The organism is Pseudomonas sp. 2995-1, assembly GCF_002742505.1.
Classification (GTDB): domain Bacteria; phylum Pseudomonadota; class Gammaproteobacteria; order Pseudomonadales; family Pseudomonadaceae; genus Aquipseudomonas; species Aquipseudomonas sivasensis.
Genome location: NZ_LJSA01000379.1, coordinates 57,672 through 106,417 on the forward strand (window position 1 = coordinate 57,672; position 48,746 = coordinate 106,417).

At 62.8% G+C, this 48,746-nt stretch carries 22 protein-coding genes (1 of these 22 only partly in view); 7 read left to right on the forward strand and 15 right to left on the reverse strand.

Annotation, left to right across the window (positions count from 1 at the left end):
- From AOA61_RS21100 to iolC, 7 genes are all read right to left on the reverse strand, one after another.
- On the reverse strand, nucleotides 1–752 hold the 5' portion of the coding sequence (locus AOA61_RS21100) for a Gfo/Idh/MocA family oxidoreductase (protein ID WP_099602657.1). The gene continues 277 nt to the left of window position 1, outside the view; 752 of the gene's 1,029 nt are visible here — the first part of the coding sequence; its start codon is at nucleotides 750–752; its stop codon lies beyond the left edge, outside the window.
- Nucleotides 753–887: 135 nt separating this feature from the next.
- Nucleotides 888–1,898, reverse strand: coding sequence for a Gfo/Idh/MocA family protein (locus tag AOA61_RS21105; RefSeq protein ID WP_099602658.1), 1,011 nt, complete (start codon nucleotides 1,896–1,898; stop codon nucleotides 888–890).
- A 19-nt stretch (nucleotides 1,899–1,917) separates the two neighbouring features.
- Nucleotides 1,918–3,849 (reverse strand): 3D-(3,5/4)-trihydroxycyclohexane-1,2-dione acylhydrolase (decyclizing), encoded by a 1,932-nt coding sequence (gene iolD, locus AOA61_RS21110; RefSeq protein ID WP_099602659.1) that lies wholly within the window; start codon nucleotides 3,847–3,849, stop codon nucleotides 1,918–1,920.
- A 10-nt stretch (nucleotides 3,850–3,859) separates the two neighbouring features.
- Nucleotides 3,860–4,675 carry a TIM barrel protein gene (locus AOA61_RS21115; RefSeq protein ID WP_099602660.1) on the reverse strand — a complete coding sequence of 272 codons (816 nt, stop codon included), beginning with the start codon at nucleotides 4,673–4,675 and terminating at the stop codon, nucleotides 3,860–3,862.
- 24 nt (nucleotides 4,676–4,699) lie between these two features.
- A complete protein-coding gene (gene iolB / locus AOA61_RS21120) occupies nucleotides 4,700–5,488 on the reverse strand; it encodes a 5-deoxy-glucuronate isomerase (RefSeq protein WP_099602661.1) in 789 nt (262 codons plus the stop codon).
- Complete coding sequence (gene iolE, locus AOA61_RS21125) at nucleotides 5,485–6,378, reverse strand: myo-inosose-2 dehydratase (protein ID WP_032885779.1); 894 nt, start codon at nucleotides 6,376–6,378, stop codon at nucleotides 5,485–5,487. The genes iolB and iolE overlap by 4 nt, the downstream gene beginning before the upstream one ends.
- A 184-nt stretch (nucleotides 6,379–6,562) precedes the next feature.
- Nucleotides 6,563–8,500: a 5-dehydro-2-deoxygluconokinase gene (gene iolC / locus AOA61_RS21130; protein WP_032885777.1), complete on the reverse strand. Its 1,938-nt coding sequence runs from the start codon at nucleotides 8,498–8,500 to the stop codon at nucleotides 6,563–6,565.
- Here iolC and AOA61_RS30910 point away from each other — a divergent pair.
- Complete coding sequence (locus AOA61_RS30910) at nucleotides 8,499–8,702, forward strand: hypothetical protein (RefSeq protein WP_143499427.1); 204 nt, start codon at nucleotides 8,499–8,501, stop codon at nucleotides 8,700–8,702. The two genes, iolC and AOA61_RS30910, sit on opposite strands and share 2 nt — an antisense overlap.
- 82 nt (nucleotides 8,703–8,784) lie before the next feature.
- The gene (locus AOA61_RS21135) at nucleotides 8,785–9,693 is read left to right on the forward strand and encodes a MurR/RpiR family transcriptional regulator (protein ID WP_032885775.1); all 909 of its coding nucleotides are present in this window, start codon (nucleotides 8,785–8,787) and stop codon (nucleotides 9,691–9,693) included.
- Nucleotides 9,694–9,916: 223 nt separating this feature from the next.
- On the opposite strand, the gene AOA61_RS21140 is transcribed toward AOA61_RS21135, so the two are convergent.
- Nucleotides 9,917–10,822: a hypothetical protein gene (locus tag AOA61_RS21140; protein ID WP_032885773.1), complete on the reverse strand. Its 906-nt coding sequence runs from the start codon at nucleotides 10,820–10,822 to the stop codon at nucleotides 9,917–9,919.
- 313 nt (nucleotides 10,823–11,135) lie between these two features.
- Between AOA61_RS21140 and AOA61_RS21145 the strand changes: the two genes are divergently transcribed.
- Nucleotides 11,136–11,819: a response regulator transcription factor gene (locus AOA61_RS21145; protein WP_010564812.1), complete on the forward strand. Its 684-nt coding sequence runs from the start codon at nucleotides 11,136–11,138 to the stop codon at nucleotides 11,817–11,819.
- A complete protein-coding gene (locus AOA61_RS21150) occupies nucleotides 11,797–13,188 on the forward strand; it encodes a HAMP domain-containing sensor histidine kinase (protein ID WP_032885772.1) in 1,392 nt (463 codons plus the stop codon). Before AOA61_RS21145 ends, AOA61_RS21150 begins: the two co-directional genes overlap by 23 nt.
- 1,464 nt (nucleotides 13,189–14,652) lie before the next feature.
- Here the strand turns inward: AOA61_RS21150 and AOA61_RS21155 are convergent.
- Nucleotides 14,653–15,063, reverse strand: a complete 411-nt coding sequence (locus AOA61_RS21155) for an SRPBCC family protein (protein WP_032885770.1) — start codon at nucleotides 15,061–15,063, stop codon at nucleotides 14,653–14,655.
- A gap of 240 nt (nucleotides 15,064–15,303) precedes the next feature.
- Here AOA61_RS21155 and AOA61_RS21160 point away from each other — a divergent pair, with 240 nt between their 5' ends.
- Nucleotides 15,304–17,451 (forward strand): TonB-dependent siderophore receptor, encoded by a 2,148-nt coding sequence (locus tag AOA61_RS21160; RefSeq protein WP_099602662.1) that lies wholly within the window; start codon nucleotides 15,304–15,306, stop codon nucleotides 17,449–17,451.
- 3 nt (nucleotides 17,452–17,454) lie between these two features.
- Here the strand turns inward: AOA61_RS21160 and AOA61_RS21165 are convergent, their stop codons facing one another.
- Together AOA61_RS21165 and AOA61_RS21170 are read right to left on the reverse strand one after the other, a co-directional pair.
- Entirely contained in the window at nucleotides 17,455–17,892 is a 438-nt protein-coding gene (locus tag AOA61_RS21165) for a carboxymuconolactone decarboxylase family protein (protein WP_095185955.1), read from the reverse strand.
- 96 nt (nucleotides 17,893–17,988) lie between these two features.
- Nucleotides 17,989–18,459, reverse strand: coding sequence for an Lrp/AsnC family transcriptional regulator (locus AOA61_RS21170; RefSeq protein ID WP_032885766.1), 471 nt, complete (start codon nucleotides 18,457–18,459; stop codon nucleotides 17,989–17,991).
- Between the two features lie 123 nt (nucleotides 18,460–18,582).
- Here AOA61_RS21170 and AOA61_RS21175 point away from each other — a divergent pair, with 123 nt between their 5' ends.
- Together AOA61_RS21175 and AOA61_RS21180 are read left to right on the forward strand one after the other, a co-directional pair.
- Nucleotides 18,583–19,827: a methionine gamma-lyase gene (locus AOA61_RS21175; protein ID WP_099602663.1), complete on the forward strand. Its 1,245-nt coding sequence runs from the start codon at nucleotides 18,583–18,585 to the stop codon at nucleotides 19,825–19,827.
- Between the two features lie 142 nt (nucleotides 19,828–19,969).
- Nucleotides 19,970–20,638, forward strand: coding sequence for a helix-turn-helix transcriptional regulator (locus AOA61_RS21180; RefSeq protein WP_178075202.1), 669 nt, complete (start codon nucleotides 19,970–19,972; stop codon nucleotides 20,636–20,638).
- A gap of 117 nt (nucleotides 20,639–20,755) precedes the next feature.
- On the opposite strand, the gene AOA61_RS21185 is transcribed toward AOA61_RS21180, so the two are convergent.
- From AOA61_RS21185 to AOA61_RS21200, 4 genes are all read right to left on the reverse strand, one after another.
- Entirely contained in the window at nucleotides 20,756–22,714 is a 1,959-nt protein-coding gene (locus AOA61_RS21185) for a MacB family efflux pump subunit (protein ID WP_032885760.1), read from the reverse strand.
- Nucleotides 22,715–22,717: 3 nt separating this feature from the next.
- The gene (gene macA / locus AOA61_RS21190; RefSeq protein WP_099602665.1) at nucleotides 22,718–23,869 is read right to left on the reverse strand and encodes a macrolide transporter subunit MacA; all 1,152 of its coding nucleotides are present in this window, start codon (nucleotides 23,867–23,869) and stop codon (nucleotides 22,718–22,720) included.
- Between the two features lie 474 nt (nucleotides 23,870–24,343).
- A complete protein-coding gene (locus tag AOA61_RS21195; protein WP_099602666.1) occupies nucleotides 24,344–35,671 on the reverse strand; it encodes a non-ribosomal peptide synthetase in 11,328 nt (3,775 codons plus the stop codon).
- Entirely contained in the window at nucleotides 35,668–48,573 is a 12,906-nt protein-coding gene (locus tag AOA61_RS21200; protein ID WP_099602667.1) for a non-ribosomal peptide synthetase, read from the reverse strand. The genes AOA61_RS21195 and AOA61_RS21200 overlap by 4 nt, the downstream gene beginning before the upstream one ends.
- Nucleotides 48,574–48,746: the final 173 nt, after the last annotated feature.

Sequence of the window (48,746 nt, forward strand, 5' to 3'; positions counted from 1 at the left end):
TCTTCCTGGCCATCCAGCCCGTCCACCGTGTAACAACCCAAGGTGCCACTCACCCGAAAGCGCGGGGCCTGGCTGTTTTGCAGGGCGTTGCCCCACAGATGGGAAATAACTCCGTTGGCATGGGTCAGGGAGATGAAGAAACCGTGGTCGACGCTGGGGTGTTCGGCGGTGTAGTGCAATTGTGCGAACACCCGGTCCACCGGGCCAAACAGTTGCAGCGCCTGGTCCACCAGATGACTGCCCAGATCACGCAGCCACCCCCCGCCACTGGCATTGCCCACCGCTTGAGGGCTGTAGCGTTCCACGCGGGATTCGAAACGAGTGATGGTGCCCAGTGCACCGGCGTCGATGAGCTTGCGAAGGGTCAGGTAATCCGAGTCCCAGCGCCGGTTCTGGTAGACGCTGAGCAACACTTCATGGCGTTCGGCAGCGGTGATCAACGCCTGGGCCTGTTCAGCGTTGGCAGCAAATGGTTTGTCGCTGACCACCGCCACACCGTGTTCGATGGCTTCCAGCACCAGCGCCGGGCGGCCCTTGAGGGTGGTGGAAATGACCAGCGCATCGACACCGGCTTCGACGATCTGGCCAATGCTGTCAAAGGCCTTCACACCTGGAAGATCAGTACTTAATTGCTGGCGCCGCTCTGGTGAGCGCGTCACCACGCCGACAAACGTCGCACCCGGCAAAGTCGCAATCAGCGGCGCATGAAAAAAGCGCCCTCCGTGGCCGTAGCCGACTAGTCCGATTCGCATGATCAACTCCTGAGTTGAATTGGAAACCCAATCAACTGTGGGAGGGGGCTTGCCCCCGATAGCGGTGGATCAGAAACAAATTTATTGCTGACCCACTGCTATCGGGGGCAAGCCCCCTCCCACATTGACCGAGTGTTAGCCGTAGAAGTGCGGACGATCCGGCAAGCTCACCTTCACAATCTGCTCACTGCCCTGCGCCTCAATACACGCATCCGCTGCCACCGCCGCCGCAAACCCATCCCACGCCGACGGCCCACCTACCTGCCCGGCGCGCACGCTATCAATGAAGGCCTGCAACTCCACGTCATAGGCACCGATAAAACGGTCCTTCCAGTCCATCAAAATTGCGTTCGACAGTTTGGCACCGCTGCGCAATTGCACTTGTGAAGGCTCCGGCAATTTGGCGATGCCGGTCTCCCCTACCACTTCGCACTGGATGTCGTAGCCGTACTGGCAGTTCACAAACACTTCCACATCGATACGGGTGCCCTTGGCGGTTTCCAGCAGCACGATCTGCGGGTCACGCAGGTGGGCCAAGGCCTTGCTGGTCTTGCGCGGGAACACCACTTGCACTGATACGTAGTCGTCGTTGAGCAACCAGCGCAGCACGTCCAACTCGTGGATCAGGGTGTCGGTGATCGCCATATCGGTCTTGTAGTTCTCGCCCACCGTCGGGTTGCGGTGCGCGCAATGCAGCATCAACGGCTCGCCGATCTGGCCGCTGTCGATCACGGCCTTGAGGGCGCGATAGCCTTCGTCATACGGGCGCATGAAGCCCACCTGCACCAGGCGCTTGCCGTAGGCCACTTCGGCCTCGACGATCTTGCGGCAGCCTTCGGCAGTCACCGCCAGGGGCTTTTCACAGAACACCGGCTTGCCGGCGGCGATGGCCGCGAGCACGAATTCTTCATGGCTCGGGCCCCACGAGGTCACCAGCACCGCTTCCACCTGCGGCGAGTTGATCAGCGCGTGGCCGTCCGGATACACCTCGGCGTCCAGCTTCAACTCCGCAACCACCTTGGCGGCCTGCTCAAGGTTGATATCGGTCACCGCCACCACCTGGCTGTTGAGCAAGGTCTGGCTGCAACGACGAATATGGTCGCGGCCAATGGCGCCGGTACCGATCACTCCAAGCTTCAAAGACATACAAACACTCCTCTTGTTATTAGTACTGCCGGGCCTTCGCCAGGTGTTCATTGAGTTTTTTCGCCGCTGCGTTGGTGCGCTCACTGGTGGAAACCTGCGCCACGCCTACCCGCCACCACGACAGGTAGCCGTGGATCATGGTCTTGGGCAGCACTTTGATGTCGATCAGGGTCGAGACGGTTTGCGTGCGCGCATCGGCCAGGGCCGCTTCAAGCTGCTCCACGGTGCTGACCTTGTAGGTCTTGCAGCCGTAGGCCGCCGCACTCATGGCGAAATCCACCGGCACCAGGCCACCGTCGAGCTTGCCGCTCTCGGGGTCGCGGTAGCGGAATTCGGTACCGAAGCTGTCCATGCCATTGCCGATCTGCAGGTTGTTGATGCAGCCGAAGGCCATGTTGTCCAGCAGCACTACGTTGATCTTGCGTCGCTCCTGGATGGAGGTGGCCAGCTCCGAGTGCAGCATCATGTAGGAGCCATCGCCGACCAGCGCGTAGACCTCTTTGGTCGGCTCGGCCAGCTTCACGCCCAGGGCAGCATTGATCTCGTAGCCCATGCACGAGTAGCCGTATTCGACGTGGTAGGTGTTGACGCCCTTGCTGCGCCAGGCGCGCTGCAAGTCGCCAGGCAAGCTGCCGGCGGCGGCCACGATGATCGCGTCATCGGCCAGGGTTTGATTGAGCACGCCGAGTACGCGACTTTGGGTCAGGCACGAGCCGGTCAGCTCGATAAATTCGCGCAGTACAGCGCGGTCCAGGTGGTCGTCGACCTCAGGCACAAAGTCATCACCCTGGTATTCCACCTGGTGCACACGGTCCACTTCGGCGTCCAACTGCGCCTTGGCCTCACTGATCTGCGAGCCCCATCCGGAGCGATAATCGCCGAGGGCATCGGCCAGCGCTTGCAGGGCCAATTTGGCATCGGCCAACACCTGCACGCCGTCCAGCTTCAAGGCGTCGGCGGGGCTGATATTCAAGTTGAGAAACGTCACCTCGCCATGTTTGAACAGTGACTTGGATGAGGTGGTGAAGTCGGTATAGCGGGTACCGATACCGATGATCAAGTCGGCCTCTGGCGCCAGCAGGTTGGCGGCCAGGCAGCCGGTTTCACCGATACCGCCCACGTTCAGCGGATGGCTTGAGACCACCGCACTTTTGCCCGCCTGGGTTTCAGCGAACGGAATATCAAAACGCTCGGCAAACGCCTGCAACGCAGCATTCGCGCCGGAGTACTTCACGCCGCCGCCGCAGATAATCAGCGGCTTGCGCTTGCCTCGGAAAGCCGCCAACGCATCGCCAATCATCGCGGCGGTGGCCGGACGGCGGTCGATACGGTGCACGCGTTTTTGCAAGAAATAATCAGGGTAGTCCCAGGCTTCGGCCTGCACATCCTGGGGCAGCGCCAGGGTTACCGCGCCGGTTTCAGCAGGGTCAGTGAGCACGCGCATGGCGTGAATTGCGGCGGTCATCAGTTGCTCAGGACGGTTGATACGGTCCCAGTATTTGCTCACCGAGCGGAACGCGTCGTTGGTACTGATGCTCAGGTCGTGGAACTGCTCGATCTGTTGCAACACCGGGTCGGGCTGGCGGCTGGCGTAGACATCACCGGGCAACAGCAGCAACGGGATACGGTTGGCGGTGGCGGTCGCCGCAGCGGTCAGCATATTCGCCGCGCCAGGGCCGACAGAGGCGGTGCACGCGTAGATCTTGCGGCGCAGGTGCTGCTTGGCAAAACCGATGGCGGCGTGGGCCATGCCCTGCTCGTTGCGGCCCTGGTGCACCACCAGATCGCCGCTGTCCTGCTCCAGCGCCTGGCCCAGGCCCAACACATTGCCGTGGCCGAAAATGGTAAACACGCCGGCGACAAACTTGCTCTGCACGCCATCGACTTCGATGTATTGGTTATCCAGGAACTTCACCAGGGCCTGGGCCATGGTCAGTCGTGTTGTGGTCATGTCGCGCCCCTTAACGATTTTGCAGGTGGGCGATGCTTGCCCCCAACGCCTGCTGTATATCCGCCAACTCATGCACGCTTGTGGCAAATGGCTCGAACGACAGGTAGCCGCTGTAACCGGTGCTGAGCAACGTGTCGATCTGTGCGGCATTGCCGAGGATGTCGCCCTCGCCCACCAGCACGCGGTGGCCGTCGCGGATCGAGTTGAGCGGCGCCGTGGCATCTTCCACGCCGGAGATATGCACCAGGCCGGTCAACTCCGGGAAGAACTCATGTTCATTGGCCAAGTGGTGGTGGAAGGTGTCGTGCACCACGCGGAACACATCCAGGCCGCCAATGGACTTGATTGCGTCCACCGCCACACGCTTGCGGCGCAGGGCAGACTCTTCGAAGCCCAGGGGTTCGACGAAACCGAGAATCCCGTACTCGCGCAGGATCGGCGCCAGCTCACTCAATGCAGTGCGCAAACCGGCGGCGCGCTGGGCATCGTTGCGCGTGTCGCCCGGTTCATTGAGCGGGCACATCACCAGGCCTTGGGCGCCACATTCACGGGCGTAGGTAGCGAGTTTGATCGCCTGGGCGCGGCGCTCGTCGTTCCACACATCAAAGGGGTACAGCGCGTTGATCGACAGCACCGTAATGCCCTGCACCGCGCATAACTCACGCACGCGACTGGCCGGGGTGCCGTATTCGATTTCACGGTTTTTGAGGTCATTGCGAATTTCGATGGCATCGCACTGGAGCGCGGCCGCCAATTGGATGAAATCCGGCAGGGACAGGTTGGGCGCGACCATGCGGTTCAGGGCAAAGCGTAGAGGCGACTTCATTGTTGTTCTCCGTCTAGAACCGTTTTAAAGGTCAAGCAGCCAACTGTGCTGCGGGTCGTTGTGGAAATGCCAGGCGCGCTTGGGGCCGGCCATGACGTTCAGGTAATAAGACTCGTAGCCGTACGGCACACTGACCGGGTGATAGCCCTTGGGCACCACCACCAAGTCACTGTTTTCCACGGCCATGGCTTGGTCGATGCTGCGGTCGTCGGTGTAGACCCGCTGGAACACAAAACCCTGGGGCGGGTTGATCTGGTGGTAGTAGGTCTCTTCAAGAAAGCTTTGGTGCGGCAGATCGTCGGTGTCGTGCTTGTGCGGCGGGTAGCTCGACGAATGACCCGACGGCGTGCGTACTTCCACCACCAGCAGCGAATGGGCCGGTGAGGTGTCGGGCAGGATGTCGCACACGTAACGGGTGTTGGCGCCTTTGCCACGTACGCTGCGCTTGCAGTCTTGCGGGCGGATCAGGCGCGGTTCGTAACCGCCGGCACCGGGAGCAGCGCAGACGGCAATTTGTACGTCGCTCAAGGCGGTGACCTGGGCATCGGTGCCCGGCGGCAGGTAGGCGGCGAACGGGGACTTTTCTTCGAACACTGACTGGCGATCACCAAGGTTCTGCCAGTTGAAGCCCTCGCCTTCGATGTTCACCCGGCCGCTGAGCAGCACCAGGCACAGTTCTTTATCGCCAGCGCTGATCGGCAGGGTTTCGCCGAGGCTCAGGCGGTAGGCTTTGAACCCTACGTATTCCAGACGGCCCTCTTCCAGGGCAACCATGGTTTGCCCGCGTTTGTTGCTTTTAACCAACAGACTCATTGTCCAACCCTCTCAGTGAGAAGAGCACGCAAGGTGTCATAGCCCTTTTTCGCATAGATATAACTGGGCGCCACTGCCGGATCCTGCTCGGCCTCCACCACCAGCCAACCTTCATATTTGGCGGCCAGCAGCACATCGAGCAACTCGGCAAAATCGATATCGCCATCGCCGGGCACGGTGAAAGTGCCGTTGACGATGCAGTCGGGGAAGCTCCACATCTGGTTGCGCGCCAGTTGCACCACCGGTTTGCGCACGTCCTTGAAATGCACGTGGCACACGCGGTCAATGTGTTTGCGCAGCACGTCGAGGGGTTCGCCGCCGCCCATGTAGCAGTGGCCCGAATCGAACAGCAGGCCGACCTCCGGCCCGGTGCGGCGCATCAACTCGTCGATGTCTTGCGGGGATTCGACGTACGCGCCCATGTGGTGGTGGTACGCCAGTCGCACGCCTTGGGACAAAGTAAAACGCGCTAACTCAGTGAGCTTGTCGGCGTATTCCTGCCAGGCCTGCTCGCTATGAAAGCGCGGGCGTTCGATCAGGCGAATGCGCGAGCCCTGGATCGAATCGGCCACCTCGCCGTACACCAGCACCTTGGCGCCGTTTTGTTTCAGCAGTTCGACGTGGCCGGCAATGGCTTCGATTTCTTCAGCCACCGAGCGGCGCGCCAGACGGCTGGAATACCAGCCGGAGACCAGCGCCAAGTCATAGGGGCGCAATACGTCGCCGACGCCCTTGGCATCCTTGGGGAATTTGCCGTTAAGTTCGAAACCTTCGTAGCCGATTTCCTTACCTTCGCTCAGGGCAGTGCTCAGCGGAGTTTCACCGCCGAGGGCCGGAAGGTCGTCGTTGCTCCAAGAGATCGGGTTGATGCCAATTCGGATTGCGGGCATGGCTGCACCTTTATTATTTTCAGGTATCACTGAGATCTGCTTTCTGCTTTATGTGGGAGGGGCTTGCCCCCGATAGCGGTAGTTCAGTTACAGAAGTGTTGTCTGACACTCAGCCATCGGGGGCAAGTCGAATCGTCGCACCGCCCCTCCCACATTGGATTGCATTTCAAATTAGGAACTGGGTTTAGCCTCGGGCACTGCGCCAGGCGTTGATCAATTGCTCAAAGGTCGCCTGTACCTGCTGAATCAACGTCTCATCATCAATCTCCCCCGCCATCCACAAACGGCTCGGTTCCTGGAAGATCGTGCGGCCCACGGCAAACCCACGGCAGGTGGTGCTTTGGCTGGCTTGCTGGAAGCCGTCAGCGAGAAACTCAGCCGAGGCATTCAAGCCCAGCAACACCACGCCACGGCAGTACGGGTCACGTTCCTGGATCAGCTCGTCGAGCTTTTTCCAGTCCTCGGCCGACTGCGCCTCTATTTTCCACCACGCCGGGTAGATGCCCAGGTTGTACAGGCGCTTGAGGCTGCGGTAGAGCGCGTCCGGGTAGGTGGACGGGTGATCCTTGGGCGGGATGACTTCCAGCAGCAATTCATGGCCGCTGACCAGGGACGCCTCGTACACCGCCTTGAGCTGGGCTTCCTGTTCCAGGCGCAGCAAGGGTTCGTCATCCGGGTGGAATTGCACCAGGCACTTGATGATCTGTTCCTGAGGCCAGGCAATCAGGTTGCTGCCAATCGAACGGCCATGCTCGAAGGCCAAGGGCCGCGAGTTCTGCACTTCCACCGGGCGGGCGATCCACCAGCCACGACCGCTGGCGGCGTTGAGCGCGTCCTGACCAAAACGCTGGTCGGCCAACAACCCCACATCGGCGGCAACGCCCTGCTCGGCGAGCTTTTTTTCCACGCGTTCGATGGCCTGGATAAACAGCTGCTTGATATCGCTGATACGTGCCGGATCCTGGCCGCCTCTTTGCGCCAGGTCGACCAATTGCCAGCGGTGGTCAAAGGCGAAAATAAACAGTTGCTTCCATTGCTTGCGCGGCACGCTGACACGGTGCAGACGTTGCAGGGTCACGTCCTGGTCCGGCCGGGTGATCGGCACCGGGCTGTTGAACAGGTAATCAAGCTCGGCTGGCGTCGGCATGGCCGGAGCGCAAGCGTGGCGCGAGACCACCAGGCCGCCACAGGCATTGGCCAGTTGGCTGCAACGTTCGTCGCTGGCGTCATTGATCCAGCCGCTGAGAAAGCCCGACATAAATGCATCGCCGGCGCCCAGCACATTGAGCACTTCCACACGCACGCCAGGGTAGATCGCGCCGTCTTCCAAGCGCGCAGGAATCGCACCGTGGATGACCGTGCACCCCTGCGGCCCAAGCTTGACCACCAGCGTGGCGGGCGTAAGTTCGCGCACGGTGCGCAGCGCGGTGAGCAGGTCTTCGCTGCCGCCAGCGATCAGGAATTCTTCTTCGGTGCCGACGATCAGGTCGAAACGCGGCAGGATTTTCTGCACATGCTGGCTGACATTCTGGTCCGCGACAAAACGCGTCTCGCCATCTGCCTTGCCTGCCAGGCCCCACAGCACAGGGCGGTAGTCGATATCCAACACGCGCTTGACGTTGTGCTTGGCCGCATAGTCCAGCGCTTGGATGCTGGCCTTGTACACACCGTCGGTGGAGAAATGCGTGCCGGTAATCAGCAGCGCTTTGCTGGAGGCAATAAAGGCTTCGCTGATGTCTTCGGCGCGCAGGGCCATGTCGGCGCAGTTTTCGCGGTAGAACACCAACGGGAAGGTTTCGCGGTCCTTGAGGCCCAGCAGCACCAGGGCAGTGAGCCGTTCCGGGTCGACCTTGATGCCGCTGACATCACAGCCTTCGCGGGCCAGGGATTCCACCAGGAAGCGACCCATATGATCGTCACCCACGCGGCTCAGCATCGCCGACTTAAGGCCTAACCGCGCAGTGCCGAAGGCGATGTTGGCGGAGGAACCGCCGAGGTATTTGGCGAAGCTGGACACGTCCTCAAGCCGCGCACCTACTTGCTGTGCGTAGAGGTCGACGCCCAGGCGCCCGAGGCAAATCAGATCCAATTGACGCCCACTGGCAAAACGAGTCTGGCCCATGCTGGCTCCTGTTATTTTTATCAGCCTGCGTGGTGCCGCCGTGGTGACGGCTCACGCTCTTGGTGAGAGCAGACTAGAACGTTCAGCGGGCTCAATCAATATTTATTCCAGAATTATTTTTAGTGGAATATTTTTTCCAATAAGCCAGCATAATGGCACCCTAGCCCGCGTGCATCGTTTCAGCAGCCCACCGGGGCCGTGATGCCGGGGTATTTTTTTGCGCCTACCCTGTAGACTTGCGCCACCCATCAGCGCATCAGACGAACACGCCAGAAGGATTGCCCATGTCCCGCACCGATCCCGAGACCACCCTGGAAGCCCCTCTCGCCAGCCCTCCGGTCAATGCCGAACGCCTGTTGCAGCTGATCACCGACGAATATGAAAGCCTGCCTCGGCAACTCAAGCGCATTGCCAGCTACATGAGCCAACAGAGCGACCGCATCATGGTTGACCGCATCAGCGACATCGCCCGCGAATGCGAAGTGCATCCCTCGGCGATCGTGCGGTTTTCCCAGCGTTTCGGCTTCAGTGGGTTCAGCGAAATGCAGGCACTGTTTCGCGAGGCCTACACCCACAAGACCACGCCGGTACAGAACTACCAGCAGCGCATTCGCAGCATGATTGCCAACAAATCCCAGAAGGCCAGCGGCGGCGACCTGGCGCGCGAATGCGTCAACGCCACGCTGTCGGGTATTGAGCGTCTGGGGCTGGAGTTGGATGACGTCGCGTTCGACAAGGCCGTGGACCTGGTGGTCAATGCCGACAATATCTACGTGGTGGGTGTTCGCCGTTCGTTCGCGGTGGCCGATTACTTGGTCTACAACCTGCAGCACACCAACAAGCGCATCCATCTGATCTCGGGTCTGGGCGGCAGCTACCGCGAGCAGATGCGCAGCGTGCGCGCCAATGATCTGGTGATCGCCATCAGCTTCACGCCCTACGGCAAAGAGACCCAGCACTGCCTGCGCATTGCGCAACACCACCAGGCAAAGACCCTGATCATCACCGACAGCAACCTGTCGCCCCTGGCCAAGCGGGCCAACGCAGTGTTGTTGGTGAATGAAGGTTCGTCGTTTGCCTTCCGCTCATTGAGCGCGACCCTCTGCCTGTGCCAGGCGCTGTTTATTGCGGTGGCGTATCGGTTGGAGTTGAAGGTGGACGAAATTCACGAGCAAGTCGGGTTCGACGACTGACTATCAAACACCGCAAAGCAAATGTGGGAGGGGGCTTGCCCCCGATGGCGTTGGAACAGTCGATGTTGCTGTCGACTGACACTTCGCTATCGGGAGCAAGCCCCCTCCCACAATGGACCGAGCTGGGTCCGGATCAGTGCATGAAAATCGCGATCAGAATGATCACAGGGATCGGCACGCCGAGGAACCAAAGCAGTAATGAGCGCATGTTGTTCTCCTTGAATTAACGAACGTAGTTTTCGGTTTCGACGTACACCACGGCATCGCGACGACGACCACCAAAGGTCGCAGCGAAGCTGGCAAAGAACGCACCGATCAACAGGGCAACAAAGGTCCAAAGCGAGGTGTAAGCGGCGACCTTGGCGGCGGTATCAGCAGCCTGTTTGGCTTTGAGCTTGGCGTCTTCGACGGCTTTACGGGCATCGCCGTAAACTTTGTCGATACGCGCTTCGGCGTCTGCCTGGCTGAGGTTGGTGCGCTGGCTGATCAACTGGGCCAGGTAGGCGCGGTCTTCAGCGGCCAGTTGGCCGTCGTTGCTCAGGGTGCGGGTGAAGATGCGGGCGACTACGCCGTGGGCCGCGTCATCGCTGACGGCAACTGGGCGGTCATCGCGAAATAGGCTGTCGACGTAATAGTCGAAGTCGCCGCCGTTCACGCCTTTAGCCGCACTGCCGGCCGCTTGAGTGATTCCGCTGGCAGCACCCGCCGCCACGCTGGCACCGGCTTTGACGCCACCGCTGACAACACTGCTGACCGAACCGACCACCAGCACTGCGGTAACCAACGTGGCTACCGCCCAGGCCAGGAAGCCATGGGCTGTGTCGCGAAAGTACACCTCGTCGCCATGCATCCCGGCCCACTTCACACGTAACCGGCCGGCGATATAGCCACCCAAGCCGGACGCAACGATCTGGGTAAACGCCAGCCAGACAATGGTGGAAATGCCAAGCCCCTTGGCACTGATACCGCTATCGGCCCACGGCGACACCGCCGAAAAGCCCAGGCCGAAACCCAGCAGTACCAAAATCAGCGACAGCGCAGCTGCCGCCGCGGCCCCTGCAAAAATAGCCCCCCAGGAAACCCCGGAGAGCGTGCTCGACTCTTGCAGCGTGGATGAGGATGTGATCATTGTTGTTTTGCTCCCGGCAGGAAAAATAGTGTTACAAGTCTCAAAAGGGACAGTGCAGGCACCATGCCAGCCGGCAATAAAATTAAAATCCTTAAAATTCAACACGTTAACTCGATTGAACTTAACCGAACCATGCAAGTTGCAAGATAGGGCTTTCACCAGCGGGCGTTATGCAAGCCCTGCCCAACTTTATGAGCGCCAACCGTGGAAACAGGGTGAGCTTCAGAAACATGAAGTTTTATTTAGGAAGCGTTCAGCCATTTCTTGGCAAAATGCCCCCACTTCTAGTGTGAATCGCTCACCAGGTAATCCTATGACCCGCATTTTGACCATCGAGGATGACGCCGTAACGGCCCGCGAGATCGTCGCCGAGCTGAGTAGCCATGGACTGGACGTAGATTGGGTGGACAACGGCCGCGAAGGCCTGGTCCGCGCCGTGAGTGGTGATTACGATCTGATCACCCTCGACCGCATGCTGCCCGAACTCGATGGCCTGGCCATCGTCACCACCCTGCGCACCATTGGGGTGTCGACGCCGATCCTGATGATCAGCGCCCTCTCCGATGTCGACGAACGCGTACGCGGCCTGCGCGCCGGGGGTGATGACTACCTGACCAAGCCGTTCGCCTCCGATGAAATGGCCGCCCGCGTCGAAGTGCTGCTGCGCCGCAAAAGCACGGTCAAGGAGTTCGAAACCGCCCTGCGCGTGGCCGACCTGGAACTCAACCTGATCAGCCGCGAAGCCAGTCGCGCCGATCAGCCCCTGAGCCTGTTGCCCACCGAATACAAACTGCTGGAATTTTTGATGCGCAACACCGGGCAGATCCTGTCGCGGATGATGATCTTCGAGGAAGTCTGGGGCTATCACTTTGACCCAGGCACCAACCTGATCGACGTGCACATCGGCCGCCTGCGCAAGAAAATCGATCCACCGGGCCTCACGCCGCTGATCCGCACGGTACGAGGTTCCGGTTATGTCATTGCTGAACCCCTCTAAGGGCTGGCGTTCTTCCAGTAGCCGTCTGCTGGCGCTGTACAGTTCGCTGTTCGTGGCCTGGAGTTGCATCCTGATGGGGGTGCTGTATTACGAAGTCTCCGGTTACCTGAGCGACCTCTCGCGCCACTCGCTGATGCAGCGCCAGCACCTGTTCCAGCGTTTCGACGGTGAAGAACTGGTGGAAGCGCTGACCACCAGCATGACCTTCGACATGAAGGGTGTGGACGCCTACGGCCTGTTCGACGAGCAATTTCGACCCTTGAGCGGGCCGATCCGCGCAATACCACCCGACTTGCCACTGGACGGCAAGATCCACACCCTGACCAATTGCGTCGACTCCGACGATCCCAAACTGCCCAAGGACAGCTGCGACGCCGTCGCCACCCACACCGACGAAGGCCGCTGGCTGGTGCTGGTGCGCGCCAACGGTTCGCTGTTTGGTGTGACGCGGATCATCTGGCATGCATTGCTGTGGGCATTGTCCCTGACGATCATCCCCGGCGCTGCCGGCTGGCATTTGCTGCGCCGCCGTCCGTTACGGCGGATTCGCGGGATCCAGGCCAGCGCCGAGGCCATCGTCGCCGGCGACCTCACCCACCGTTTGCCATTGTCCAACCGCCGTGACGAACTGGACATGCTCGCGGCCATCGTCAACGCCATGCTCGACCGCATCGAGAAGCTGATGAACGAGGTCAAGGGTGTGTGCGACAACATTGCCCACGACCTGCGCACCCCGCTCACTCGCCTGCGCGCGCAGTTGTACCGCATCAAGCAGCAGGCCGAAGCCGAGTCGGCGCATGCTTTGCAACTGGACGACGCCATCGCCGAAACCGACACCCTGATGGCGCGCTTTCGCGGGTTATTGCGTATCTCGGAGCTTGAAGACCACCAGCGCCGCTCAGGCTTTCTGGTGATGGACCCACTGCCGCTGCTGCGCGAGTTACACGACTTCTACCTGCCCCTGGCCGAAGAAGGAGAGCTGCATCTGGTGCTCGACACCCCGGAATCCTTACCGTGGATCACCGGCGACCGCGCACTGCTGTTCGAAGCCCTGGCCAACCTGCTGAGCAACTCAATCAAATTCTCCCCTGCGGGAGGCGAAGTGATTTTGCGCGCGGTCAACGATGGCGGCAGCACGCGAATCGAAGTGCACGACTCCGGGCCGGGCATACCGGCGGCGGAACGCAAAGCAGTGTTCCAACGGTTTTATCGCGTGGATGAGAGCGACCAACAAGGTGGGTTCGGGTTGGGCTTGTCGATTGTGGCGGCGATCATCAACTTGCATGGGTTCAAGTTGGAAGTAGGCAGCAGTGCAAGCGGGGGCGCGCGTTTGGTATTGGAGTGCCGCCAACAACTTATGCCCGAATAGCCTTAACCGAGTGAATGTGCGTGTTGTGGTGCGCCATTCATTATTCTGCTGTACCCGTTATCTTGCTGTACCAGCTATCCCGTGGTGCCAATTGTCTGCGGTGACAGCTATCTGTAGTAACAGCTATCTGTGGTGACAGTTGTCTGTGGTGACAGTTGTCTGTGGTGACAGTTGTCTGTAGTACCAGTTATCTGTGGTGAGCGGGCTTGCCCCGCGCTGGGTGGCGAAGCCGCCCCAAACCAGGCGACCCGGACGCTGCCTGATACTACGCGGTGCGTTGATTGGGGCGGCTTCGCAGCCCAGCGCGGGGCAAGCCCGCTCACTACAGAAGCACGCTCATGAGGTCAGAAATTCGCCCGCAGTGCCTCAACCCCATCCTTGTAAACCCCGGCAAATTGGAGTGCCAGTTGTCTGTGATGACAGTTATCTATGGCGACAGTTGTCTGTAGTGACAGTTATCTGTAGTGACAGTTATCTGTAGTGACAGTTATCTGTAGTGACAGTTATCTGTGGTGAGCGGGCTTGCCCCGCGCTGGGTGGCCAAGCCGCCCCAAACCAGGCGACCCGGGCACTGCCTGATACTACGCGGTGCGTTTATTGGGGCCGCTTCGCAGCCCGGCGCGGGGCAAGCCCGCTCACTACAGAAGCACGCTCATGAGGTCAGAAATTCGCCCGCAGTGCCTCAACCCCACCCTTGTAAACCCCGGTAAATTGGAGTGCCAGTTGTCTGTGATGACAGTTATCTATGGCGACAGTTGTCTGTAGTGACAGTTATCTGTAGTGACAGTTATCTGTAGTGACAGTTATCTGTAGTGACAGTTATCTGTGGTGAGCGGGCTTGCCCCGCGCTGGGTGGCGAAGCCGCCCCAAACCAGGCGACCCGGGCACTGCCTGATACTACGCGGTGCGTTTATTGGGGCCGCTTCGCAGCCCGGCGCGGGGCAAGCCCGCTCACTACAGAAGCACGCTCATGAGGTCAGAAATTCGCCCGCAGTGCCTCAACCCCATCCTTGTAAACCCCGGCAAATTGGAGTGCCAGTTGTCTGTGGTGAAAGTTATCTGTAGTGACAGCTATCTGTGGTGAGCGGGCTTGCCCCGCGCTGGGTGGCGAAGCCGCCCCAAACCAGGCGACCCGGGCGCTGCCTGATACTACGCGGTGCGTTGATTGGGGCCGCTTCGCAGCCCGGCGCGGGGCAAGCCCGCTCACTACAGAAGCGCGCTCATGAGGTCAGAAATTCGCCCGCAGCGCCTCAACCCCACCCTTGTAAACCCCGGCAAATTGGAATGCCAGTTGTCTGTAGTGCCAGTTATCTGTGGTGAGCGGGCTTGCCCCGCGCTGGGTGGCGAAGCCGCCCCAAACCAGGCGACCCGGACGCTGCCTGATACTACGCGATGCGTTTATTGGGGCCGCTTCGCAGCCCGGCGCGGGGCAAGCCCGCTCACTACAGAAGCGCGCTCATGAGGTCAGAAATTCGCCCGCAGCGCCTCAACACCGCCCTTGTAAACCCCGGCAAATAACTCTTCGACCGCAGCATCCGTGGTACCCGCCGCCGGGGTGAATACGCCCGACCAGGTTACCTTCGCAGACGATTCGCTCAGCGCTTCAACCTGCAACGTCGCCAGGTACGCAGTCACAGGAAATGACGATTCCTCGATGGTGTAGCTGTAGGTGCGCGCCACGTTATCAAAGGTCTGCAAACGTTCTACGATCACACCACCGTCGCCAGTGGTCAGGTGACGCAAGCGGCCGCCTTCGCCTGGCTCGCTCTTGGCGATCAGCGGCAACCAGTCCGGCAGGCTGTTGAAGCCGCCAACCAATTGCCAGACCGTGTCGGCCGATACCGGGATTTCAATCACTGCAGATGCTGTTGCCACGGTAAATCTCCAAGTCGTAGGAAAACGTCGTCCAGACTGCCACGCCACGCGCCTCAATGCATCAACTCCCTCAAGCAGCGGCGAACACAACACCTTTAGGCGTTCTTGCTGAAATCTAATCCCTAAGCCGGCTTCCACCGTTGCGGGTGAGGTGAAAGAACCATTCTCGATAACTTGTAAAACCGCGCCGTAATGCCTAGCTTATGCGCCCCCCGCCCTGCGCTTTAAGGCCCTGCCCCCATGGTTTTGCGTTTTCGTCCCGTCGTTAGTTCACGTTTCGCCCTCGGCCTGTTGCTCAGTGGCGGTATTGGCAACAGCCTCGCGGCAGAGATCGAACTGCCGGCCGTGAAGGTTCAGGGCCAGGATGAGTCCGGTTATCGCGCCGATACCGCCTCGGTCGGCGGCTTCAATGAAGCACCGCTGCTGGAAACCCCGGCCTCGATCAGCGTGTTCAACGCCGACCTGATCAAGGACCAGCAAGCGCGACTGCTCAGTGAGGTGCTGCGCAACGACGCCTCGGTAGGCGACAGCTATGCGCCCATCGGCTACTACGAAAACTTCGTGGTGCGCGGCTTCTCGCTGAATGCGGCAAGCAGTTACAAGATCAACGGGCGCACCATCACCGGCGAACAGAACGTGGCCCTGGAAAACAAGCAACAAGTCGAAGTGCTCAAGGGCCTGGCCGGCCTGCAAAGCGGGATTTCCGAGCCAAGCGGCGTGATCAACTACGTGACCAAGCGCCCTGAGGATGTGCGCTCGGTAACGGTGTCCACCGATGACCGCGGCAGTGTCTATATCGCCACCGACGTCGGCGGCTGGTTTGGCAGCGAGCAGCAATTCGGGCTGCGCGCCAACGTCGCCCATGAAGACCTCAATTCCTACGTGGAGCATGCCAACGGCCAGCGCGACTTTGTGTCCCTGGCCTTCGACTGGAACATCAGCCCCGACGCGGTGCTGCAACTGGACGCGGAATACCAGAACAAGCAACAACGCTCGGTACCGGGCTACCAGTTGCTGGGCGGCACTGAGGTGCCCCACGACGCCTCGCCAAAAAAACTGCTGGGCCACCAGAGCGGTTCCAAGCAGGTTGGCATCGACTCGTTGAACCTCAACGGCAGGTTTGAATACCGCTTCAGCGACCAGTGGAAAGGCAGCGTCAGCGCCGCGCGCAGCAAGGTGGTGATCGATGATTACAGCTCGTTCGCCTGGGGCGGCGATACCAATGGCGTCGGCAACCACTTCACGCCCGAAGGCAACTACGACGTCTACGACTACCGCAGCCCCGACGACACCCGCCGCGACGACGAAGTGCAGGCGGCCATGACCGGGTTGTTCGACACCGCAGGCATCGGCCATGAGCTGACCTTTGGCACCAGCGCGTTCCGTCGGGTGATCGACAAGCGCAACCCGGTCAACGAGTACATCGGCACCAGCAACATCGACGAAGACACGCCGACGTTCACCCCCACCGACAAACCGCTGAATCCAAGCCACCGCAACCTCGACAGCCGCCAATACGGCGTGTTCGTCACCGACCGCATCCGTTTCAATGAGCAATGGCAAACCATCCTCGGTGGCCGCGAAGTGCGCTTGGATGAAAAAGCCTTCGACGCTGTCAGCGGCGACCAGACACGCCATACCCAGCAATACGTGTTCCTGCCCCAGGCTTCGCTGATCTACACACCCATTGAAAACCTCTCGCTGTACACCAGCTACAGCAAGGGCCTGTCCCTGGGCGGCACCGCGCCGTGGTTCGCCACTAAGCCCGCAGAAACCCTGGCACCCACCACCTCACGCCAGATCGAAGCCGGGGTGAAATACGACTGGCGCCGCATCAGCTTCGCCGCTGCCGTGTTCCAGACCCGCCAGGCCTACCAGTACGCCAAGCCCGGTGCTGCCGGCGACTTCACCTATGTGCAGCAGGGCGAGCAGAAAAACACCGGATTAGAACTCTCGGCCAACGGCTGGGCCACTGAACGCCTGCAAATCTCCACCAGCGTGGCGGCGATTCGCGCACGGGTGACCGGCAGCGGCACGCCGCAATACGAAGCGCATCAGGCGATCAACGTGCCGAAGCTGCGCGCCAGTGTCTACGCCGACTACGCGTTGCCGTGGGTGAATGGATTGGCGGTGCTCGGTGGCGTGCAATACAGCGCCAAGAAGTACGCCAACCGCAGCGGCAATGTGGAGGTGGGAGATTATGCGGTGGTCAACGTCGGCAGCCGCTACACCACCAAGGTCGACGGCTACGAGACGGTGTTCCGCCTGAGCGTCGACAACCTGTTCGACAAGCGCTACTGGCGCGACGCGGGTGAGTACATGGGCGATGACTATCTGTTCCAAGGCGCGCCACTGACGGCGCGCCTGAGTGCCTCAGTCAACTTCTGACGCTTACTTGGGCATCTTGCGAAAACCCACCGCCAGACGGTTCCAGCTGTTGATGGTCGCGATCGCCACGCTCAGGTCGATCTGCTCTTGGGCGCTGAATTCAGCGGCCAGCGCGTTGAAGTCTTCGTCCGGGGCGTGGGTCTGGCTGATCAGCGTCAGGCTTTCAGCCCAGGCCAGCGCCGCACGTTCACGGGGGGTGAAGAACGGCGTTTCACGCCAGGCTGACAGGGTGTAGAGGCGACGCTCGGTTTCGCCGCCCTTGCGGGCATCGGCGGTGTGCATGTCCAGGCAGAAGGCGCAGCCGTTGATCTGCGACACACGCAGGCGGATCAATTCCAGCAACGGCAACTCGATGGAGAGTTTGCCGACCGCCGCTTCAAGGGCAAGCATGGCTTTCATGGCGTCCGGGGAAGCGGTGTAGAAGTCGGTACGGGATTGCATGGTGAAACTCCAGAACGGTGGGATTGGTGGCTAGGTTAGTCACCGTCGCGGCCGTCAGGAATATCCAATTCCGGGGAAGATCAGGTAGCCAATGCATCAGCCCGGCAACGGAATCACCCGCAACGGCCGCACCGACTTATAAGAAAAACTCGAATAGATCTCTTTGACGCACGGCAGCGTCTGCAAGACCTCCCGCGCAAACTCGCCAAACGACTCCAAATCCTTGGCCACCACTTCGAGCAAAAAGTCATAGCGCCCCGATACGTTATGACAGGCCACGATTTCCGGAATTTCCAACAACCGCTGCTCAAACGCCCGGGCGATATCCTGGGTGTGGCTTTCCATCATGATGCTGACAAACGCCGTCACCCCATACCCCAGCGCCTTGGGCGAAAGAATCGCCTGGTAACCGCTGATCACCCCGCTCTCCTCCAGGTGACGGACCCGACGCCAGCACGGTGACGTGGTCAGGGACACGCGTTCGGCGAGTTCGGCCACGGTTAAACGGGCATTGCCTTGCAGGGCGTTCAATAACGCTTTGTCGGTGCGGTCCAAGGTGACGGGCATGATTTGCCTCTGTTCATTATTTTTAGGGTTTTTTCATCCCTTAACGCGGGATTTGTCGGCAAAGTTTGGAAAATTCAGCCTTGGTTATGAGCATAGCATTGTAGGAAATAAGGAGCGCCCGACATGAACAATAAACATAATGCATTCGGCTTTTCTACCCGCGCCATCCACCACGGCTACGACCCCAAGGACCACCACGGCGCGCTCGTGCCGCCGACCTACCTGTCGGCCACGTTTGCGTTTCCCACTGCCGAATACGGCGCCGCCTGTTTTACCGGCGAAGCCGACGGCCACTTCTATACACGCATTTCCAACCCGACTCTGGCGCTGCTGGAATCGCGCATGGCCACCCTGGAAAACGGCGAGGCGGCAGTGGCGTTCAGCTCCGGCATGGGCGCAATTGCCGCGACGTTCTGGACCCTGCTGCGGCCAGGCGATGAGGTGATTGTCAGCCAGACCCTCTACGGCTGCACCTTCGCCCTGCTGCATCACGGTATCGGCGAGTTCGGCATCAAGGTGCGCCACGTGGACCTCACCGACCTGGCCGCCCTGCGAGCGGCGCTCAGCCCTGCCACTCGTATGATCTACTGTGAAACCCCGGCCAACCCCACCCTGCAATTGGTGGATATTGCGGCCGTTGCCGCCCTCGCCCATCAACAGCCAAATGTGACGGTGGTGATCGACAACACCTACTGCACGCCGTACCTGCAACGCCCGCTGGAACTGGGTGCCGATGTGGTGGTGCACTCGGCCACCAAGTACCTCAGCGGCCACGGCGACATCACCGCCGGCATCGCCGTCAGCAACCTGGCCACGGCCCAGCGCATTCGCCTGCAAGGCCTCAAGGACCTGACCGGCGCGGTGATGTCGCCCCAGGATGCGTCGCTGCTGATGCGCGGGCTCAAGACCCTGGCCCTGCGCATGGACCGCCACTGCAGCAACGCCCAGGCCGTGGCCGAAGCGTTGCAGGCGCACCCGGCGGTGGAGTGGGTCACGTATCCGGGGCTGCCCTCTTTCCCGCAATACGAACTGGCGGCGCGGCAAATGAGCCAGTCGGGCGGCATGATTGCTTTCGAGCTCAAAGGCGGGATCGATAGCGGTCGGCGCTTCATGAATGCCCTCAAGCTGTTCACCCGCGCGGTCAGCCTCGGCGACGCTGAATCCCTGGCCCAGCATCCGGCGAGCATGACCCATTCCACCTACACCCCGGAACAGCGCGCGCACCACAGCATCAGCGAAGGCCTGGTGCGTTTATCGGTCGGGCTTGAGGACGTTGCCGACCTGCTGGCGGATGTGCAGCAAGCACTGGCCACATGCACGCGCGCCTTGCCGCGCCGAACGCTGATGGCGGCGCATGCGGTGAGATGAGTTTTGTTTTGCGCTGGCGGCGGTCGGACAGGTCCGGCCGCCGTTGGCCGTGCTTAATCTGGTTTTTTTCCCAATTGGATCCCCATCCCGCCGCCAGGCTGTACTAGCATACGTCCTGCACTCGACATTCATGGACGAACTGATGAACTCAAACCTGTTCCCACATATAGGCAAGGTCATCGCCAGCACCGGCAGTCGCCATTTCCCACGCATGCTGCATGACCTGATTCTCACCCAACTGGCAGTGGACGCCACCCATATCACCCAAATGCGCGTGAGCCCCGAAGGGCACCCCCGCCGCAAGATCAGCCCGGTCTACACCGATTCGGTGGCGGCCCTGGGCGAAGCACAGCCCGCCGCACAACTGCACCTCACACGCCGCAAAGACGACGTGCGCTACGTGCTGTCGGTGTACCGCTCGCACCAGTCCGAAAGCTTTTCGCCTCAGGAGCGCAGCATGCTGCAGGACTTCTCCACCCTGCTGCTGCCGATGGTGGAAAAACACATCGCCGCGATCCAGCCCTGCCGCCAGGACAGCGATCCGAGGGAGCCGCAAAACCAGGGCATCGACACCCTGCGCCGACGCATTGAAGAACGCCTGGTGCAATCGGGCCTGACCCTGTCCAACCGCGAGCTGGAAGTGTGTGTAGGCTTGCTGGCCGGGCGGACGGCGCCGGAGTTGGCGGAGCAACTGGCATTGAAGGTCAACACGATTGAAAGCTACCTCAAGCGGGCGGCGATCAAACTGGGGATCAGCGGACGGCATTCGTTGTTGCGCTGGATGTATTCCACAGACGACATCACCAGTTAAACCGGTGGGAGGGGGCTTGCCCCCGATAGCGGTGTGTCAGCCATAGATGCATCAACTGACAGCCCCTCATCGGGGGCAAGCCCCCTCCCACACTTGATCTTCACCGGCCAACAGAAATCAGTCCCTGGCCAATGCCTCAATCGGGTCCAGCCGCGCCGCGTTCCGCGCTGGCACAAAGCCGAACACAATGCCGATCAGCGTCGAACAGGCGAAGGCTGTGACGATTGAGCCGACCGAAAACACCATTTCCCATTCCTTCACAAACAGCGAAAACAGAAACCCCAGCGCATAGGAAAGCGAGATACCAATCAAGCCGCCGATCAGGCACACCATCACCGCTTCCACTAAAAACTGCTGACGAATGTCCGACTGCCGCGCGCCCACTGCCATGCGAATACCGATCTCACGAGTACGCTCGGTGACCGACACCAGCATGATATTCATCACGCCAATCCCCCCCACCAGCAATGAAATCACTGCGATCAACGACAACAGCAGCGCCAGGGAGCGGCTGGTTTTTTGCACCGTCTGCATGATGCTGTCGAGGTTGTTGGTGAAAAAATCCTTGGTGCCGTGGCGTTGCAGCATGAGCTTGTTGACGTTGTCTTCCACCACCTTGCTCGGCTGACCGTCCTTGATGCGCACGGTGATGCTGTCCAAGTGGCGCTGGCCTAAAAGACGCCCCGCCGCTGTTTCGTAAGGCACCCACACGTTGAGCGCCTTGCTGGCGGCGAACATGTTTTTGTTGTCGGCCGTCACGCCAATCACTGTGCACGGCAGGTTGCCCACCAGGATCACCTGGCCCAACGGGTCCACGTTCGGCCCGAACAGACGGTGCCGGGTGTTGTGGTCGATCACCACCACCTGGGCCTGGCGCCGTGCATCGCTTTCGCTGAAGGCAATACCGGCTTCAAGCTTTAGCCCCTTGACCTTGAAGTAGCGGTCGCTGACGCCATTGACTTGGGCATCCAGATCAATATTGCCGTAGCGCAGCAACAGGCTGCGGCCCACCACCGGCGTGGCACTGTCCACGTAGTACAACTGGTTCAACGCGTCCACATCCGACGGCATCAGGGTTTCGATGGCCGAGGCGCGGCTGTCGCCGAAACTGGTGCCGGAAAAGATATCGATGGTGTTGCTGCCAATCGCCTGGATGTCCTTGAGCACATAGCGCTTGGCGCCTTCGCCGATGGCCGAGATCGACACCACCGAGGTGATGCCGATGACAATGCCGAGCATGGTCAGCAAGGTGCGCATGCGATGGGACACCAGCGCGACCCAGGCCATGTTGAACGCTTCCTTGAACAACCCAAGGCTCGCCACCAACCGCCGTGCGCCGCTGCGCCGGGGCTCTATCGGCGCCTCGGCAGGCGCGTCCAGTCCACTGCGGGTGTTGGCCTTGTCACTGATGATCTCGCCGTCGCAGACCTCGACAATACGCTGGGCATTCGCCGCCACCTTGGGATCGTGCGTGACGATAATCACCGTGTGCCCGGCCGCGTGCAGCTCGGCGAGGATACGCATCACCTCCTTGCCGCTGTGGGTGTCGAGGGCGCCGGTGGGTTCGTCAGCGAGGATCACTTCACCGCCATTCATCAAGGCCCGGGCGATACTCACCCGTTGCTGCTGCCCGCCCGACAACTGGCTGGGACGGTGGGTGGTGTGGCTGGCCAGCCCCAGGCGTTCGAGCAACTCCCGTGCGCGACTGTGGCGTTGAGTCTGTGGGGTGCCCGCGTAAATCGCCGGCATTTCCACGTTGTGCAAAGCACTGAGGTGCGCCAGCAAGTGGTAGCGCTGGAAGATGAACCCGAAATAATCGCGGCGCAGTTCCGCCAGTTGTTCATCACCCAACGAACGGGTTTCGATGCCATTGATCTTGTAACTGCCGGCAGTGGCGTAATCCAGGCCGCCAAGGATATTCATTAAGGTGGATTTACCGGAACCGGACGCACCGATAATCGCGATCATTTCCCCGGCCTGAATCGTCAGGTCGATACCCTTGAGCGCAATGAACTCACGCTCGCCGGCCATGAAACTGCGGGTGATGCCCTTGAGTTCCAACAGTGGCTGGCTCATCCGTCAATCCCCCGCCACAGCAGGCGACGCATCACCGATCACCACTTTATCGCCCTCGGCCAGGCCCTCCAGGATCTGCACCTTGACGTTGTTGTTGATGCCGGTTTTTACATCACGGGACACCGCCTTGCCCTTGGCATCCAGCACCCGCAGCGCGTAACTGCCGTCCTTATTGCGCGCCCCGAGCGCCGCCACCGGCACCATCAACGCGGCCTGGGCGGTGTCGAGCACGATACGCACCTGGGCGGTCATGGCGATGCGCAGGCGATGGTCGGGGTTGGGCACATCGAACAACGCGTTGTAGAACACTGCTGTGTTCTGCTTGGGCGTGCCGGCAGTCTGGGTTTCAAGGAAGTTCTGCGGCGCCGGCTCGGTGCCGCGCAGCTTGGCGTAGTAGCGTTTGTCGGCTTCACCGAGGATGGTGAAATACACCTGCTGGCCGGGGCTGATATGAATCACATCCGCCTCCGACACCTGGGCCTTGACCGTCATGGTGTCCAGGTCCGCCAACTTGAGCAGCACCGGCGCCAGTTGGCTGGCGATCACCGTCTGGCCTTCCTGGGTGACGATGCCCACGACATCGCCGTCGATGGGCGCATTGATGCGGGTGTAATCCAGGTTGATCTTGGCGGTGTCGATCTGGATATGTGCGCTTTTGATCTGCGCATCCAGGGCCAACAGATTGGCCTGCTGCACCTGGAAGGTCGATTCGGCATCTTCAAAGTCCTGGCGCGATACCGACTCGTCATCCTGCAAGCCTTTGTAGCGTTCATACACCGACTTGGCCTGCTTGAGCTGAGCCGCCGTGGCCCTGCGCTGGGCCTGGAGGTTTTCCTCATCCACTTGGGCTTTGCGCAGGGTGTTTTGCAGGATCAACGGGTCGATTTCGGCGAGCCATTGGCCCTTTTTTACCTTGTCGCCCACTTTGACCTTGAGTGACTTTAACTGGCCGGAGACTTGGGCGCCGACGTCGACTTGTTTGATGCCTTCGAGTAGGCCGGTGGCCAGGACGGCGTTTTCGATGTCGCCACGTTCGGCAGTGGCGGTGAGGTACAGCGGTGCGTCGGCCGGTGCCTGGACGGTGTAGATGATTAGGCTGATGGCTACGGCCAGTACGGTGAATATGCCGATTTTGCGGAATTTAGAGTTTTGCATAGATGACCATAGAAAGTGGTTTGGCCCGGCCTATTGGGTTGGGCTTTTTTTGATTGGGTACATATCCGTTTCTGCAGGAGTGGAAATGCACACCGAAAGATCGCTATCGGGGGCAAGCCCCCTCCCACCTGTGAAATCAGTTCGACTCAATAAACCGGTCGGCTCTAAGGCCGCCGCGCTCTTGATTTTGATCTGCGGTCGCCCCGTAAAACCACGCTGGCCGAACGCAGGTTTTGGAGCGACGGCCCACGCTCCAAAGCCGGAGTGAGGGCACACCGAGCCTAGGCGAGGTGCCGAGTGGTGGGGCGAAGGCCTTTTGGTTACTTTTGGCTGGGCCGGCATTCCGGCCTTTCCAAAAGTAACCCGCTGTAAGAGCGGAACCACAAGTCGCCGTTACCGCGGGAATGGATATGTGCACCGAAAGATCGCTATCGGGGGCAAGCCCCCTCCCACATTTAAAGCGGTATACCCTCTTCACGAAACCACCTCCCCAATCACCGCAGTGTCCAACCACCACCGCGCCAGCCCGTGAACATTCGGTGCTTTGAGCAATGTGAAGTGATTCCCCACTCCATACCAAACCTCCAAAGAGCTGCCCTGCTTACGCCACCCCTCAATCATCCCCCCCTGCTCCCGCTGATTGCCCACCGCATCCAACGCCGGATCCTGCGCCAACACCAACCGCACCACCCCGCGATATCGCTGAGTCGGCCGATACTCCGTACGCAACGCCGCCGCATAAGTCCGGGCCGGTCCCGCCATCGCATCAACACTGGCACGGGCCGGCAACAACCCCACCCCAACCATTCCCCCATGCAGGCTCTGGCGCTGCGCCACTTCGTCGCCAACCGCGAAGGTTTCACGGTCAATCCCCAAGCGTTTCCCCGCCGCCAGCTGCATCGCCTCGATCAACCTCAACAACGCCGCCGTCGTCGTATAAGCCCGACCCGCACTACCCGGCGCTTCGCTGTCGATTACCGTCAACGACGCCACTTCCCGTCCAGCCGCCTGCAACCGCAGCGCCATCTCCAGTGCCACCCAGCCGCCAAACGAATGCCCGACCAGATGCACCGGCCCATGCGGGCACTCGTGTTCCAGCGCGTGCAGATAACAGCGCGCTGCCGCTTCCACCTGGCTGTGGGGCACCGCCTCGCCATCCAACCCACGTGGCTGCAAGCCAAACAACGGCCAGTCCCGTCCAAGCGCTTCGCTCAGGCCCACAAACCCGGTGACGCTGTCCCCTGCCCCCGGCACGCAGAACACCGGCGCATACCCGGCCCGTCCGCTCTGGATCCGCAGCAACGGTTGATGCGCCGTTTCCCTCACCGGTGAACACCCTGCCAATGCTTCTGTCATCGCCGCACCCAGCGCACGGATATGCGGCGCCTGCATCATTCTCTGGTGATCACCCGGCACTTCAACCTGACGCAACTGCCCAGGCGCCAGGGCGTCATCCCAACCCAGCGACACACTGCGCCGCGACAACTCGGTCGGCCGCTCTATAGCGCTGAACAGGTGCACAGGCACCGGCAGCGGAAACAAGCTGTAGTGCGCCAGCGCATGCCCATGCCCGACTTCGCGCTCGATAAAGCTCAAGAGGTCCGCATCCGCAGCCGCCGCCATTTGCGCGTATAGCAAACCTTGATCGCGACAGCGTTGCAGCACACCTGCAAAGTCCAACTGTCCAATCTGCGCGTCCAACTGTTCAATCCTTGCCAGCTCATCCACACCTCCCTGTGCGTTCCAATAGGCGCGGCACTGCAACAGCAAATGCCGCTTAAGCGCGTCTGGCCCGCTCCAACGCGCCTTGCCCTGGTCGGTCAGGCGCGGCACGTAGCTGTCGATCAAGCCAAGGAACGCCACCGGTTCATCCAGCCCCAGTAGTTGCATCGCCACTTCATAGGCCAGCACACCGCCAAATGACCAGCCGGCGATGCGATACGGCCCATGGGGCTGCAAGCCGCGAATCAGGACCACCATGCGCGCCGCCAAGCCTTCCAGGGTGTTGAGGTGCGCCTCGCCGAGCGCCACACCCGGTAGGCCATAGATCGGGTAATCACCCGGTAAATGCTGGCCCAGCGCCGGGAAATACACGTCCATGCCGCTGAACTCATGCACCAGGAACAACGGCGCTTGCGAGCCGCTGCTGCGCACCGTAATCACCGAGCTGTCGCGCACCGGCTCAGCGGTGCGCTGGCGCAGCATGGCCGCCACCGACGCCACGCTGGCGTGCTGGAACAACTCGGCCAGGCTCACTGCCAGCCCCGCTTCGTCCATCAGGTTGACCAGGCGAATCGCCAACAGCGAATGCCCGCCCAGTTCAAAGAAGCTGTCATGCCGGCCCACCTGCTCCAGCTTCAGCACCTCGCCCCATAATTGCGCCAAGGTCTGTTCCAGGGCGTCGGTCGGTGCTTCGAAATCACGACTGACCAGCGCGTCCAGAGCCGGCACCGGCAAGGCTTTGCGGTCAACCTTGCCATTGGCAGTCAACGGCAAGTGGTCCAGCGGCACATAGGCCGATGGCAGCATGTAGTCTGGCAGTTGCCCTTGAAGATGGGCACGTACGTTGTCGATGCCGACCGGTTCGGCAGCCCAGGTGAAATACGCCACCAAGCGCTTATCCCCCGGCGCGTCTTCACGGGCCAACACGACCGCGTCCTGAATACCCACGCAGGTCATCAGGCGCGCTTCGATCTCTCCCAGCTCAATACGGAAACCACGGATTTTCACCTGATCGTCATTGCGCCCAATGCATTCGAGCAGGCCCTGCGCCGTCCAGCGGCCGAGGTCGCCAGTGCGGTACATCAAGGCGCCTGGGTTGAACGGATCCTGCACAAACTTTTCAGCGGTCAGTTCAGGACGGTTCAAGTACCCCTTGGCCACGCCGTCACCACCGATGCAGATTTCACCGGCCACGCCCTGGGGCACTGGCTGCAAGTGCGCATCCAGCACATAAATCTGGGTGTTGGAGATCGGTCGCCCCACCGGCACGCTGTCGGCGTCGTCGGCAAGTGCGCGCACTTCATAGGTGGTGGCGTAGGTGGTGGTTTCCGTTGGGCCGTAGCAATGCACCAGGCGCAACGTCGGCGCCTGGGCCAACAGGCTGCGGAACGCCGCCGGATCGGCACGCTCGCCGCCGCACAGCAGGATGCGCAAACCCGCCAACGCGTCGGGAATCAGTTGCACGTACTGGTTGAACAGCGCCGTGGTGACGAACAATACCGTCGCGCCCTTTAACGCCATGCCGAATGCCACAGGGTCGAGCAAGGTGGCATGATCAATCACCTGCACTTGCCCGCCATTAAGCAGTGGCCCCCATACATCCATGGTGCTGGCGTCGAACGCCGGGTTGGAGGCGAAGGCCACGCGGTCGCTGGCATTGAAATCGGCATAGCCGTTGTTGAGTACCAACCGCGTGATGCCCCGGTGGGGCACCAGCACACCCTTGGGAACGCCGGTGGAGCCGGAGGTGTACATGATGTACGCCTCGCTGTCCGAAGACTGCGACAAATCCGGGTTATGGCTAGGTTGTGGATCGAGGGCCAGGGTGTCCACGTCCAGGCGTTGCGCCGCGTATTCGATCACCGCGTCGCTGTGGGTCAACAACCAGCGCGCACCGCTGTCCCGCACCATGAACGCCTGACGTTCGGCGGGCGCGTTGATATCCAGCGGCACATAGGCGGCCGCGCACTTCAACACGGCCAGTTGGCCGACCAGCAGCGCGACAGAACGCGGCAGCAGGATCGCCACGTTGTCGCCAGGTTTTACGCCCAGTCCTAACAGGTAATGGGCCAGGCAATTGGCGCGGGTATTGAGCTCGCCGTAGCTCAGGCGCTGCTCGCCATGCACCACGGCCAATGCGTCCGGACGCGCCTGGGCCTGGGCTTCGAACAGACGCTGCACGGTGTGTTCACGGGGGAAGTCGCGGGTGCTGGCATTGAACGCTAGCCGCAGTTGGTGCTGTTCGGCGGCGGGCAGGATCGACAAGCGGCTGATGGCGACATCGCTGCCCTGTTCCAGCGCCTGCACCAGTTGCTCCAGGGCCACATTCAGGTACTCACACAGGCGCCGGGCGCCCTGACCCGAGGCTTTCAAGGTGAAGCCATCGCCCTGGTCATCCACGCTCATCGACAGGCCATAGTTGCTGTGTTCCTCGGCCTTGAGCAGCTCAATACCTTGCCATGCCTCGGCGACTGCACCGGCCTGCGGCGCGCTGTGCCGATAGTTGAATAGCACACTGAACAGCGGCGTGGTCACCGGCACGCCGCTGCAACGCTGGGCCAATGCCAGCGGCGCGTGTTCATGACTGAGCAGTTGGCTCAGCCGCGCATGGGTGGCGCGCGCGGCGTGGCGTACCGAGTGCTCGCCCAGGTCGACACGCAATGGCAACGTATTGATAAAGACGCCCATGGCCCGCTCGGCGCCTTCACCGCCTTGCAGGCGGCCAAGCATTACCGTGCCGAACACCACCTGCTCACGGCCGGACACCTTGCCCAGCACCTGGGCCCAGCCCAAGTGCATCAGGCTGGCGGCGCTGACGCCGGACTGGCGCGCCTGAGTGCGCAGGCGCTGGCTTAATTCGGGAGCAATCGTCAGACGGGCCTGCTCATCGATGCCCAGCTTGGCCACTTCCGTGGGCTCGTCGATCTGGCCGAGCATTTCGCGGAAAAACCCTTCGTGATCGTCTGCGCCCAAGCGCATCTGCGCCACGTAATTGCGATACGGCACAGGCGTTCCCAGGCGGTGTTGAGTGCCCAACAGAAACGCCTGCATCTCGTGTTGCAGGATCTCCAGGGCGATGTGGTCCATGACCAAGTGATGGAACAGTAAGGTGGCGACCACACGCGGGGTTTCTTCGCTGCACACCAGGCGCATCAACGGCGCTTGGGACAGGTCGAGGCGTTGCGGCAGCGGCGCGGTTTCAACCCGCAGCGACGCTTTGCGCCAGACCACCTGCACCGGTTCTTCCAGGCCGTCCCAGTGGAACGACGAGCGCAGGATGTCGTGGCGCTCGATCACCGCCTGCAACGCCAGGGCAAACGCATCCAGACGTTGGCGGCTGTCAAAGGCAAACTGCGCCTGCAACACATAGGCATCGCCTTCCTGCACGGCGCGGTGGTGATAGAGCATGCCGGCCTGCAACGGCGTCAGGGGGTAGATATCCTGCACATTCGCCGCACCGCCGGGGATGCAGTCGACGAGGCGGTCGATGGCGACTTGCTCCAGCGCGATCAGCGGCAACATGCCCGGCGTGATCGACGTGCAACCGTCAACGATGCCATTGACCGGCACCGCCACTTCACGACCAGTGCCCAACGCCGCCGCCAGTGCCGACAAGGTTGGCTGACCAAACAGCACTTTTACGTCCGCCGACAAGCCAAGGCCGCGCATGCGCCCCATCAGGCTCACCGCCAGCAACGAATGCCCGCCCAGTTCGAAGAAGTTATCGTGACGGCCCACACGTTCCACCTTGAGCAACTCGGCCCACAGGCTTGCCAGGGCGATTTCCGTGTCGCCCTGGGGCGCTTCGTATTCGCGCACCACCACCGAATCCAGGCCCGGCGCGGGCAGCGCCTTGCGGTCGAGTTTGCCATTGGGACTCAGGGGCAATGCGTCGAGATGAACGAAGATCGCCGGCACCATGAATTCAGGCAAGTGATGCAGCAACTGACTGCGCAGCACGTCGATGTCGGTGAAGGCTCCGGTGTAGTACGCCACCAGACGGTCTTCGCGGGCGATCACGGCGGCCTCGTTGACTGCTGGGCACTCGGTCAGGCGCGCCTGGATCTCGCCCAGTTCGATACGCAGGCCACGGATTTTCACCTGATCGTCGTTGCGGCCCAGGTACTCAATATTCCCATCGGGCAAGTAGCGGCCAACGTCGCCGGTGCGGTACATGCGGCCGCTGGTAAATGGATCTTGAAGAAAGCGTTCGGCGGTCAGTTCCGCACGGTTCAGGTACCCCCGCGCCACTTGCACGCCGCCGATAAACAGCTCGCCGACCACGCCCAGCGGCACCGGTTGCAACTGCGCGTCCAGCAGGTACATGCGGGTGTTGGCAATGGGCTTACCGATGGGCGTGTTGTCCGGCGTCACAGGGCCCGCGCAGCTCCATGCCGTCACGTCGACGGCCGCTTCGGTCGGGCCATACAGGTTGTACAAGCCGATCCCCGGCAACTGCGCCTTGAACCGGCGCACCAGGCTGCCCGGCAAGGCTTCGCCGCTGCACATCACCCGCACCAGCCCGGCCGCCTGGCTGACGTCGCCATGGGCCAGGAACACGTCGAGCATCGACGGCACAAAGTGCAACGTGGTGATGTGTTCGGCCTCGATCACCTCGCACAGGTACGCCGGGTCTTTATGCCCGCCAGGACGCGCCATCACCAGGCAGGCGCCGGTGAACAGCGGCCAGAAGAATTCCCAGACCGACACATCAAAGCTGAACGGGGTTTTCTGCAAGACCCGGTCCTGGGCGGTGAGCCCATACTCGTCCTGCATCCACAGCAGGCGATTGACCACGCCGCCATGGTCGTTGATCACGCCCTTGGGCTGGCCAGTGGAGCCGGAGGTGTAGATCACATAGGCGCTCAGGCCCTGCACCGCGGGGTTATCCACGGATTGCGCGTGCCAGCTCGGTTGGTCCAGATCGACCACCGGCACCGCGCCCACCAGCGCACGAGTAGCGCCCTGGATCAGTACAACAGCGGGTGCGCTGTCGCTGAGCATGTAGGCGATGCGCTCCAGCGGGTAAGCCGGGTCCAGCGGCACATAAGCGGCGCCGGCCTTGAGGATCGCGTACAGGCCGATGACCATCTCCAGGCCGCGCTCCACGCAGATCGCCACCCGCGAATCCGGCTGGACACCCAGCGCCAGCAAGTGATGGGCGAGTTGGTTGGCCCGCGCGTTGAGCTCGGCGTACGTCAGTTGCTGTTCGCCAGCCTTGAGCGCAATCGCATGGGGCGTGCGGGCCACCTGGGCTTCAAACATGCCGTGCAAAGTCTGGTCGAGGTTGTAATCCACCTGGGTGGCGTTGAAATCGAACAGCACGTGCCGGCGCTCGCCCTCGTCCAGCAGCGGCGCATGCTCCAGCACCGCCTGGTCGTTATCGACCATGGCCTGCAACACGCGGGTGAAGTAACCGACGTAACGCTGCATCGTCGCTTCATCGAACAGCGCCACGGCGTATTCCAGCGCGCCGATAATCGTGCCCTGCACTTCGCCGAGGTTCAGCGAGAGGTCGAACTTGGCAAAGTGGCTGTTCTCCACGATGCCTTCCAGGGCCAGGTCGCCCAGGGCCAGGATCGGCGCGCTGCTGTCCTGCCAGGCCAACAGGGTTTGGAACAATGGGCTGTGGGCCAGGCTGCGTACCGGCCGGGTGATTTCGACCACTTGCTCGAAGGGCAGGTCTTGATGGGCCTGGGCCGCCAAGGTCAGCGCCTTGACCCGCGCCAGCAGCGCTTCGGTAGTGGGCGCGCCCGAGGTGTCGATGCGCACCGCCAGGGTGTTGACGAACAGGCCGATGAGGCCTTCGACTTCAGTGCGCGTACGGTTGGCGACCGGCGAGCCAATCACCACATCTGCCTGCCCCGAGAGCCGCGCGAGCAAGGACGCCCAGGCGGTCATTACCGTCATGTACAGCGTGCTGCCATGGCGTTGGCTCAAGGCCTTGAGCCCGGCGGTGAGGCGCTCGTCCAGACGGATCTCCACGCTGCTGCCGGCGTAGTCCTGCTGCGCCGGGCGCGGGCGGTCGGTGGGCAGGCTGAGCAACGCTGGCGCACCAGCCAGGGCCTGTTGCCAATATCGGCTCTGGCGGTGAAGTACTTCGCCGCTGAGCCGAAAGCGTTGCCACACGGCAAAGTCGCCGTATTGGATCGGCAGTGGCGGCAACGGGTCGGGCTGCCCATGGCTGAAGGCCTGGTACAGCGCCATCAGTTCGCGGGTGAGTACGCCCATGGACCAGCCATCGGAGACGATATGGTGCAGGGTCAGCAACAGCACATGGTGCTCGTCGGCCATCACCACCAGGCGCCCGCGCAGCAGCGGGCCGCGTTCGAGGTCGAACGGCGCCGACGCTTCGCCGTGGATCAACGCATCCAGCGCCTGTTGCGGTTGCGGGTGGCGGCGCAAGTCCTGCACTTGCAGCGGCAGCACGTCGTCGGCCGCGACGATCAGCACCTGGGCGTCGTCACCGTGCTGGGCGAAGCGGCTGCGCAGGGTTTCGTGCCGCGCAACGATCCGCGCCAGCGCCCGTTGCAAGGCCTGCACATGCAGTTGCCCGCGCAGGCGCAAGCCGATGGGAATGTTGTAGGCCGTGTTGGCGCCTTCCATCAACGCCAGGAACCACAAGCGCTGCTGGGCGAACGACAGCGGCACCGGCTCATCGCGGTTGGCCGGCAGGATCGCCGGCAAGGTGCTGCGACCGGCCTGGGCCAGCACGTCGGCAACGGCGGCCAGTTCGGCATTGGCAAACAGGTCGCTGAGCAACAGCTCCACGCCCAGTCGTTGGCGCACCTGGGACACCATGCGCATGGCGAGCAGCGAGTGCCCGCCCAGTTCAAAGAAGTGGTCGTAACGGCCGACGCGCTCTACCTGCAAGACATCGGCCCAGATCTGCGCCAGGCTGCTTTCGATCTCGCCCTCGGGCGTCGCGTATTGGCGGGTAAACACGGCGGCCCTATCCGGCGCTGGCAGGGCCTTGCGGTCGAGCTTGCCGTTGGCGGTCAAGGGCAGCGCGTCAAGTTTCATGAAGGCGACCGGGACCATGTAGTCCGGCAGGTGCGCCACCAGATGGGCGCGGATATCGCCCACCGCCAATGAGTCAAGTTGCGGGTTTTCGGTGTAGTACGCCACCAGCCGCTCGTCACGCACCAGCACCACCACTTCTTGCAAGCTCGGCAGTTGGTTGAGTTGGGTTTCGATTTCCCCCAGTTCGATGCGCACACCACGGATTTTCACCTGATCGTCATTGCGGCCCAGGTAATCGAGGTTGCCGTCGGGCAACCAGCGCACCAGGTCACCGGTGCGGTACATGCGTCCGACGTTGAACGGGTCGTCCAGGAAGCGTTCGGCGGTCAGTTGCGGACGGTTCAGGTAGCCACGCGCCACGCCCTTGCCGCCCACATACAACTCACCCGCCACGCCCAGCGGCACCGGGCGTTGTTGCTCGTCCAGCACGTACACCGTGGCATTGGCGATGGGTTTGCCGATATGCAACGCCTGCCCCGCCTCGACCTTGCCAGAGGTGGCGACCACCGTGGCTTCGGTAGGGCCGTAGTTGTTGATTAGCTCAAACCGCTGCGCCCGCCCGAACTGCCGCAGGCGGTCGCCGCCGACCAGCAAGGTGCGCAGCGTCGGGTGCTCGATGTGCTGGCTGAAGGCGTACTCGGCCACCGGCGTCGGCAGGAAGCACACATCCAGCGGTTGCGCGCACCACCAGGCCAGCAACGCGTCGATGTCTTCGGGGCCGTCGTGGGCCGGTGGCAGGTGCAGGGTCGCGCCGACACACAGCGCCGGCCACACTTCCCAGGCCATGGCATCAAAGCCGAACCCGGCGACGCTGGCGGTGTGGCGCCCGGCGCAGAGGTCGAAGGCGCGGCAATGCCAATCCACCAGGTTGGTGACGGTGTGGTGTTCCACCATCACACCTTTGGGCAGGCCGGTGGAGCCGGAGGTGTAGATCACATAGGCGAGGTTCGCGGGAGTCACGGCGACGCTGGGATTGCTCGCCGCGTGGTGGTGCCAGGTGTAGCGGTCCAGGTTGATCACCGGCACGTCCAGCTCGGGCAGGCGTTCGAGCAACGCGTGCTGAGTCAGCACCGCCACTGGGGCGCTGTCGCTGAGCAGGTACGCGAGGCGCTCGGCCGGGTGGGACGGGTCCACCGGTACGTAGCAGGCGCCGGCTTTAAGGATCGCCAGCAACCCGGCCAAGGTGTCCAGTCCACGACGGGCGACGATGGCCACGCGGTCATCGGGTTTGACGCCCAGCGCCAGCAAGTGATGGGCCAGCAGGTTGGCTTGCCCGTTGAGCTCAGCGTAGGTCAGCGAGCGTTCAAGCTGCACCGCCGCGATGGCATGCGGCGTGAGAACGGCCTGGGCTTCGATACGCCCATGCAAGGTGGTGCCCTGGGGGAACTCGGCCTGGGTGGCGTTGAACTGTTCCAACAGCAACCGCTGCTCGACGGCGGGCACCACCGACACTTGATTGAGCGCGGTGTCCGGCGCCTGCTCCAGAGCCGTCACCAGGTTTTCCAGGGCAGTTTGCAGGTAGGCGCAGACCCGCTGCGGGTCCACCTGGGTGCTGGCCAGCAGGCTCAGGCCAAAGCCTTCGCCCAGGTCATCGACGCTCAGGGTCAGTGGATAGTTGGTGCGTTCTTCAGCACTGAGGGCGGCGATGCCTTGCCACGCCGAGACGGCTTCGGCGCTGGCGGCGGGCGCGCTGTGGCGATAGTTGAGCAGCGCGCTGAACAACGGCGTCGGCGCGATCACCCCACTGCAGCGCTGAGCCAGGGCCAGTGCCGCATGCTCGTGGCGCAGCAGTGTGGTGAGCCGACCATGGGTGGCCTTGACCCCGGCGCGCACGTCCTGGCCGTCCACGTCCACGCGAAACGGCAAGGTGTTGATGAAGATGCCCAAGGCGCGGTCCGTGTCATGACTGCCTTGCATACGGCCCATCAACACCGTGCCGAACACCACCTGTTGCTTGCCGGCCAATGCTCCCAACACCTGCGCCCAGCCCAGGTGAAACAGGCTTGCCGCGCTTACCCCCAACTGCCGCGCCTGGGTGCGCAAGCGCTGGCTCAATAGCGCCGCCAAGGGCAGGCTGAGCTCGCTGATGCCCCGCGCATCGCGCTGCACATCCTGCAAGCCAAACGGCAAGGTCGGCTCGCTGATATCGCCAAGCATCTGGCGGAAGAAGCCTTCGTGTTCCTGCTCGCTGATGCCCAGCCGTGCCTGGGCTACATAGTTGCGAAACGGCACCGCCTGGCCCAACGCCGCGCCCTGCCCCAGCAGGCACGCCTGCATTTCATGGCACACCACTTCCAGGGCGCTATGGTCTAGGGCCATGTGGTGGAACAGCAAAGTGGCGACGATACGCCCATTGGCCGGGTCATCGGCACGCACCAAACGCAGCAACGGCGCCTGGGTCACGTCGAGGCGATAGTGACGCGCATCGAACAGGCCGTGCAGTTGGGCGGCGATCTCGCCATCCGCCGGGTCGAGTTGCAAGGCCTGTACCGGCAGGCGCGCCGTGCGCCACACCACTTGCGACGGCTGTTGCAGGCCATCCCAGACCACGCCGGTGCGCAGGATGTCATGGCGGTCCATCACCGCTTGCAGCGCCTGGGCGAACGCCTCGAAGCGCGCCAGGCTGTCGAACGCGAACTGAGATTGCATGACGTACGGGTCGCCCTGCTCAGCGCTGACATGGTGGAACAGGATGCCTTCCTGCAACGGTGCCAGCGGGTAGATGTCCTGGATATTCGCCACGCCGCCGTCGACGGTGGCGACGATGCGGTCGATCTCGTCCTGGCTGAGGCTGGACAACGTCAGCATGTCCGGTGTGATGTGCTGGGCGCCGGCCGGGATGCCATTGGCCGGCACGTCGACTTCACCGGCCTTGGTGGCGGAATACTCGCCGGCCTTAATCAGCTCGATCAGCGCCGGTTTGTGCTCGCGCAAGGCGGCAAGGATCGCCGGGTCACTCAACGCTTGCTTGTTGCCTTGCACCGACAACTGCTCGCCCTTGAGCGCCAGTTGGATGTCCTTGGTTTTCAGGGTTGCCAGCAGCTCTAAGAGGCTCACAGGACGATCTCCATTCGTTCGGTCATTGCGGCGTAGCCGGCCAGGGTCGGCTGTTCGAACAGCGCCCGGACGTCAGCTTCCATGCCTTCCTGGCGCAAGCGCCCGATCAAGCTCACGGCAAGCAGCGAGTGCCCGCCCAGTTCAAAGAAATTATCCTGGCGCCCGACCCGCTCCACGTTGAGCAACTCGGCCCACAGCTGCGCCAGCAGGATTTCGGTGTCGCCTTCCGGCGCTTCGTACTCACGCACGTTCAAGGCGTGCAGGCCGGGCGCTGGCAAAGCCTTGCGGTCGAGTTTGCCGTTGGGGCTCAAGGGCAGCGCGTCGAGGTGCACGAACAGCGCGGGCACCATAAAGTCCGGCAGGTGTTGCAGCAGGTGAGCGCGCAGTGCATCGATCTCGGTTGGCGTACCGGTGTAGTAGGCGACGAGGCGATCTTCACGGGCGACCACCGCCGCTTCGCTGACCTGGGAGTGCTCAAGCAGACGCGCCTGGATTTCCCCCAGTTCGATACGCAGGCCACGGATCTTGACCTGGTCGTCATTGCGGCCCAGGTATTCGATAGTGCCGTCGGGCAAGTAGCGGCCAAGGTCGCCGGTGCGGTACATCCGACCCGCGTGGAACGGGTCGTCGAGAAAGCGCTCGGCAGTCAGCTCAGGGCGGTTCAGGTAACCCCGCGCCACTTGCACACCGCCGATAAACAGCTCGCCGACCACACCCAGCGGCACCGGCTGCAACTGCGCATCCAGCACGTACATGCGCGTATTGGCGATGGGCTTGCCGATGGGAGTGTTGTCCGGCACGTCGGGGCGTGCGCAGTTCCAGGCGGTCACGTCCACCGCCGCTTCAGTCGGGCCGTACAGGTTGTACAGGCCGATCCCCGGCAACTGCGCCTTGAAACGGCGCACCAGGCTGCCCGGCAGCGCTTCGCCGCTGCACATCACCCGCACCAGCCCAGCCGCCTGGCTCACATCGCCATGGGCCAGGAACACGTCGAGCATCGACGGCACAAAGTGCAACGTGGTGATGTGTTCGGCCTCGATCACCTCGCACAGGTATGCCGGGTCCTTATGCCCGCCGGGGCGCGCCATCACCAAGCGTGCGCCCGTGAACAGCGGCCAGAAGAATTCCCATACCGACACGTCGAAACTGAACGGGGTTTTCTGCAACACCGCGTCATCGGCCTTGAGGCCATAAGCGTCCTGCATCCACAGCAGCCGGTTGACCACCCCGGCGTGTTCGTTGATCACGCCTTTGGGCTGGCCAGTGGAGCCTGAGGTGTAGATCACGTAGGCCTGATGCCGGGCGGTCAGGCCCGGTACCTCGGGGTTGCTCAGCGGCTGATGCTGCCAGGTGTTCAGGTCCAGATTGAGCAGCGGCACGTCGCCCAGCAAGCCTGAGGTGGCGTTCTGGGCCAGCACCACGACCGGCGCGCTGTCGTGCAGCATGTAGGCGATACGCTCCAGCGGGTGCGCCGGGTCCAGCGGCACATAACCGCCACCGGCCTTGAGGATGGCGAACAGGCCGACGACCATGTCCAGGCCCCGCTCCAGGCAAATCCCCACCCGGGCATCCGGCTGTACACCCAGCGCGCGCAGATGATGGGCCAGGCGATTGGCACGCTCGTTGAGTTGTTGGTAGGTAAGCTGCTGCTCGCCCGCCTTCACCGCGATGGCGTGCGGCGTGCGCTGAACTTGGGCTTCGAACATCCCGTGCAGGGTCTGGTCGAGGTTGTAGTTCACCTCCGTGGCGTTGAACGTCACCAGCAGTGTGTGTCGCTCCTCGGAACTCAGGATCGGCAGGCGATTGAGCGCCTGGTTCGGTGCCTGCTCCAGGGCCTCGACCAGCCCGGACAGGGCCACTTGCAGGTACCCGCAGACGCGTTGCGCATCGACCTGGGCCAACGCAGTCACGTCGTAGCCATCACCCAGGTCATCCACGTTCAAGGTCAGCGGGTAGTTGGTGCGCCCGTCGTTGACCAGGGTCTGCATACCTTCCCAGGCGTGTTGCGCCTCCTGGGAACGGGTGGCGCCGCCGCGATGGCGATAGTTGAGCATTGAGCTGAACAACGGCGCAGGTGCAGCCACGCCGCTGCAACGCTGGGCCAGGGCCAGGGAAGCGTGCTCATGACCGAGCAAAGCGGTGAGCCGCGCATGCGTGGCGCGTACGGCGGAGCGTGCGCCCTGACCGTCGATATCCAGGCGCAGCGGCAACGTATTGATGAACACGCCCAGCGCACGGTCGGCCCCTTCACCGCCTTGCAGACGCCCCACCAACACAGTGCCGAACACCACACTCTGGCGCCCGGACGTGGCCGCCAGCACTTGGCCCCAGGCCAGGTGGAACAGGCTCGCGGTGCTCACACCCAGCAAACGGGCCTGGGCACGCAGGCGGCGGTTGAGGTCGCTGTCCAGGTGCAGGCGGTGCTCTTCGATGGCGTTACCGTCGCCGCGCACGTTTTGCAGGCCGAATGGCAGGGTTGGCTCGTCGACATCGCCGAGCAGGGTGCGGAAGAACGTTTCATGCTCCTGCTCACTCACACCCAAGCGCGCCTGGGCCACGTAGTTGCGGTACGGCATCGGTGCAGCGGTCGGCGCCGGATGGCCCAGCAGATAACCCTGCATTTCCCGCAGCACCACGTCAAAGGCGGTGTGGTCGAGGGCGATATGGTGATAGAGCAGCACCACAACCACACGCTGGTTGGCCGGATCGTCGGCGTAGGCCAGGCGAATCAACGGCGCTTGGCTGATGTCCAGGCGGTAGCGGCGTGCATCAAAACGTTGATGCAGGCCGGCCAGTACATCGCCTTCAAGCTGCAGCTGTTCAAGGGGCAACCGGGCCTTGCGCCACACCACTTGCAGCGGTTGCACCAGCCCTTCCCACACCACGCCGGTACGCAGGATGTCGTGGCGGTCGATCACCTGTTGCAGCGCCTGGGCGAAGGCGTGCAGGCGCTCGACACTGTCGAACGCCAGGTGCGATTGCAGCAGATACGGGTCGCCCTGCTCGGCGGTGAGGTAGTGGTAGAGAATGCCTTCCTGCAACGGCGCCAACGGGTAGATGTCCTGCACATTGGCAGCGCCACCGGGCACCTGGGCAACCACTTGATCAAGGGTGGATTGGTCGAGTTCCACCAGCGACAACAGGTCCGGGGTCAGGCGCTGGCAGTCGATCGGGATGCGGTTGGCGGGCACCTGCACTTCGCGCCCACTGCCCACCGCTGCCGCCAGCGCGGCCAGGGTCGGCTGGCTGAACAGCACGCGCACATCGGCGCTGAGGCCGACCTGGCGCATGCGTTCGATCAGGCTGACCGCCAGCAACGAATGGCCGCCCAGCTCAAAGAAATGATCGTGGCGACCCACCTGCTCAACCTGCAACACCTCAGCCCAGATCGCGGCCAGGGTGGTTTCCACTTCACCCTGAGGCGCTTCGTAGTCACGGGTCAGCAACGCGGCCTGATCCGGTGCCGGCAAGGCACCGCGGTCGAGTTTGCCGTTAGCGGTCAGGGGCAGCGCGTCGAGTTTGACGTAAGCCACCGGCACCAAAGCCTCCGGTAACTGCGCCTGCAGTTGCTCGCGCAGGCTTTCAATCAGCAGCGGCTGTTGCTCGGTGAACCAGGCGATCAAGCGGCCTTCGCGCACCAGCACCACCGCGTCGCCGACGCCTTGCAGTGCCGCCAGGCGGCTTTCGATTTCGCCCAGTTCAACGCGCACGCCACGGATTTTTACCTGGTCATCGTTGCGTCCCAGGTACTCGATATTGCCATCGGGCAACCAGCGCACCAGGTCGCCGGTGCGGTACATGCGCCCGTCATTGAACGGGTCTTGCAGAAAGCGTTCAGCGCTCAAGTCCGGGCGATTGAGGTAACCCCGCGCCACGCCGCTGCCGCCCACATAGAGTTCTCCGGCCACCCCCACCGGCACCGGACGCAACTGCGCGTCCAGCACGTAGACGCTGGCATTGGCGATAGGTCGGCCGATATGCAGCGCCTGCCCGGCACGCACGCGGCCCGAGGTGGCGACCACGGTGGCTTCGGTGGGGCCGTAGTTGTTGATCACCGCAAAGCGTCGCTCCTGGCTGAACTGGCGCAGGCGGTCGCCGCCGATCAGCAGGATGCGCAAGGTGGGGTGCTGCAAGTCCTGGCTGAACGCGTATTCGGCCACCGGCGTGGGCAGGAAGCTCACGTCCAAGGGCTGCGCCAGCCACCAGGCGAGCAGTTCGTCGATGTTTTCGGTGCCCACATCCTCCGGTGGCAGGTGCAGGGTGGCGCCCACGCACAGCGCTGGCCATACCTCCCAGGCCATCGCATCAAAGCCAAAGCCGGCCACGCTGCTGGTGTGGCTGACGGCGTGCAGGCCAAAGGCTTCACAGTGCCAATGCACCAGGTTTTCCACGGTGCGGTGTTCCACCATCACGCCCTTGGGCTGGCCGGTGGAGCCCGAGGTGTAGATCACATAGGCCAGGTGGGCCGGTGTCAGGGCGGCGAGTTGCGGATTGCTGACGGGGTGGTGCCAGGTTGCGTGCACGTCGATGCTGGTGAACGCGCCCAGCAAGTCGCGGGTGCTCGCTTCGGCCAGCACCGCTACCGGTGCGCTGTCCTGCAATAAGTAAGCAATGCGCTCGGCGGGATACGCGGGGTCAATCGGCACATAACCGGCGCCGGCCTTGAGAATCCCCAGCAACCCCACCAGCATCTGCGGCCCACGACGGCAGCACAGGGCGACGCGGTCGTCCGGCTGCACACCCTGTGCGATCAGGTGATGGGCCAACTGGTTGGCACGGCGGTTGAGCTGCTGATACGTCAGCGACTCGCCGTCCTGCACCACGGCTATGGCGTGAGGCTGGCGGTCGGCCTGGATTTCAAAGGCACCCTGCACGGTGTGGCCGCTCGGGAAATCCTCAGCCGTGGCGTTGAACTCGCGCAGCAGGGTTTCGCGTTCGCTGGCGGGAAGAATAGGCAACTGATTGAGCGGGGTTTGCGCGGTGTTTTCCAGGCTATCGACCAAGTGTTCAACGGCATTGGCCATGTACTCGCACAGGCGCTGGGCGCCGATGCGGGGCAAGGCCAGCACGGTCAGGCCGAAGCCTTCCCCCAGATCGTCGACGCTCAGGGTCAGCGGGTAGTTGCTGCGCTCTTCACCGCCCAGCAACTGCACGCCTTCCCAAATACCTTGGCCGTCGCGGGCCATGGCGCCGGGATGGCTGTGACGGTAGTTGAGCAACGCGCTGAACAGCGGCGTGGAGGCCGCCACCCCACTGCAACGCTGAGCCAGGGCAAGGGACGCGTGTTCATGGCCGAGCAACGCGCTCAACCGTGCATGGGTGGCCTTGACGGCGGCGACCGCACTGACTGCGGTGTCCACCCGCAGCGGCAAGGTGTTGATGAACATCCCCAAGGCCCGATCCGCACCGTCGCCGGCCTGCATACGGCCCATCAATACGGTGCCGAACACCACGTCGTCACGCCCACAGACCAGCCCCAGCACCTGGGCCCAAGCCAAGTGCATCAGGCTTGCCGCGCTCACGCCCAGGCGCCGCGCCTGTTCACGTACGCGTTGGGCCAGCGCCATGGTCAGGGCCTGTTCGGCCTCTTCGATATCACGGCCGTCGCCCTGCACGTCCTGCACGCCGAAGGGCAAGGTGGGCTCATTGATGTCGGCAAGCATTTCGCGGAAAAACCGCTCATGCTCGTCGACGCTCACACCCAGGCGCGCCTGGGCCACGTAGTTGCGAAATGGCGCGGCCGCCGGCAAGTCCTGGCCGTGGTTGAACAGGAACGCGCCCATCTCCTGGCCGACCACGTCCATGGCGGTGTGGTCCAGCGCCAAGTGGTGGAACAGCAGGATAGCTGCCACATGCCCGTTCACTGGATCCTGGGCGTAAACCATGCGCAACAGCGGCGCCTGGGTGATATCCAGGCGGTAATGCCGCGCATCGAAACGGGCGTGCAGCTGTTCGAGGATGTCGCCCTCGGCGGGATCAAGGTTCACCTCCTGCACCACCAGCTGCGCCTCACGCCAGACCACCTGCACCGGGCTGTCCAGGCCTTCCCAGACCACGCCGGTACGCAGGATGTCGTGACGGGCGGCGACCTGTTGCAGCGCGCCCATAAAACCGTGCAACCGCTCAAGGCTGTCGAAGGCCATGCGTGATTGCAGCAGATACGGGTCGCCCTGCTCGGCGCTGATGTGGTGGTACAGGATGCCTTCCTGCAAGGGCGCCAGCGGGTAGATGTCCTGCACGTTTGCCGCGCCGCCGGGGACGTTGGCGATGATGCGGTCGATGGCGCTTTGGTCGAGTTGCACCAGGGTCAGCATCGCTGGCGTGATGTGGGTGCAGCCCGAGGGAATGCCATTGGCCGGCACCACAACCTCCCGACCACTGCCCACCGCCGCCGCCAGCGCCGCCAGGCTCGGCTGGTTGAACAGCACCCGCACATCCGCGCTCAGGCCCGCCTGACGCATGCGTTCGATCAGGCTGACCGCCAGCAGCGAGTGCCCGCCCAGCTCAAAGAAATGGTCATGCCGGCCCACACGGTCGAGCTTGAGCAGGTCCTGCCAGATCTGCGCCAGCAGGCTTTCCACCTCGCCTTCCGGCGCTTCATAACCACGGCTGAGCAGCGCGCCTGCATCCGGCACCGGTAGGCCTTTGCGGTCCAGCTTGCCGTTGGCGGTGAGCGGCATCAGCGCCAGCCAGACATAGGCCGACGGCACCATGTAATCCGGCAACTGGCCTTGCAGGTGGGCGCGCAGCGCTTCGATTGGCAGCGGCGCGGCGGCGGTGTAGTACGCCACCAGACGCTTGTCGCCGGGTTCGTCTTCGCGCACCAGCACCACTGCGTCGTTCACGCCAGCGAAGGCTCCCAGGCAGGCTTCGATTTCACCCGGCTCGATGCGGAACCCGCGAATCTTCACTTGCAGGTCATTGCGTCCCTGGTACAGCAAGGTGCCGTCGGCCTGCCAGCACGCCAGATCGCCCGTGCGGTACAGCACGCCCTCGCCAAACGGGTTCGGGATAAATTTTTCGGCGGTCAGTTGCGGCTGGTTCAAGTACCCCTTGGCCACGCCCGCGCCACCGATATACAGCTCGCCGACCGCGCCCAATGGCAACAGTTGCTGGCGCACATCCAGCACATAGGCCTGGGCATTCGCCATCGGCCGGCCAATCGGAATACTGCCCTCGCCCAGGTGTGTGATTTCATGGGTGGTGGAGAACGTAGTGGCCTCCGTCGGCCCATAGCCATTGAGCAAGTGCCGGGGCTTGCCGTGCTTGAGCACGCGGCCGATCACGTGCGGGTCGAGCACATCGCCGCCGACGATCAGATAACGCAACTGCGGGAACACCGGCAGCAGCGCATCGGCGTACTGGTGGAACAACCCGGCGGTCATCCACAACACGCTGACGGATTGCTCCTGCAACAGCGCGGCAAACGCGGCCTGGGACAACAGCACTGCCTGTTCGACCACCACCACGCAGCCGCCATTGAGCAACGGCGCACACACGTCGAGGGTGCTGGCGTCGAACGCCGGGTTGGAAGCGAAGGCCACGCGGTCCTGAGGGTTGAACTCGGCGTAGCCGTTATTGAGCACAAGGCGCGAGATCGCGCGGTGTGGTACCTGCACGCCCTTGGGCGCACCCGTGGAACCGGAGGTGTAGAGGATGTACGCCACGCTGTGGGAAGAAAGCACCAAGTCGAGGTTGCGCGGGGACAGCGCGTCCAGATTCAGCCCGGCCAGGGAGTTGAGCACCCGCTGCGCGCCACTGTCCTGCACGATAAACGCCTGGCGTTCCAGCGGCGCATTCACGTCCAGGGGCACGTACACGGCGCCACACTTGAGGATCGCCAGTTGGCAGATCAGCAGATCGAGGGAGCGCGGCAACGCAATCGCCACGCTTTCCCCCGGTTGCACGCCCTGGTTGATCAGGTGATGGGCCAGACGGTTGGCGCGGCGATTGAGGTCGCGATAGCTCAAGGATAACTGGCCTTGCACCGCCGCCACGGCTTCGGGACGCGCCAGGGCCTGGGCTTCGAACAGTTGGTGCACGGTCAGTTGCGATGGGTAATCGCGGGCAGTGGCGTTGAATTCCACCAGCAGTTGGTTGCGCTCGGCAGGCGGTACAATCGATACGCCTTGCACTGACGTGGTCGGCGCCTGCTGCAACGCGGTCACCAGATGGCGCAAGGCAGTGAGCATGTAGTCGCCGACGCGCTGCACGTCCAACGTGGCTACGCCTTGCACGGTCAGCGCGAAGCCTGTGCCCAGGTCATCGACGTTGAGCACCAGCGGGTAGTTGCTGCGCTCCTCGGAGCTCAGGATCTGGATGCCGGACGCCGCAAACGGGCTGTCTCCCGGCGCTTCATCCGGCGCGCTGTGGCGGTAGTTGAGCAGCGTGCTGAACAACGGCAATGAGCCCGGCACCCCGCTGCAACGCTGGGCCAGGGACAGCGACGCGTGCTCATGCCCGAGCAACTGCGCCAGGCGCGCGTGGGTGGCGCGCACGGCGGCTTGTACGCCGACTGCGCCGACGCTGACCCGCAGCGGCAAGGTGTTGATAAACATCCCCAGGGCGCGGTCGGCACCCTCGCCGCCCTGCATACGGCCCAATAGCACGGTGCCGAACACCACGTCCTGCTGACCGGAGACTTGCCCCAGCACATGCGCCCAGGCCAGGTGCACCAGGCTCGCCGTGCTCACGCCCAATTGCCGCGCCTGTTCGCGCAGGCCCAGGCTCAGGGCCGGTTCCAACGGCAGGTGCGCCTCGACAATGCCGCTGCCGTCGCCGTGCACATCCTGCAAACCGAACGCCAGAGTCGGCTCGTCGATATCACCCAGCATCTCGCTGAAGAACGCTTCATGCTGGGCCTGGCTCACCCCCAGCCGCGCCTGGGCCACGTAGGTGCGGTACTGCACCGCGTCAGGCAGTTGCGCGCTGCGCCCGGACAGGCTGGCGCTCATCTCCTGCACCAGCACGTGCAGGGCGGTGTGGTCGAGCAGGATATGGTGCAGCAGCAGGATGCCGACGAAGCCGCCCGGCGCTTCGGCGTAGGCCAGGCGCATCAACGAGGCGCGGGACAGATCAAGGCGGTAGTGGCGTGGGTCGAAACGCTGTTGCAGGTGGGCCAGGGCATCCACGCCTGGGGTTTCGACCCGCTCAACGGCCAACGGCGCCTGGCGGCAGACCACTTGCACCGGTTCGTCCAGGCCTTCCCAGAGGATCGCGGTGCGCAGGATGTCATTGCGTTCGATCACGCTGTGCAGCGCCTGGATAAACGCGTCCAACGCCGCTTGATCGTTGAAGCCCAACTGCACCTGCAACACGTAGGGATCACCGTCGGTGGTTGCCAGGTGGTGATACAGGATGCCGGCCTGCAACGGCGCGAGGCCGTAGATGTCCTGCACATTGCCGATGCCGCCGGGCACCTGTTGCAGGATGTGGTCGATGGCGGCCTGTTCGAGTTCGATCAGCGGCAGCATGTCCGGGGTGATGACGGGGCTGTCTGCGCGGATCTGGTTGACCGGCACCCGTACTTCCCGTTGCCCGCCCACCGCCGCGGCGAGTGCGGCCAGAGTGGGTTGGCCGAACAACACGCGCACATCGGCGCTGAGGTCGACCTGGCGCATACGCTCAATCAGCTTGACCGCCAGCAGGGAATGACCGCCCAGTTCGAAGAAGTTGTCGTCGCGCCCAATGCGTTCAAGTTTGAGCAGGTCTTGCCAGAGGGTCGCGATGGCTACTTCAACGGGGCCGCGTGGCGCCTCGTAATCACGTCGGGCCAACGCGTCGGCATCCGGCGCGGGCAAGGCCTTGCGGTCGAGCTTGCCGTTGGGGGTCAGCGGGAAGGTGTCCAGCAACACGAAGGCGCTGGGCACCATATGGTCAGCCAGGCTCAGCCGCAAATGATCACGCAGCATCGCGACGTTGATGTCGCCTTCGGCGATCACATAGGCCACCAGGCGTTGGTCTCCGGGCGTGTCTTCACGGGCGATGACTACGGCGTCGCGCACACCTTGAGCGGTGGCGAGGCGCGCCTGGATTTCGCCCAACTCGATACGGAAACCACGGATTTTTACCTGGTCGTCGTTACGTCCCAGGTATTCCACGCTGCCATCGGCCAACAGGCGGCCGAGGTCGCCGGTTTTGTAGAGGCGCTGGCCGGTGGTTGGGTTCGTCAGGAAGCGCTCGGCGGTTAATTCGGCGCGGTTCAGATAACCCCGCGCCACACCGGCACCACCGACGTACAACTCGCCGACCACGCCCAATGGCAGCGGCTCGCGCTGTGCGTCCAGCACATACAGTTGCAGGTCGGGAATGCGCACGCCAATCGGACTCACGCCCACCAACTGCGCATCCGCCGCGTGCAGCGCTCGATAAGTCACGTGCACCGTGGTTTCGGTGATGCCGTACATGTTCACCAGTTGGGTGCCAGCATTGATCGCCCGGGCGTACCACGGCTTGAGCATGCCCGGCTCCAGGGCTTCGCCGCCGAAAATCACTTGGCGCAGCGAGTGGGCCTGGGGGCTGTTGCCCTGGGCCGCAATCAACAGGCGGAAGGCGCTTGGCGTTTGGTTGAGGATGCTCACGCCCGCTTCGCACAACAGCGTGTAGCACTCGTCCGGCGAGCGGCTGACCAATTGCGGCACGATCAGCAACTGGCCGCCGTGCATCAACGCGCCCCAGATTTCCCACACGGAGAAGTCGAACGCAAAGGAATGAAACAGTGCCCACACATCGGTGTGGTCGAAGCCGAACCACTGCTCAGTGGCGCTGAACAGTCGCGCCACCTGGCGGTGTTCGATCATCACGCCCTTGGGCTGGCCGGTGGAGCCGGAGGTGTAGATCACATAGGCCAGGTGCTGCGGGCTGACCGCAACGTGCGGGTTGATCAGGGATTCACCGCGCAGGCCATTGAGGTCGATCTGCGCCAGTTCGCCCACCAAGTGACGGGTGTTGGCCTGCACCAGCACCGCCAGCGGTTGGCTGTCGTGCAGGGTGTAGGCGATGCGTTCCAGCGGATACGCCGGGTCGATCGGCACATACCCCGCGCCGGCCTTGAGGATGCCCAGCAGCCCGATGATCATTTCCGGGCCGCGCTCCACGCAGATCGCCACGCGGTCATCGGGGCGCACGCCCTGGGCCAGCAGGCGATGGGCAACCTGGTTAGCGCGTTCGTTGAGTTGACGATAGCTGAGGCGTTGCTGCTCGAAACGCAGCGCGATGGCGTCGGGGTGGGCCGCGGCGTGGGCTTCGACGTGCTGGTGGATCAGGGCGGTGTCGGCGTAAGCGCGGGGGGTGTGATTGAGATGGTGCAGCAGGTGATGACGCTCGGTCTCAGGCAGGATGTTCAGGCCGCTAAGCGGCATCTCCGGTCGCTGTTCAAGGGCGTCGGCCAGGCTGTGGAGCGCTGTGTGCAGGTAGCTCGCCACACGGGTTGCGCCAATGGAGGCGTCCACCATCACTGTCAGCGCGAAGCCTTCGCCCAGGTCATCCACATTCACCGTCAGCGGATAGTTAGTGCGCTCCTCGGCACCCAGCACCTGGATGCCCTCGGCCACCTCGATCACCTCGGCCATATCCGTCGCGGCACTGTGGCGATAGTTGAGCATCGCACTGAACAGCGGCGTCGGCGCGGCGACCCCGCTGCAACGCTGGGCCAGCGCGAGGGATGCATGCTCGTGATTGAGCAATGTGGTGAGCCGCTCATGGGTGGCCTTGACCCCGGCGCGCACGCTCTGCTCGCCCACATCCACCCGCAACGGCAGGGTATTGATAAACATCCCCAACGCCCGCTCACCGCCCTCGCCCGCCCCCATGCGGCCGAGCATCACGGTACCGAACACCACGGCTTCACGGCCCGAGACCACGCCCAATACCCGGGCCAGCGCCACGTGCATCATGCTTGCCACGCTGACGCCCAAGGGCCGCGCGAGGCTGCGCAGGCGGCGGCTCAGATCAGCGTCGACAGGCATGCGCGCCTCGTCGATCCCCTGGCCATCGCCCTGCACATCCTGCAAGCCAAACGGCAGGGTCGGCTCATCAATGTCCCCCAGCATCTCGCGGAAAAACCCTTCATGGGCCTGCTCGCTGACGCCATGGCGCACCTGGGCGATATAGCTGCGAAACGCCACCGGCTCAGCGGCCTGGGCTTGCTGGCCGGCCAGGTACAACTGGATCTCGTGGCGCACCACATCCAGCGCGGTGTGGTCGAGAATGGTGTGGTGGAACAGCAACATCGCCGCTACCCGCTGATTGCCTGGGTCGTCGGCAAACACCAGGCGCAGCAGCGGCGCCTGACCCAAGTCCATCCGGTAAGTCCGGGCGTCGTAGCGGGCGATCAGTTGAGCCAGGGCATCGCCACCGCTGAAATGCGCTTCCTCACACGCCAGCGTCGCCTTGCGCCACACCACTTGCAGCGGCTCGTCCAAGCGCTCCCAGACCATGGACGTGCGCAAAATATCGTGACGGTCGATCACCCATTGCAGCGCCTCGGCAAAAGCGTGCAGGCGCGCGCGGCTGTCGAACACAAACTGCGCATGCAGCACGTAAGGATCGCCTTGCCCGGCCGAGAGGTGGTGATACAGCATGCCCTCCTGCAACGGTGCCAACGGGTAGATATCCTGCACATTCGCCACACCACCGGGGATGGCCGCGACAATACGGTCGATGGCCGTCTGATCAAGGCTCACCAACGGCAACATCTCAGGCGTGATGCGGTAAGCCGGGCTCAGCCAATCACCGCCATGCTCAGCCACCAGCGCCAGCAGTCGGGGCTTGTGAGCGATCAACTGATCCCACAGCCGGTCATCCAACGCCTCATCGTCACCGAGGATGATCAGATCGCCCTCTTCCAGTTGCAGACGGATCGCATGAGTGGAAATCGCTGCCAATAATTCGCTGAACTGCATGGGGGTAACCTGCCTGGTAAGTCACGGTGGAGGAGAAAGTCCGTTTTCAGCTGCCGTTTGAATCGGATGCGCTGTGCGCCCAACGTTAAAAAGCGGGCGCAGCCGGGGGCCTGGAGAGGCTTCCGGTAGGGGTAGGAAATTAAGGGATTTGGGGGGTGGGGGGTGGCGGGGGA

Excerpts from the sequence above, each read along its gene's own strand:
- iolC (WP_032885777.1), bottom strand. The coding sequence starts at position 8,500 with ATGGGCCAGACTCGTTTTGCCAGTGGGCGTCAATTGGATCTGATTTGC.
- AOA61_RS21140 (WP_032885773.1), bottom strand. The coding sequence starts at position 10,822 with ATGATCACATCCTCATCCACGCTGCAAGAGTCGAGCACGCTCTCCGGG.
- AOA61_RS21105 (WP_099602658.1), bottom strand. The coding sequence starts at position 1,898 with ATGTCTTTGAAGCTTGGAGTGATCGGTACCGGCGCCATTGGCCGCGAC.
- AOA61_RS21180 (WP_178075202.1), top strand. The coding sequence starts at position 19,970 with ATGAACTCAAACCTGTTCCCACATATAGGCAAGGTCATCGCCAGCACC.
- iolD (WP_099602659.1), bottom strand. The coding sequence starts at position 3,849 with ATGACCACAACACGACTGACCATGGCCCAGGCCCTGGTGAAGTTCCTG.
- AOA61_RS21200 (WP_099602667.1), bottom strand. The coding sequence starts at position 48,573 with ATGCAGTTCAGCGAATTATTGGCAGCGATTTCCACTCATGCGATCCGT.
- AOA61_RS21145 (WP_010564812.1), top strand. The coding sequence starts at position 11,136 with ATGACCCGCATTTTGACCATCGAGGATGACGCCGTAACGGCCCGCGAG.
- macA (WP_099602665.1), bottom strand. The coding sequence starts at position 23,869 with ATGCAAAACTCTAAATTCCGCAAAATCGGCATATTCACCGTACTGGCC.
- AOA61_RS21165 (WP_095185955.1), bottom strand. The coding sequence starts at position 17,892 with ATGCAATCCCGTACCGACTTCTACACCGCTTCCCCGGACGCCATGAAA.
- AOA61_RS21170 (WP_032885766.1), bottom strand. The coding sequence starts at position 18,459 with ATGCCCGTCACCTTGGACCGCACCGACAAAGCGTTATTGAACGCCCTG.
- iolB (WP_099602661.1), bottom strand. The coding sequence starts at position 5,488 with ATGAGTCTGTTGGTTAAAAGCAACAAACGCGGGCAAACCATGGTTGCC.
- AOA61_RS21115 (WP_099602660.1), bottom strand. The coding sequence starts at position 4,675 with ATGAAGTCGCCTCTACGCTTTGCCCTGAACCGCATGGTCGCGCCCAAC.
- AOA61_RS21160 (WP_099602662.1), top strand. The coding sequence starts at position 15,304 with ATGGTTTTGCGTTTTCGTCCCGTCGTTAGTTCACGTTTCGCCCTCGGC.
- iolE (WP_032885779.1), bottom strand. The coding sequence starts at position 6,378 with ATGCCCGCAATCCGAATTGGCATCAACCCGATCTCTTGGAGCAACGAC.
- AOA61_RS21175 (WP_099602663.1), top strand. The coding sequence starts at position 18,583 with ATGAACAATAAACATAATGCATTCGGCTTTTCTACCCGCGCCATCCAC.
- AOA61_RS21150 (WP_032885772.1), top strand. The coding sequence starts at position 11,797 with ATGTCATTGCTGAACCCCTCTAAGGGCTGGCGTTCTTCCAGTAGCCGT.
- AOA61_RS30910 (WP_143499427.1), top strand. The coding sequence starts at position 8,499 with ATGCTGGCTCCTGTTATTTTTATCAGCCTGCGTGGTGCCGCCGTGGTG.
- AOA61_RS21185 (WP_032885760.1), bottom strand. The coding sequence starts at position 22,714 with ATGAGCCAGCCACTGTTGGAACTCAAGGGCATCACCCGCAGTTTCATG.
- AOA61_RS21135 (WP_032885775.1), top strand. The coding sequence starts at position 8,785 with ATGTCCCGCACCGATCCCGAGACCACCCTGGAAGCCCCTCTCGCCAGC.